This window comes from Paenibacillus sp. AGC31, assembly GCF_057334655.1.
In genome coordinates this window covers 230686-276378 of the sequence record NZ_JBHFJH010000031.1, presented here as the reverse complement: position 1 = coordinate 276378, position 45693 = coordinate 230686, and the positions used below count along the sequence as shown (strand labels likewise).

Sequence of the window (45693 nt, the reverse complement as noted above, 5' to 3'; positions counted from 1 at the left end):
CGCTGGGTAGCTATGTACGGACGGGATAAACGCTGAAAGCATCTAAGCGTGAAGCCCCCCTCAAGATGAGATTTCCCAGTATGTAAGACCCCTTGAAGACGACGAGGTAGATAGGCTGGGGGTGGAAGTGCAGCAATGCATGGAGCTGACCAGTACTAATCGGTCGAGGGCTTATCCAATAGCAAGTTGTCATTCGCATGTTTCGTTTCGAATCTAGTTTTCAGAGAACGATCTCTGAAATGTAAGCTACGCGTTTGGTGGCGATGGCGGAGGGGTTCCACACGTACCCATCCCGAACACGACCGTTAAGCCCTCTAGCGCCGATGGTACTTGGACCGCAGGGTCCTGGGAGAGTAGGACGCCGCCAAGCGAACTCTTTCATCATACATAGAAAACAGGCTCTGCATGTGGACGTTGTACGATGAATTGCATTTGCCTTGCAAATGCATATTATTCCCTGATAGCTCAGTTGGTAGAGCACTCGACTGTTAATCGAGTTGTCACAGGTTCGAGCCCTGTTCGGGGAGCCATTTGCTCTCATAGCTCAGTAGGTAGAGTGCATCCATGGTAAGGATGAGGTCACCGGTTCGATCCCGGTTGAGAGCTTTGGAAATGGGGCCCGTTGGTCAAGGGGTTAAGACACCTCCCTTTCACGGAGGTAACAGGGGTTCGAATCCCCTACGGGTCATATAGTTGGAGGCTTAGCTCAGCTGGGAGAGCATCTGCCTTACAAGCAGAGGGTCGGGGGTTCGATCCCCTCAGCCTCCACCATATTTTTTATTGGGGATTAGCCAAGCGGTAAGGCAACGGACTTTGACTCCGTCATGCATAGGTTCAAATCCTATATCCCCAGCCATTTTAGTATGAGTCATTAGCTCAGTTGGTAGAGCACCTGACTTTTAATCAGGGTGTCGAAGGTTCGAGCCCTTCATGACTCACCATCATATGCGCGTGTGGCGGAATTGGCAGACGCACTAGACTTAGGATCTAGCGTCTTTGACGTGGGGGTTCAAGTCCCTCCACGCGCATCCTTTATTTGCGGAAGTGGCTCAGCGGTAGAGCATCGCCTTGCCAAGGCGAGGGTCGCGGGTTCGATTCCCGTCTTCCGCTCCAATATTTTGCGCCCTTAGCTCAGCTGGATAGAGCGTTTGACTACGAATCAAAAGGCCGGGAGTTCGAATCTCTCAGGGCGCGCCATTATTTTTTTAGTATCGGGATGTAGCTCAGCTTGGTAGAGCACCTGGTTTGGGACCAGGGGGTCGCATGTTCAAATCGTGTCATCCCGATTTTTGTTTATGCGGGTGTAGTTCAATGGTAGAACTTTAGCCTTCCAAGCTAATAGCGTGGGTTCGATTCCCATCACCCGCTTACAGGATATAACGAAAGAGCCTTTGCAGATGCAGAGGCTTTTTTACTTTTGTTAACGTAAGAATTAGCAGTTATTTTATGTAAGGTACAAGTACAGGTTTATTAAAAAAAGAGCCAAGACCCTTTACTATCCAAATAGGGGGTCTTGGCTCTTCTGTTTATCTCTGTGGATGAGCTGCCTCTAAAACGTAGCAGCTATTGTATAGTGAAGAGCGCACAATTTAACGTTCGTTACGATCCGTCACTCTTTTACGCATGCCAGCTAGCCCCAGTAGTCCCAACAAACCAAGCCAGCCCCAATCCATACCATTATCACGGTCGTTCGTAGTGGCGTTCGCCCGAACATTGTTGGTACGATAGTCACCATTGTTGCGGTAGTTTCCATCCATATTCATATTCATGTTGGAATTAGTGTTTGTGCGGTCCATGTAGTTGGTGTCCTGATAAGAGCGAACACGTGAACCGTTGGTGTTGGTATCCACACCTTTGGACATTTGACCATCAGCAGCAGCAGGGCCTGCCATCGCGGCCACCAGAAGCACGGAAGCAATAATTGTTGTACCCTTCTTCATCATTTAAGTTCCTCCTTTTTAGTAAGAGCTATAGATTAATCTGCCCAAAAAGCTAAGAACATTATGTAGAAATGGTCTGTTAAGATATCCCTACAATTACAGTAGGTTAGGAACATACATAAGAAAGACCCCTGGTAAGCAGACTTGTATTGGGAAGGAATTTTTAATTTTATCTTTAATTTATTACATCACTGTGGTAAAGTATACAAAAGCTTGCTTTGCCGGTCATGTTTCTTTGTATATCATCTGTTCTCAAATAATGAAATTATACGGTTTAACCTTACGATCAGGTACGATGGATCATATCTAAAGTAACTGTATATTTATAAATTTTTAAGCATAGGTATGAGACATTTGATTTATCTAAAGTACGTGAAAAAGGTATCATGCGACAGCATATGACCATTAATTGAAGCAGAACAAGAAAATGAATAAAAAAGCGTGTTTTTGTGCTGTAAATCGGGGATAATCCCCATTTTTTCTAGTAGAAAAATAAAGATTTTCGTACCATTTTATTGTATGATGTTATGAAGGTGTCAAATTTACGCGTACGAATGGAACGATCAGATGGGAGGATAAGCATGACTGAAACTATGGTAACCGCCAGCAAAAGCCAATCCAACAACCTGCTTCGGCGAGACGTGCGGTTCCTGGGCAATATACTCGGAGAAGTTCTTGTCCATCAAGGCGGCACGGAGCTTCTAGATATCGTTGAGAAGATTCGGGAAACGAGCAAATCGTTGCGTGCAGAATTTCTGCCAGAACTCTATGCAGAGTTCAAAACGATGATCCAGGAATTAGACTCGGACAATCGTCACCAGGTTATTCGGGCTTTCGCTATTTATTTTCAATTAGTTAATATTGCTGAACAAAACCATCGGATCCGGCGTAAACGGGATTATGAACGTTCTGCTGGGGACGCTGTGCAGCCAGGATCGATTGAGAAAGCAGTACAGGATCTTAAGGAACGTGGACTGTCTCATACAGAGGTGGAAGAGATTCTTGATGATTTGTCACTGGAACTCGTTATGACAGCTCACCCAACCGAAGCCATGCGCCGGGTTATTCTGGACATCCACAAGCGGATATCCGAAGATGTCATGTCACTTGATAATCCTACGCTGACGTTGCGTGAACGTGAACAGTTGCGGGAGAAGTTGCTGAACGAAGTCATTACACTATGGCAGACTGATGAGCTTCGTGACCGTAAACCGACTGTGCTTGATGAAGTGCGGAACGGGATGTATTACTTTCATGAAACGTTGTTCCACGTACTTCCGGATGTATATCAGGAGCTGGAACGCTGCCTGAACAAATTTTATCCTGACCATGACTGGCATGTGCCGACGTATTTGCGGTTCGGTTCCTGGATCGGTGGAGACCGGGATGGAAATCCTTCGGTAACTTCAGATGTAACATGGCAGACACTGTTGATGCAACGCAAGCTCGCTTTGCGTGAATACCAACGGATTATGATTGAACTTATGGGCCATCTCAGCTTCAGCACGAACATCATTCACGTATCGGATGAGCTGGTGCAGTCGATTGAGCAGGACCGTAATTCTGTTACATTGAAAAAAGTGGATATCTGGCGGAATGAAAAAGAGCCATACCGCATCAAATTGGCTTATATGATTGCCAAGCTGAACAATGTACTGGACGAGAACAAATTAGGTCAGCCTGACCGTTATCATAGCGCACAGGATTTGATTGATGAACTGATGATTATTGATCGAAGTCTGCGCCATCATTTTGCCGATTACGTAGCAGATACAACCATTCGCAAAATGATTCGTCAAGTCGAGTTGTTTGGTTTCCATACCGCAGCATTGGATGTGCGTCAGCACAGTAAGGAACATGAAAATGCGATGTCGGAGATTTTGGCGAAAATGAACATTGTAGAGGATTATGCGCGTCTGACTGAAGACGGTAAAATCGATCTGCTTGCTCGTTTGCTGGATGATCCACGTCCGCTTACTTCTCCTTATCACCAATACACGGAGGGAACCAAAGAATGTCTGGATGTCTTCCGTACCATTAAGCGTGCCCAAAACGAATTTGGGAACGGCTGTATCACAAGTTACCTGATCAGTATGACGCAGGGCGCAAGTGATTTGCTGGAGGTTATGGTATTTGCCAAGGAAGTGGGCTTATTCACCAAAGGACACAATGGTGAGGTTGTATCTACTCTTCAAGCGGTACCACTGTTTGAAACGATTGATGATCTACATGCGGCTTCGGACATTATGCAGAAGCTGTTCAACCTTCCTGTATACCGCGCAAGCGTAAAAGGACGGAATGAACTGCATGAAATCATGCTTGGTTATTCTGACAGTAACAAGGATGGCGGAGTGGTTACAGCCAACTGGGAACTGCGTGTAGCAATGAATGCCATCACGGCTGTAGGTAATGAACATGGCGTTAAGCTGAAGTTCTTCCATGGACGTGGCGGGGCTCTGGGACGTGGCGGCATGCCACTCAACCGCAGTATTCTTGCTCAACCACCACATACGATTGGTGGGGGCATCAAGATTACGGAGCAGGGAGAGGTTATTTCTTCCCGTTATTCCCTTCAGGGGATTGCATACCGCAGTCTGGAGCAGGCAACTTCGGCTCTAATCACAGCAGCACTTAATGGGCTTGAGCCGCAAGAGTCAGCATCCGAGCGTCATTGGGACAGCATCATCAAAGAGATTTCGGAAGTATCTCTGACGAAATATCAGGATCTGATTTTCCGTGATCCAGACTTCTTCACATTCTTCAAAGAATCAACGCCGCTTCCGGAGGTTGGTGAGCTGAACATTGGCTCCCGTCCATCCAAGCGTAAAAATAGTGATAAGTTTGAAGATCTGAGAGCGATCCCTTGGGTATTCGCATGGACTCAAAGTCGTTATCTGCTTCCGGCATGGTATGCGGCAGGAACAGGATTGCAAAGTTACTATCAGGGTAAAGAGGAAAATCTGGTTGTCCTGAAAGAAATGTATGCAAGCTTCCCATTCTTCCGTACATTAATTGATACGGTACAGATGGCCGTAGCCAAGGCAGATCTGGTGATTGCCAAAGAATATTCAGCAATGACTTCGAACAAGGAAGCCCGTGATCGCATATACGGTCAGATTGAAGCCGAATTCAAACTCACAAAAGAGTTGATCCTGAAAATTACCGGAGAAGCTGAAATTCTGGATGATGTACCGGTTATTCAAGAATCCATTCGTCTTCGTAACCCTTATGTAGATCCGTTGTCCTACATGCAAGTTCAACTTCTGAGCGAGCTCAGAGATATGCGTGAACGTGGTGAGGATGATACGGAACTGCTCAGAGAAGTGTTGCTGACAATTAACGGCATCGCTGCAGGACTGCGTAACACAGGTTGATGATTGAACTGCTTCATTTGAATAATCATATGTAACAAAGAACCCATTACTTTGTTGAATAAAAGCTCCATTCTCTGCTCTACGGAGTGAGAGATGAAACGGGACTCCTGCGGGAGTTCCCGTTTTTACTGTTTTTGGCGGATATTTGTCATACAGTCTTGATTTTTGACCAAAGTTGATTTACGATTTGATTGGTGAATTACAAGTGTGGACGGGTATCAGAAGACGGAAGACCCATCAGCATGTCTGGGGGAATAAGGGTGGACAATTTGGAGAACAGGCTTGTGAAATTGGTGCTCAAGGGAGACCAGAGAGCCTTCGCAGAAATCGTTGAACTATATAAGGACAAGCTATTTCATTTGGCATACCGGATGCTGAACAATCGTCATGAAGCTGAAGACGTTGTGCAGGAGACGTTTTTGCGTGTGTTTCGTAATATGGAGAAGTACGATCCGAACCAGAAGTTCTCAACCTGGATATACCGGATCGCAACGAATCTGTGTATTGACCGACTGCGCAGAAAGAAACCTTCATACTCTTTGGATGCTGAACTGAATGACCAGGAAGGATCTGATGGTTATGCGATGCTCCCGAGTGATGATCGTACACCGGAGAGTGAAGCGCTCCTGTCAGAAACGCAGACACTCATTCGTGAGGCTATTGACAGTTTGCCAGCCAAGTATAAGTCCGTTATGATTTTGAGATATTTACAGGACTTGTCGCTACAGGAAATCAGTGACGTGACAGGTATGCCCGTAACAACGATTAAGACACGCGTTCATCGGGGCCGTGATTTTCTACGTAAAAAATTGGAGTACAAGTTATAAATGTTAAACGCTTTTAAATATGGGCGAAATTATTTGAAACATATCCGAAACGGATGCGTATGTAATGTATGCAAGTCTTATGCGTGCTTTTTAATGGCACATGGACTAAGTGATTTAAGAAAGGATTGGCTCTCATATGGATTGCAACTCGGCCGTCTCTTTAATGCATGAATGTTTGGATGAGTCGTTGTCCCCGGCCCAGAAGGTTGAACTGAAAAGTCACCTTGTGATCTGTCCGGATTGTCGCATGCGCTTTAAAGAGTTGGAACAGACGGAAATGCTACTCTTTGCCATGAAACACTATTCACCGTCTGCCTCTGATGAGCTGACCAATCGAATTATGAATGCTCTGCCCCAGCCCAAGAGACAGCAAGCATGGCTCAAATGGGTCAAAGGACATCCCGCGCTGACGGCGGCAGCCTTCTTTTTGGTCGTGATGCTCTTTAGCGCCTTGAATTTCTGGAATCAGAATAACGAGATGGTTGTTAAGGGAAATAATCTGGACCAGATCGTGATTCAGGGTAACACGGTTATTGTTCCTGAAGGTAAGTCAATTGCTGGCGATCTTACGATAGAAAATGGAACCGCACAAGTATATGGTGATGTGAACGGCAATCTGACGGTTATCGATGGACAACTGTTTCAGGCTTCAACCGCGCATATTTCAGGTCAGGTGAAAAGTATTGATCAGGCGCTGGACTGGTTCTGGTACAAAATAACCAATATGGTAAATGAAGTGGCTTATCGCTAGAACAGGGTAAAATCTTCAATGGTATATACCAAGCAGGGTACCTCCAGATTGCATGGGGTACTCTTTTTTTATACGCAAACTTTGTAATTCATGGGAAATGTGATGTTTATGTGCAGTTTGAGACTGCCGTAACTTGCAACCTGAACGTTAACGTTATAACCTAGATACTAAAGAGAACATACTACTACATATAGATACGCATTTTGCACAAATCGAATGATGCAAAACGCGGAGACAAAGGATTATATAAAATCCTAATGGGTTAATATGAGATCAGGGTTTACTCATCAATGGGGATAGCGGGGGCTGGCTTATGAATTATTTTGCTGACTTAACGTGGACAGAGTCCATTAAGGACGTTATCGATATATTGATAGTTACCTATATTATGTACAAACTGATTTTGCTTGTGCGGGGGACACGTGCGGTTCAGCTCCTGAAAGGGATTCTGTTCCTTGTGCTGATCTGGGCATTAAGTACGTGGCTAAACCTGTATACGCTCAAGTGGTTAATGAACCAGATGTTTACGTTTGGTGTCGTTGCGGTGTTCATTATCTTTCAGCCGGAACTGCGTCGTGGTCTGGAGCAATTGGGACGCGGTAAGCTGTTTGGACGTTCAGCGGCAGCGAGTGATGAAGAATTAACCGTGTTAATTGGTGAGATTATTAAGTCTGTTAATTATTTGTCACGGCGTAAAATTGGCGCTTTGGTCGTGTTTGAACGTGAAACGGGTCTGAACGATTACACGGAATCGGGCATTAAGATGCAATCTCTGGTCAGCTCAGAGCTGATGATTAACATCTTTATTCCAAATACACCGCTCCATGATGGAGCCGTTATTATACAGGGAAAACAGATTTCGGCGGCAGCTTGTTATTTGCCATTATCAGAGAATCCTTTTATCAGTAAGGAATTGGGAACACGTCATCGTGCAGCAATCGGGATTACCGAAGTTGCAGATGCGATCTGTTTGGTTGTCTCCGAGGAGACAGGACAAGTGTCACTTGCAATGAATGGACAGGTCGTTCGTGATATTAAGGAAGAATCGCTGATTGCCAAACTGTATGAGGAGTTGCGCCCTACATCCAATCTGAAAAAGAATGGCTGGACAACCTTCTGGAAACGGAAGGGAGGACGTAACAATGGATAAGTGGTTTAACAATAATAACTTTGCCAAAATACTTGCACTTGCGGTGAGCCTGCTACTCTGGTTCATGATTCATCTGGATGAGGTACCAACCACCCCTACGATTACAACAGGGACAACCAACAAGGTTGTGGAACGTACGGTGCCTGTTCAACCTTATGGATTAGACAGCAACAGCTATGTGCTTACTTCATTAAGTACGGATGAGGTCCGGCTGGAGATCAAAGGACAGCGCTCGATGTTGACATCGGTTTTTACGAATGATGATTACAAGGTACTGGTCGATCTGAGTCAGGTGAAAGATGGGTCCAATACACTGCCACTCGTACCTGATCTGCCTTCCGGTGTAGAAGTGGTCAGAATGGAACCTTCCATGGTTACGGTGAATGTAGAAAAATTGGGCACCAAATCCTTCAATGTGAATATTGTACCCGAAGGGGAACCATCCGCCGGATACAGCGCTGGAACGCCCGTAATTGAACCTTCGACGCCAGTTAAGGTAACTCTGCCCGAAGGGCAACTCGAGGCTGTAGCGAAGATCCAGGGCAGTGTGAGCGTGAAAGATGCGAAGGAAGATGTCATACAGAAAAAAGTGAAACTTCAAGCATACGATGCTGAAGGCAAAGTCCTTGAAAATGCGATTATAACGCCTCAAACGGTTGAAGTCCGTGTTCCGGTCAATCAGCCCTATACATCTGTACCCTTAAGAATCAAATATTCGGGACAGCTTCCGGAAGGCCTGGTACTCTCCACAGTAGAGCCAAGCGTGAAAGAAGTCTCGGTTTATGGATCAGAGAATGCGCTTGCGGGTATACAGGCCTACGACCAAGTAACCCTTGATCTAACGCAGTTTGAGCAGTCAGGTACGTCGACAGTTAACGTGGACTTGACGCCGCCTTCCGGTTTTGAGAAAATCGAGCCTAGTTCGATTCAGATCAAGGTAACCATATCCCCATTTGACGAGGCGGAGGAGACAACCAAAGTCTTTCCGAACGTCCCCATCACACTTACCGGTGCGGGGAATGGGCTTGAAGGTACACTCGTTACGCCTAAAAGTGGCGGTCTTAACCTTACGCTTACAGGCTCGGCAAGTATGCTTGAGGGTCTGAGTAGTGATGATCTCACGTTGACGGGGGATCTTGCTGGACTTGCGGTCGGAACGCATGAGATTAAGCTTGAAGCCGACCTGCCCCGTTATGCCAAACTGGATGAATCATCTAATGCTCTGAGTGCAACGGTCAAAATTAGCGAAAAGGCTGAGGACACCACAACTACGCCTAGCGAAGATCCGACTGACGAGGGAACGGTAGCACCTGACCCTTCACCAGCCGAGGTCGAAAACGGGGAAACCGAGCCTGTTCCTGATGAAGAAGAAACGGAATCGAATACGGATACTCAGGATCAGAGTCAACAGGGGAGCACAACCAATCGAGGTAATTTAAATAATAACAGTGGTAGTAGCAGTAAAAGTGGCTCAAATCCGTAAACGTTCTAATTTTAAAATTCTTAAAAAATAATAATAGTGCTCGTATATGATGCGAATAGAAGGAGTTAAATCATGGGGAAATATTTTGGTACAGACGGTGTAAGAGGGGTTGCCAATAAAGAGTTAACGGCAGAGCTGGCTTACAGCATTGGACGTTGTGGTGGTTACGTGCTTGCAGGTGGTGTGGAAAGACCAAAAGTGGTTATCGGCATGGATACTCGAATCTCGGGATTGATGTTGGAATCCGCACTGGTTGCAGGTCTGTTGTCCATTGGCGCTGATGTGATCCGTCTGGGCGTTGTATCCACTCCGGGAGTGGCGTATATTGCACGTTTGTTGAAAGCTGACGCGGGCGTGATGATCTCAGCTTCCCACAATCCGGTTGAGGATAACGGAATCAAGTTCTTTGGCGGAGATGGCTTCAAGCTGTCTGATGAAACAGAGAACCGGATTGAAGAACTGATGGATGCGGAGACAGATCAATTGCCACGGCCAGTTGGTGGCGGTCTGGGTACTGTAACGACAGATGAAGAATCCCGTTATCGTTACCTTGATTTCCTGAAAACGACTGTAAATGAATCGTTCTCTGGACTTAAAATTGTTCTGGACTGTGCAAACGGAGCAGCTTATGAGCTGGCACCGAAATTGTTCAGTGAACTTGGTGCAGAAGTCATTGCCATTGGCGCTGAGCCTAACGGCCTGAATATTAATGAGCAATGTGGATCAACTCATCCAGAGAACCTGAAACAAGAAGTGCTTAAACATAAAGCGGATCTGGGTCTTGCTTTTGACGGGGATGCGGATCGTCTGATTGCTATTGATGAGACAGGCGCTGAGGTGGATGGAGACTTCATTCTGTGTATCTGCGGTGATGCGATGAATCGTGCAGGCAAGTTGAAGGACAGTACTGTTGTATCGACCGTTATGAGTAACATCGGATTCTACAAAGCAACGGAGAAACTTGCACTGAAAACAGCTAAAACGGCAGTAGGTGACCGTTATGTGATGGAGGAAATGCGTCGCGGCGGTTACAACTTGGGCGGAGAGCAGTCTGGTCATGTTATTTTCCTGGATTACAATACAACTGGAGACGGTATGCTGACTGCGATTCAACTCGTGGATACGCTCAAGGCTTCCGGTAAAAAACTGAGTGAACTAAAAGCGCTAATGACCCAGTACCCACAAGTATTGGTGAATGTGCGTGTTGAAGATAAGAGCAAATACGAGGGTAATGCTGCAATCGAGCAAGCTATCGCTACAGTAGAACAACAACTCGGGGATAATGGACGTGTACTCGTTCGTGCTTCAGGTACTGAATCTCTGATCCGTGTTATGGCGGAAGGACCAGATAAAGACGAACTTGAACAATTTGTGTCTCAAATCGCAGATGTAGTGCAAAAAGAACTGGTATAGTACTGGAAGATGTAAGAGATACCTTCGGCATACGGTTTCTTAAGGGAATTGTTGGCAGAACTAGGCTTAATATAACATGATTTAGGACTTATAGTGCGTGTTCAAAAAGTCTGGTTTTCAGTACCAAGAAGATGGAATGAAGATAGAAATGGAGTAGCGGAGCGTAGGGAAACTACGTGAGCAACGGACATTTCGGCTGAATTTCATATTCGATGCTGATGATGCCGTTAGGCATGATTCGTAATCAAAAGCGGAATTTTTGAATTACCTCTAATGATGGATATTCCTGCGTCCCGGCCTGATGAGACCATAGGTCCGTTTATCCGGTCGGGATTGTAGGTAAATATGCTAAAATTGTCACAGGTACTTTGCTCCATTGCAAAATGGACCTGACGTGCATATAATGAGTGGAGTCGTCATTCAGACACAGAAAGTGAGGAACGTAAGGTTACAGTTACACAAGCGCCAGAGCTTGGAGTTGCGCGGGATGATGTTGATCAGGATTTCTTCTAGGTTGAAGAACGGCTGATTAAGATCAACGGCAATCAAGCTGACGAGGTGGAGGTGTTCGGATTGTTCGGCGGGGACCTCCCGGTGAAGCACCAGAGCCGTAAACCGGATTGCGGAAAATGGATAGGTGACTGTCCACACAACGCGCCGGTGCAGGTGCAGGAGTTAAACTAAAATTCAAATGAATGTGCGTGAAGAGCGTAAACAGTACGCGGACGGGAAAATGATGTACATTCATGATTGCATTCATAACAGCTTATGATGACAGCGGGGCGACACGAGGTCGCTCTGATCATTGATAATTGAATAAGTACCAAGTATTCATGAAACGCTAGGCAATCACTCATTTTTCCGATGTGCCGCCTCTGCCTGTTTCTCTTCGTGACACAGTATTCATATACAAACGGAGGAAATAAATTATGTGCGGTATTGTTGGATATATTGGTAATAAGAACACTCAATCGGTATTGGTCGAAGGATTAAAGAAACTCGAGTATCGTGGTTATGATTCTGCAGGTATCGCGGTATTCACACCGGAAGGTCTGCAAATCACGAAAGCTCTTGGTCGTCTTGCGAACCTTGAAGCCAAGCTGGATGGTGCACCACTGGTAGGTAATGCCGGAATCGGACATACACGTTGGGCAACTCATGGTAAACCATCGGATGAGAACTCTCATCCACACACAGATGGAAGCCAGAAGTTCTCTGTTGTGCATAACGGTATTATTGAGAACTACCTGGATCTGAAGGATGAATTGATGGCTCAAGGTCACACGTTCACTTCCGAGACAGATACTGAGGTTATCTCTCACCTGATCGCACGTGAATACAATGGTGATATCGTCAAAACAGTACAAAAAGTGATCACGTTGTTGCGTGGCGCATTTGCACTGGGTGTATTGACAGAGCATGAGCCTGAGAAACTCGTAGCTGTGCGTCAAGCGAGCCCATTGATTATTGGTATTGGTGAAGGCGAGAACTTCATTGGTTCCGACATCCCGGCAATTTTGGAACATACACGTAACGTGTACATTCTGAATGATGGTGAAATGGCTGTATTGACACATGATGCTGTCGAATTGATGACGATTGAAGGCAACTTTATTTCTCGGGAAATGATTCGTGTCGATTGGGATGCTGTAACCGCAGAAAAAGGCGGATTCGAGCACTTCATGCTGAAAGAAATTCATGAGCAACCAAAAGCATATCGTGATACTATGCTGGGTCGCATCGATAATGAAGGCAAAAAAGTTCAACTTCCTGAGTTGAAAATGACTGAAGAACAAATTAAAAATATTCGTAACGTTCAAATCATTGCATGTGGTACAGCGTACCATGCAGGTCTGGTTGGACGTACAGTGATTGAGCAATTGGTACGTATTCCGGTTGAAACAGATGTGGCTTCCGAGTACCGTTACCGTTCCCCAATCGTGCACAAAGATACACTTGTAATCGTAGTGAGCCAATCCGGTGAAACTGCCGATACGCTTGCTGCATTGCGTGAAGCACAATCCAATGGTGCGCATGTACTGGCAATCACAAACGTAGTGGGCAGCTCCATTGCACGTGATGCAGATGATGTTATCGCAACATTGGCAGGTCCGGAGATTGCAGTAGCTTCTACCAAAGCGTATACTTCGCAGTTGATCGCGTTCAACTTGCTTGGTCTGTACCTTGCACAAGTTCGTGGTACTCAATCTGCAGAAGAGATTGAACACACGCTGGCAGCAATGCAAGCATTGCCTGAGCAAGTGGAATCCATGTTGGAGCAAGCGGAGGCAATCAAAGGATATGCAGAGCAAATCTCTAAACATGAACATCTCTTCTTCATTGGTCGTGGTCTTGACTACGCAGTAGCTCAAGAAGGATCTTTGAAGCTGAAAGAGATCTCTTACATTCACTCCGAAGCGTATGCTGCGGGTGAGCTGAAACACGGTACGCTCGCATTGATCGAAGACGGCATCCCTGTTATTGCCTTGGCAACGCAAGAGAACGTACTTGAGAAAACAGTGAGCAACATTAAGGAAGTAAAAGCACGTGGCGCAGATGTATTGGCAATTACGTATGAAGAGCACGTAGCACCATTGCTGAAATCCGTAGACCAAGCATTTGCAATTCCTAAGACGCTGCCACTGCTTAGCCCTGCTTTGTCTGTAGTTGCGCTGCAATTGCTGGCATATTATGCTTCCCTGGCACTGGGTCATGATGTGGATAAACCACGTAACCTGGCGAAAAGTGTAACGGTTGAGTAAGTTATTCTGTACAAATTAGTTTATTTTCCAATGATAAATAAGTGTAGAACCATTTACAAAAGTATGGAACTACACGAACTGTTGTCCAATGACATGGATAATGGGTTGATCAATAGATTCAGTAAATTAATAAAGTATAAACAAAATATGGTCCTGATGACTCTAAGTCATCAGGACTTTTTTGATGTTTCAGGAGGGTGGTTCTGAATATTAGAACCACCTTATTTGTGTTTGTACATTGTAAATTTATGTCATCAACTTCTTAAAGAGAGTCATTAACATTCGCAACTCGTAAGTGCAAATATTTCCCCAAGAAGGATGTGGATCGGGCATACGGGATCATTTGAACAATAAAGGAAGATGGCCAAATGGGACTGGAACATCTTTCAGTGACTCACAAAATGGTATGCCAAGAAGCAACAATTTGCTGGATGAAGAAGCTTATTACGCGAAGTGAAATCATTGTCTGTTCAACTTGGATTCAGAACGCCATTGTAATCTATATGTAAATGAGTGAAGGACATAGAAAAGCGTATGAGGAAAATCTCGCGTATGGTTTGATGAGGAGGAGCAGAATATATTTACCCTTTATTCTAACGGAGGTGTAGAGAAGAAGGCGTGATACAAAACGATGTTGGCTGCCATCCGTTTGGATGCTGCGGGCAGCTTCAGCCAGACTTTCAGAAATTGGTCAGGTAATCATGTTAAGTTAATGCAATGCGGAACACTGGCAAAGAATATTAAAAAGGTAATATATACCAAATTATCCTGTTTCATGGCTGAATGTCAACACGCGTCGAATTCCTCGATTGATGTAAAACCATTCCCAACGTTTCCTTGCTATTCACTCTTTTTAATGAAAAATGTTAACACATTATGTTTCGTGAACCAAATTTAACATTATAATGACTATATTTAACAAAAATTTCACTATACATTCTTGTAAATTTTGATATAATTCAACCTAGGTCTTATTCCCTATTATTCTAATAAATGGAATTGTAGGGTTTTTTATACCCATCCAAGCTGTGTGCGAGAGACCAGTCTACTGGCTAACCAACAAGCCGGCATGCGGGGACCAACAATTGTGGAAAATGACAGCCTAGAATATGTTGCTCCATGACGTCAGAAGGTTCAGAAAGGAAGGTTCAGAAAGATGGAGCCAACCTTATCCCAATTCCGATGGAGGATGAAGTGAGTGAGCATTTTTGAAAAGCTGGAATCCAACGTAAGATCTTACTGCAGAAGTTTTCCGGTGGTATTCGACCGGGCCAAGGGAGACCTTTTATATTCTGAGGACGGAAGAGCATATATTGATTTCTTTGCAGGTGCCGGGGCACTCAATTACGGTCATAACAACGATTATATTAAAGACCGGGTTCTTGATTACTTGACCTCCGACCGGATTATGCACGGTCTGGATATGTATACAATGGCCAAACGTGAATTCATCCAGAGCTTCTCAGAGCGGATCCTGGAGCCGAAGAAGCTGAATTACAAGCTTCAATTCTGCGGTCCAACAGGGACGAATGCGGTGGAAGCGGCCCTGAAGCTCGCACGCAAGGCGAAGAAGAGAAGTGGAATATTCGCATTCATGGGTGGCTTCCACGGCATGTCGCTCGGCAGTCTGTCGGCGACAAGCTCCAAGTCCATGAGAGAAGGGGCGGGGCTCCCTCTGGACGGAGTTACGTTCATGCCGCACCCGAGCGGGGCTTTCGCAGAAATGGATACGCTCGGCTATATCGAGAATATCCTGACTGATTCGCACTCCGGAATCGATAAGCCGGCCGCGATCCTGCTTGAAACGGTACAAGCCGAAGGAGGAATTCACGTTGTCGACGCGCAGTGGCTACGCGAGCTGCAGCAGCTTTGCCGCAGGCACGATATTCTGCTCATTACAGACGAGATTCAAGTAGGATGCGGTCGGACAGGCGAATTCTTCTCCTTCGAACGTGCAGGGATCGAGCCGGATCTCATTACCCTGTCGAAGTCGATCAGCGGGTACGGCCTGCCAATGTCCCTCCTGCTGCTGAAGCCCGAACTGGATATCTGGACGCCGGGCGAGCACAACGGCACCTTCCGCGGCAACCAGCTGGCTTTTGTGGCCGCGAAGGCTGCTCTCGAGTTCCGGGACAGAACCGAACTGGAAGCTCAGGTGAAGCAGAAGGAAGAGTATGTGCGCTCGTTCCTTGATCAAGAAATCAAGCCTCTGCATCCGTCCATCGCCATCCGCGGACTCGGCCTGATCTGGGGCATTGACGTCTCGGGGTTCATGGATGAAGCCGGGGCGAAGCGGGTGACGGATATCAGCTTCGAGAACGGGCTCATCATTGAAAGAGCCGGCAGAGGAGATTGTGTGCTGAAGATCATGCCTCCGCTTACCGTCTCTATGGAGCATCTGACCGCCGGCTGCGCCATTATCAAGTCAAGTATGCAGCAGGTGATCTCTCAGGAGACCAAGGATTTGTTAGTAACGACCTAAGCTTGGCCAAGCCGATGGCCGCCCCCGGCAAGAGGCATGAAAGTGCCTTCCGGAGGGCGTGCGGACTTGATGTTAAGGCAGCGCTTTCTCCTCATGCTACCTGCGGTAACGTTAATCAGCATGGAATTCTCCGGCAATCCAAGGGCAGTACCGTTCGTGCCATACGGAGCATTCCTTGAGTCTCATGCAGTACCCTCGTTAAATTTAATCGTCAGGAAAAGCTCACTACCCCGCAGCCGAATCTTTACTTATCCACACCAGGGCTGTGGGGGAATAAGCAAATCGTACATAGAGTGTATCAATACCCCTTAAACATAGGCTTCGTCAAAGGCAGCTCGAGTGCCAAATCAGGAGGTACGGTCGACTTCCTGCTGGACGGCTGGAACCCTGCGGCAAGCCTTACATCGACAGGAGGAACATTCCTTGTCGTCTATCCCCAAATCCAATTCTGAATCCCATGTTAAACCAAATCCCGTCTTCGGGTGACTCGTCGGCAGCAATCTTCTTGAAGCAGAGGAGTCCGAAGTAACCGACATCTCTTGCGTAGAACGATGCTTATTGTTGTCCTTTACGCATGGGAGCCGAGCGGGACAGCTGCTAGGCAGAGGATTGCCGCATGCGATCAACCGGGCAAATGAAGCGGTGACATTGCGCAAGCCATTGATGTTGTTGTCAGATGTTTGAAAAGGAGAGGAGCGAGGGTGGAGCGTTGCTTCGGCATATGCTCCGCCGGATTGCTTTTACCGATGAAGAGAGGGGAACGATCCAGATGGCTTTTGAAAAAGAAACGTTGTTTTGGAACGAAAAATTCGGTAGTGACGACTATACCTTGACGCGGTTGCCTTATTGCAAAGCTCCAAACTCCCTGGTGCCCAATGTGAAAACCGTTGGCGGTTCGCTTTCGGAGGAAGCGGCGCAGCGCGTCCTTCAAATGAGCAAGGGTGCTCCGCTGGCTACTTTTATGATTTTGCTCGCTGGTGTTCAGGCACTCTTGCATAAATATACAGGAGCTTCAGACATTCTGGTCGGCATGCCGGTTGTGCCGAAAAAGGGGGAGACGCGTCGATCCGTTAATCATACGGTCATTTTGAAAAACTCGCTTTCGGTGGGGGCAACTTTTAAGACACTTCTGAGCGAACTGAGGACTTCCTTGCCGGAAGCCATTCAGCATCAACATATTCCGTTCTTGAAAATGACGGAGAAGCTGGATCTGCAATATGCTGAAGGGACACCCTTCGTTCATACGCTAGTATCCCTTAAGGAGTTGCATCTGGACGAAATTGGGCAAAACGTGGTCACGGACTGTTCCTTTGAATTCAGTTTAACCGGCGGGACGATACAGCTAGCACTGTCATATAACGAGCACTTATATGACTCCGATTTCATGAGTCGGGTCGTCGGCCACCTGAATCGCCTGCTGTCCGTGGGGCTTTATGAGCTGGAGCTGGACATCGTGCGAGCGGACATGCTGTCGGAGGACGAAAAATTTCAATTACTGCAAAGCTTCAACGATACAGAGAAGGACTATCCTCGTGATCGGACGATTCATCAGCTTGTGGAGGAGCAAGCGAAGCGTGTGCCAGAGGCGACTGCGGTTGTCTTTGAGGGGCAGCGGCTTTCATACGCAGAGTTGAACGAACGGGCAAACCAGCTGGCGCGTACGCTACGATCGGTCGGTGTGCTGCCCAATCAGTTAGTAGGCTTGATGGTCAGGAGATCACTGGAGACGGTCATTGGCATTCTGGCGGTTCTGAAAGCTGGCGGTGCCTACGTGCCGATCGACCCGGAGTACCCGGAAGAACGTATCCGCTACATTCTGGAGAACTCGAACGCGCAGCTGCTGCTGACTCAAAGAGAGCTGTTACAGCAAGTCCCGTTCGAAGGGACCGTATTGGCGCTTGATGACGAGCAGGCCTATAGTGACGAAGGCTCGAACCTGGAGGCGGTCAGCGGTCCAAACGATCTTGCTTATGTCATTTATACGTCAGGTACAACGGGCAACCCCAAAGGGGTCATGCTGGAGCATCGTGGTTTGGTCAGCTTGAAGCTGATGTTTGCAGACAGGCTGGGCATCACGGAGCATGACCGGATCGTACAATTTGCGAGCTTGTCCTTCGACGCATCCTGCTGGGAAGTGTTCAAAGCACTCTATTTTGGCGCGGCTTTGTACATCCCGACGGCCGAAACAATTCTCGACACTCGTCTGTTCGAGAGTTATATGAACGAGCATGCGATTACGGCAGCGATTTTGCCTCCGACGTACAGCGCTCATTTGAACCCGGATCGTCTTCCCAGCTTAACAAAGCTTGTAACGGGAGGTTCGGCGGTATCGGCCGAATTCGTGCAGCAGTGGAAAGCGAAGGTTCACTATTTCAATGCTTACGGCCCTACCGAAGCTTCGATTGTTACGACGCTTTGGGATGCGGATGAGCAGCAGCCGGAGCGCAGAGTCATTCCGATTGGGCGCCCGCTGGCTAATCATCAGATTTTTATTTTGGATGCCCACCTGCAACTTGTGCCTCCGGGAGTGGACGGCGAGCTTTGCGTGGCAGGTGTGGGGCTTGCGAGAGGTTACCTGAACCAACCGGAGCTGACGGCAGAGAAGTTTGTGGAACATCCGTTTGCGCCGGGAGAACGCCTTTACCGGACAGGAGATCTCGCCCGCTGGCTGCCGGACGGTAATATGGAGTACTTGGGCCGGATCGACCATCAGGTGAAGATCCGTGGATTCCGAATCGAGGTCGGTGAGATTGAAGAGCAGCTTCTGAAGATCGACTCGGTGCAGGAGACGATTGTAATCGCGCGGGAAGGCAAAAGCGGGCAAGAACTGTGCGCTTACCTGGTCGCGAGCCTCCCTCTTACGCTCGGCGAGCTGAGAAGTGCGCTGGCGCAAAAATTGCCGAATTACATGATTCCGGCGCATTTTGTTCAGCTTCCGCGGATGCCGCTCACGCCGAACGACAAAATCGATCGTAAGGCTTTACCTGCCCCGGAAGGAAACGCACTGACTGGCGGCGCGTACGTAGCTCCCCGCAATGAAGCTGAGCGAAAGCTTGCTGATGTGTGGCAGGCGGTATTGAACGCCGATCGTGTTGGGATAACGGATCATTTCTTTGAGCTGGGCGGAGACTCGATCAAGTCCATTCAAGTATCTTCGCGGCTTCATCAAGCCGGGTACAAGCTGGAAATCCGGGATTTATTCAAATATCCGACGATTTCACAGCTCAGCCTGCATGTGAAACCGATCAGACGTACCATCGATCAAGGCGAAATAACGGGTGAAACGGCGTTGACGCCGATTCAGCATTGGTTTTTCGAGAGTTCCTTTGCGGACCCGCATCATTTCAACCAGTCGGTGATGCTGTACCGGAAGGAACGCTTCAACGAAGAGATCGTGTATCAGGTGCTGCAAAAGCTGGCCGAGCATCATGACGCCTTGCGCATGGTGTTCTGCAAGTCGGAACAGGGGTTTGGTGCGTTAATGCGAGCGATTCAGGATGGTGGGCTGTTCACGCTTGACGTGTTCGACTTTAAAGATGTGGAGAATCCCGCGCAGGCTGTGGAAGGGAAGGCAACGGATATTCAAGCAGGCATCGATCTGGTGAACGGGCCCCTTATGAAGGCGGCACTGTTCCAGTGCGAGGACGGAGATCATTTGCTGCTCGCGGTTCATCATGCCGTGGTAGACGGCGTGTCTTGGCGCATTTTGATGGAGGATTTCGCTCTAGGTTACGAGCAAATTGGAAAAAGCCAGGAAATTCGTTTCCCGGCGAAAACAGATGCGTACCGCACTTGGTCCGAGCAGCTGGCTGCTTACGCGCAAAGCCCGGAGATGGCAAAGGAACGGGCCTATTGGCAGGCCGTGGAACAAATGGAGGTTCTGGCCGTGCCGAAGGATATGGAGGCGGACGTTACGACGCAGCATGACAGCGAATCGCTGTTTGTCCGTTTGACTCCCGAAGAAACGGAGCTGCTACTGAAGCGGGTTCACCGTGCCTACAACACCGAAATGAATGATATTTTGGTAACGGCGCTTGGAATAGCCTTACGGAAATGGACGGGGCACGAACGGGTGCGGATCAATCTCGAAGGACACGGACGTGAATCGATCAGAACGGATATCGACATCACGCGTACAGTTGGCTGGTTTACGACCAAGTTTCCAGTCGTCCTGGAGCCGGAAACCGACCGAGATTTGGCATATCAGATTAAACAGGTCAAGGAAAACTTGCGCCGCATTCCGAACAAGGGGCTAGGGTACGGTATATGCCGCTATCTCTCGAAATCGGAGGATGGCTTGGTTTGGGGCGCAGAGCCGGAAATTAATTTTAACTACCTTGGCCAGTTCGACGATGATGTCAACCAGGACGAGATCGGCATTTCTTCTTATTCCAGCGGCAACCCGGCTAGCGACCGGCAGGCACGCAGCTTTGTGCTGGATATCAACGGTATGGTGCTGGACGGCACTTTATCGCTCGATCTCAGCTACAGCCGGAAGCAGTATCGCAAGGAAACGATGGAAGCCCTCGCTCAGCGGCTTGAGCAAAGTCTCCGAGACCTCATTATCCACTGTGCAGGCAAAGAAAACACAGAATTGACGCCGAGTGACGTGCAATTTAAAGGCTTGACCATTGCAGAATTGGAGCAAATCGCCCAGCGCTCGGGCCATCTCGGGGAAATCGAAAATATTTACTCACTTACGCCGATGCAGAAAGGTATGTGGTTCCACAGCGCGCTTGACCGGCAAACGGCGGCTTATTTTGAGCAGACGCGGTTTACGATGCGGGGAGCGCTCGACGTCCAGCTTTTTGAGAGGAGTTGGATGGAACTTGCGAAACGTCATCTGGTGCTGCGGGCGAATTTTGTGAAAGGACCCGCGGGCGAGCCGCTGCAAATCATATACCGCGACAAACCGGTCGGTTTTGAATATGAAGAGCTGCTTCATTTGCAGATGGACGAGAAACAAGCTTACTTGGATAAAAAGGCTGAGGAGGACAAGCTTCGCGGCTTCGACATGGAACATGACGCGCTCGTTCGGTTCACGATCCTGCGCACCGAAGAGCAAAGCTATCATGTACTGTGGAGTTTCCAACATATTTTGATGGACGGCTGGTGCCTGGCTCAGCTGACGCAGGAGCTGTTTGAGGCATACTCGGCCTTGGCATCCGGCGAGCAATTAGCGGGAGGTAAGGGATCGGATTATGGGGCCTATATCGAGTGGTTGGAGAAACAGGACGATCAGGCGGCATCAGCCTATTGGATGGCATTCCTGGCAGGTTATGAAGGGCAAACCGTACTCCCTGGACAAAAGGAACTGGCGCCCAACGGCAGATTTACGGCTGATCACGTCACCGCCGAGCTGGGCAAGGACTTGAGTGAGCGGATGGACCGGGTGGCGAAACAGCGCCTGGTTACGGTCAATACACTGCTGCAAGCTATTTGGGGCGTGATGCTGCAAAAATATAACGGAACAAACGATGCCGTATTCGGTAGCGTCGTAGCCGGAAGACCGGCGGAAATTCCGGGCATTGAGTCCATGATCGGGCTGTTCATCAATACGGTGCCGGTCCGGGTGACGAGTGAAGCGGACACCGTGTTCGCCGACCTGATGGCGAAGCTTCAAGAGCGGGCGCTTGAGTCCGGGCGTTATGATTACTATCCGCTGTATGAAATTCAGGCCCGTAGCGTGCAAAAGCAGAACCTGATCAACCATATCATCGCTTTTGAGAACTATCCGGTGGACGAGCAGATGGAGCAGGCGGGGGACCAGCAACATGGCGATCTGACGATTGCTGATGTTCAGATGGAGGAGCAGACAAACTATAACTTCAACGTCACCGTGGTGCCGGGAGACGAGATTGAAATTCGGTTCGACTTTAACGCCGAAGTGTTTGATAAAGCTAGCATTGAGCGGCTCAAGGGGCATCTCGTTCATTTGCTGGAGCAGGTGGCGGATAACCCGGAGATTACCGTGGGCGAGCTGGAACTTGTGACAGAGGCGGAAAAGGCTGACCTTCTCGGACGTTTTAACGACACCACAACGGAATTTCCGTGCGGGAAAACGCTCATTCAATTGTTCGAAGAGCAGGCGGAGCGCATCCCGGATGCAGCTGCCATCTCCTTGAATGGGCAAGAGCTGACCTACCGCGAGCTGAACGAACGCGTTAATTGCCTTGCTCGTACCTTGCGTAGCCACGGGATATCCAAAGGCCGCCTGGTCGCCATTATGGCTGAGCGTTCCATCGAAATGGTGGTGGGTATGCTGGCGGCACACAAAGCCGGTTCGGCTTACGTACCGATTGACCCGGAATATCCCGAGGAGCGTATCCGTTTCTTGATCGAGGATTCGGGTGCGCAGGTCATGCTGACGCAAAGCCGATTACGCGAGCGCCTGGCGGGTTCGGACTCCGTGATTTTACTGGATGACGAGTCCTTCTATCACGAGGACCGCACAAATCTTAATTCGGGCAACGAAGCGACAGACCTGGCTTGCATCATCTATACGTCAGGCACGACGGGCAAGCCAAAAGGAAACCTTGTTTCGCACCGCAATATCGTGCGGATCGTGCGAAATACGAATTATATCGACATCACTGAGCGGGATCATGTCCTCCAGCTTTCGAGCTATTCGTTTGACGGAGCGATTTTTGATATTTTCGGTGCTTTGACCAACGGGGCACGGCTGGTGCTGGTTCCCCACGAGACTTTGCTGGAAATCGGCCAGCTGGCGGATCTTATCCAGCGCGAGCGAATCTCGGTCATGCTAATTACGACGGCTTTCTTCAACGTCCTTGTAGATGTGAACGTCGACTGCCTGCGGGATGTCCGGGCGATTTTGTTCGGAGGAGAGCGCGTGTCGGTCGGCCATGTGCGTAAAGCGCTCGCCCATATCGGACCGGGCAGGCTCAACCACCTGTACGGTCCATCAGAAAGCACGGTTTATACCACGTATCTTCCAGTCGACTTTGTCGATGAGTCCGCGCTTACCGTACCCATCGGACGGCCGATCAGCAATACGACGGTGTATATCGTCGACAGCCAGAATAAACTTCTGCCGATCGGCGTGGCCGGGGAACTTTGCGTCGGCGGAGAAGGCTTGGTACAGGGCTACAATAACCGGCCGGAGCTAACGGCGGAGAAATTTGTGGACCATCCGTTTGTGCCGGGAGAGCGCATGTACCGTACAGGAGATTTGGCAAAATGGCTACCGGACGGCACGATTGAATACGTGGGGCGGACGGATGATCAAGTGAAAGTCCGCGGCTTCCGTATTGAGCTGGGCGAGATCGAAGCTCAGCTTCAGAAAGTGGAGGGAATTCGGAAAACGACGGTATTTGCGCGGGAAAACGCCTCCGGCGAGAAGCAACTTTGCGCCTATTATGAAGCGGACCGTGAGCTTCCGGCGGCCGAGCTGAAGAGCGTTCTTTCCCAGGAACTTCCTGCCTATATGATCCCGGCGTACCTGATCCAGTTGGAACGGCTTCCGCTGACGACGAACGGCAAGGTCGACCGCCGCTCCCTCCCGGCACCTGAGGAGAGCTTGCAGCCGGGCGAAGGACATACTCCGCCTCGGACTCCGTTGGAAGCCAGCTTGGCTGAAATATGGAAAAGCGTGCTCGGATTGGAACACATCGGGGTTCATGACAACTTCTTTGACTTGGGCGGCCATTCCCTGCGGGCAACGACACTGGTGAGCAAGGTGCATCAGGAGTTGAACGTCGAGCTGCCTCTGCGCGACGTATTCCGCTACTCAACGATCGAAGAGATGGCTCTCGCCCTCTCCCGGATTGAAGAGCAGTTGTTCTCGTCGATTCCGCTGGCAGATGAAAGAGCGTGTTATCCACTTTCCTCAGCTCAGAAGCGGCTGTTTATCCTGAATCAGCTGGAAGGAGCCGATCAGAGCTATAACATGCCGGGTGTGCTGTTGCTCGAAGGATCGATTGACCACAGCCTGCTGGAGAAAGCTTTCCGCGGACTGATCGAACGTCATGAAACGTTGCGAACCGGATTTGAGATCGTGCAAGGCGAAGCGGTACAGCGTATTTACGAGAGCGTTGATTTTGCCGTTGTGTGTCGACATGCGAACGAGGAAGAAGCGGCTGCAGTCGTGCAGGCTTTTATCCGACCTTTCGACTTGGCGAAGCCACCGTTGCTGCGTGCCGAGCTCGTAGAGCTGGCAGCCGATCGTTATTTACTGATGTTTGACATGCACCATATCATCTCCGACGGGGTTTCGATGGACGTGTTCGTTGAGGAACTCGTTCGTTTGTATGGCGGTGAGTCATTAGAGCCTTTGCATATTCAGTACAAGGACTATGCGGTATGGCAGCAATCGGACGAGCAAAAAGTGCAATTGAAACGCGAGGAAGCTTACTGGCTGGACCGTTACCGGGGCGAGCTGCCGGTTCTGGAAATGCCAACGGACTACCCGCGTCCTGCTGTACAGAGCTATGAGGGACATACGCTGACGTCTTTTGTGGACGAGGCAACGAACGAAGGCTTGAAGCAGCTAGCCGCTCAAAGAGGAACGACGCTATATATGGTGTTGCTTGCCGCGTATACCGTGCTTTTGCATAAATACACAGGTCAGGATGATTTGATCGTTGGCACGTCGATTGCGGGTAGAACGCACGGCGATATGCAGCCCTTGATCGGAATGTTTGTCAACACGCTGGCGATCCGCAATTATCCGGCTTCGGAGAAGACCTTCCTGTCGTATTTGGAAGAAGTGAAAGAAACGACTTTAGGCGCTTACGAGCATCAGAATTATCCGTTCGAAGAACTCGTCGATAAAGTGCAGGTTAGCCGGGATTTGAGCCGCAACCCGCTGTTTGACACGATGTTCTCCCTGCAAAACCTGGAGGAGTCAGAGTTTGAGCTGGAAGGGCTGAAATTGTCCCCGTACCCTAGCGAATATGGTATGGCCAAGTTCGACCTGAGTGTGGATGTTACGGAAGAAAATGGCGGACTGGAGTGCAACTTTGAATTCGCAACGGCTCTTTATAAAGAAAGCACGATCCGGCGGCTATCGATTCATTTTGGACATTTGCTTGCGGCGATCGTGAGCCGTCCAGATGCGAAGATTGCCGAACTGGACTTGCTGACGGCAGAGGAAAAAGAGCAAATTATCGGCGCGTTCCACCCGGCGCAGTCGGAAGTGGCTCCTGTGGCGGCGTTCCACCGACTGTTCGAGGAACAGGCGGAGAGCACTCCGGAAGCGGAGGCAGTCGTGTACGAAAACGATCGGCTGACGTATGCGGAGCTGAATGAGCGGGCGAACCGCTTGGCGGCAACGCTGCGCGCAAGTGGAATCGGCCGGGAGGAGATTGTTGGTATTCTCGCCGAGCGTTCGGTGGACCTGCTGGTGGCCGTGCTGGCCGTCTGGAAAGCGGGCGGGGCGTATGTACCGCTCGACCCGGATTATCCGGCAGACCGCGTGCGGTTCATGCTTGAAGACAGCGGAGCGAAGGTGCTGCTGACACAAACGCCGCTGCGAGAGCGTGCTGAAGCCTGGCTCAGCGAAGAGGAACTGGCACTAGTGACAGTGCTGTATCTCGACGACGAAACGTCATACAGCGAAGAAAGGGAGAATGCACCGTTTGGCTCCAGCATGGTTTCCCGTAAAGTCTCCGGCAAGCTGACCGGTGCTGTGAACGACGGAGATGAGAGCTATTCGAATGTTGGTATGGACAGCTTCCATGAAGCTCGTCCAGAGGATTTGGCCTATGTAATCTATACGTCGGGTACAACGGGTAAGCCGAAGGGTGTAATGATTGAGCACCGCAGCCTGGTGAACACGGCAGCGGGTTACCGACGGGAATACCGGTTAGATCAGTTCCCGGTGAGGCTACTGCAACTCGCCAGCTTCTCGTTTGACGTGTTCGTGGGTGATATTGCACGCACGTTGTATAACGGAGGCACGATGGTCATTGTGCCTAAGGACGATCGGATTGATCCATCTCGTCTGCACTACTGGATAGAACGCGAGCAAGTCACGATCTTTGAATCAACGCCGGCGCTGATCGTACCGTTTATGGAATACGTGCACGAGCAGGGGCTAGAGTTGAGTGGGATGGAGCTGCTGATCACAAGCTCGGATAGTTGCAGCGTGGCGGATTATAGAACCTTGCAGGAACGTTTCGGCCCGTCGTTCCGCATCATTAACGCCTACGGTGTAACGGAAGCGGCAATCGACTCCAGTTTCTATGACGAGGGGTTGGAGAAACTGCCGCCAACAGGCCATGTGCCGATTGGAAAAGCGTGGTTAAATGCGAAGTTCTACATCGTGGATGCACATCTGAATCCCGTACCGGTCGGGGTGCTGGGCGAGCTGGTTATCGGCGGCGTTGGGGTAGCGCGCGGGTACTTGAACCGTCCAGAGCTGACGGAAGAGAAGTTCGTAGACAGCCCGTTTGCTGTGGGCGAGCGGCTGTACCGCACAGGAGATTTGGCGCGGTGGATGGAGGACGGGAACGTGGACTTCATCGGCCGAATCGACAATCAGGCGAAAATCCGGGGGTACCGGATCGAGACGGGTGAGATCGAGTCGCAGTTGCTGCGGGTGAAAGGTGTGCGCGAAGCGGTGGTGCTGGTTCGAAGTGATGATGCGAACGGGCAGAAGATGCTGTGTGCGTATTACACACCGGATACTGGTGCGAAGCTGTTAGTGAACGATCTGCGCAGTGCGTTGGCACAGGAGTTGCCAGGTTACATGATCCCGTCGTACTTCGTGGAGCTGGAGCATCTGCCTCTGACACCGAACGGGAAGCTTGACCGAAAGGCGCTACCAGCGCCTGAAGGAGAAGCGGGAAGCGGAACACAGTACGTCGCACCACGCAATGAGCTGGAAATGAAGCTGGTAGTTATTTGGCAGGAAGTGCTGGGGCTTACGAAGGAGATTGGTATTCACGACAACTTCTTCGACATCGGTGGCCACTCCCTGCGCGCGACAACGTTGGTCAGCAAGATTCATAAAGACTTGAACGTGGATCTGCCACTGCGCGACGTGTTCCGCCATTCCACGATCGAGAGCATGGCTGCCGTCATTTACCGGCTGGATGAGCAGACATTTGTTGCCATTCCGGTGGCGGATGACCGAGAGGTGTACCCTCAATCTTTTGCTCAAAAACGTCTCTTTATCCTGAATCAGCTGGAAGGTGCGGAGCTTAGCTACAACATGCCGGAAGCGATGCTGCTGGAAGGTGCTTTGGACCGGACAAGGTTCGAAGAAACATGCCGTAAGCTCGTGACGCGGCATGAAATGCTGCGCACCGGGTTCGAAATGGTGGACGGCGAAGCATCACAGCGGATTTACCAGGATGTGAATTTTGCGGTGGAGTTCTATCAAGCGGATGAGCAAGAGGTCGAAACGGTGGTTCACGGTTTCGTCCGTCCGTTTGACTTGGCTAAGCCACCGCTGTTGAGGGTAGGCCTTGTTGAGCTGGCTCCGGAACGCCATATTCTGATGTACGACATGCATCATATTATTTCTGACGGCGTTTCGATGGAAATCTTTGTTGAAGAATTCGTGCGCTTGTATGGTGGAGAGCAATTGGAGCCACTGCGCATTCAGTACAAAGACTACACCGTTTGGCAGCATTCGCAGGAGCAGCAGGAAAGGCTTCGGCATCAGGGGACGTATTGGCTGGATATGTTCCAGGGCGAGCTTCCGGTGCTGGAAATGCCGACTGACTATCCACGTCCGGCTGTACAGAGCTATGAGGGTCAAACGCTGGAGTTTTTCTTCGACGCTTCAAAAACCGACGGTTTGAAACAGCTGGCTTCGGAAACGGGCACGACACTGTTTATGGTGCTGCTTGCGGCATATAACGTGCTTTTGCACAAATATTCAGGTCAGGAAGACGTGATCGTTGGTACGCCGATTGCCGGAAGAAATCATGGAGATGTGCAGCCGTTGATTGGGATTTTCCTAAACACGCTGGCGATTCGCAGTTATCCGGTTTCGGAGAAAACATTCCTGTCCTATCTAAATGAAGTCAAAGAAACAACTTTACACGCCTTTGAGCATCAAAACTATCCGTTTGAACAATTGGTGGACAAGGTGCAAGTCACCCGTGATTTAAGCCGTAATCCACTCTTCGACACGATGTTTACGATGCAAAATACGGAGAACGAGCAATTTGAACTGGAAGGGCTTCGCCTGATTCCTTATCCGAGCGTACTGGATACTGCGAAGTTTGATATCAGCTTGGATGTGGGCGAGGAGAACGGCGGATTGGATTACAGCTTCGAATATGCGACGGCTCTTTATAAAAGGGAGACGATTGAACGGCTGGCAAAACATTACGAGCAGTTGCTCGTGACAATTGTGAACCGTCCAGATGCGAAGATTGCCGAGCTGAATTTGCTGACGGCAGCGGAAAAAGAAGAAATTGTCTGCGCGTTTAACCCGGCACAGCCGGAAGAGGCTCCTGTGGCGGCGTTCCACCGACTGTTCGAGGAACAGGCGGAACGCACGCCGAAAGCGGAAGCCGTCGTGTATGAAAATAACCGACTAACGTATGTGGAGCTGAACGAACGAGCGAACCGCCTGTCGGCAACGCTGCGTGCAAGCGGCATCGGTCGGGAGACCATCGTTGGCATTCTCGCCGAGCGTTCGGTGGACCTTCTGGTGGCTGTGATGGCCGTCTGGAAAGCGGGAGGGGCATATGTACCGCTTGACCCGGATTATCCGGCGGACCGTGTGCGGTTCATGCTGGAAGACAGCGGAGCGAAGGTACTGCTGACGCAAACGCCGCTGCGAGAGCGTGCCGAAGCCTGGCTCAGCGAAGAGGAGCTGGCACTGGCGACGGTGCTATATCTCGATGACGAAACGTCATACAGCGAAGACCGAGCGAATGCTCCAATGGACTTCGGCCATGGCTCCAGCATGGTTTCAGGTCTGGTCTCCGGCGAGCTGACGGGTGCTGTGAACGACCGTAATGAGAGTCATCCAAATGATGTTGATGTTGTCGGTATAGGCAGCTTCCATGAAGCCCGTCCGGAGGACTTGGCGTACGTCATCTACACGTCCGGAACGACGGGCAAGCCCAAGGGTGTGATGATTGAGCACCGCAGCCTGGTGAACACGGCAGCGGGTTACCGACGGGAATATCGGTTGGATCAGTTCCCGGTAAGGCTGTTGCAGCTCGCAAGCTTCTCGTTTGACGTGTTTGTGGGTGATATCGCGCGGACGTTGTACAACGGAGGCAGCATGGTCATTGTACCGAAGGACGACCGGATTGATCCGTCTCGTCTGTACTACTGGATAGAGCGGGAGCAAGTGACGATCTTTGAATCAACGCCGGCGCTGATCGTACCGTTTATGGAGTACGTGCATGAGCAGGGGTTGGAGTTAAGTGGTATGGAGCTGTTGATCACTAGCTCGGACAGCTGCAGTGTGGCAGATTACCGGACCTTGCAGGAACGGTTCGGCCTGTCGTTCCGCATCATTAACGCCTACGGTGTAACGGAAGCAGCAATTGACTCCAGTTTCTATGACGAGGAGTTGGAGAAACTGCCGCAGACAGGTCATGTGCCGATTGGCAAAGCGTGGTTAAATGCGAAGTTTTACATCGTGGATGCACATCTTAACCCGGTGCCGGTCGGTGTGTTGGGCGAATTGGTTATCGGCGGAGTCAGTGTGGCGCGCGGGTACTTGAACCGTCCAGAGCTGACGGAAGAGAAGTTTGTAGACAGCCCTTTCACCGCTGGTGAGCGGTTGTATCGCACGGGAGATTTGGCGCGGTGGATGGAGGACGGCAACGTGGATTTCATCGGCCGGATCGACAATCAAGCGAAAATCCGTGGTTACCGGATCGAGACGGGTGAGATTGAGTCACAGCTGCTGCGGGTGGAAGGTGTGCGCGAAGTGGTGGTGCTGGTTCGAAGTGATGCGAACGGGCAGAAGGCGCTGTGTGCGTATTACACGCCGGATACTGGTGCGAAGCTGTTAGTGAACGATCTGCGCAGTGTGTTGGCACAGGAGCTGCCAGGTTACATGATCCCGTCGTACTTCGTGGAGCTGGAGCGCCTGCCTCTGACGCCGAACGGAAAGCTTGACCGGAAGGCGCTGCCGGCGCCGGAAGGGGAAGCTGGAAGTGGAACGGAGTACGTCGCACCACGCAATGAGCTGGAAACAAAGCTGGCGGTAATTTGGCAGGAGGTGCTGGGGCTTACGAAGGAGATTGGCGTTTACGATAACTTCTTCGACATCGGCGGGCACTCCCTGCGAGCGACGACATTAGCGGGCAAGGTATTTAAGGAATTAAACGTCAATCTGCCGCTGCGAGACGTATTCCGTCACTCCACGATTGCGGCGATGGCCGATGCGATTGCCCGGATGGAACGGCGGGAGCATGAGGCCATTCCTCAAGCGGAAGAGAGAGAGTACTACCCTCTGTCTTCTGCGCAGAAACGGCTGTTTATTCAACACACACTGGATGGAGCGGATCAACTTTACAACATGCCGGAACTGGTGCAAGTGGAAGGTAAGTTTGATTTAGACCGGTTGGAAGCCTCGTTGCGGAAACTGATAACACGGCATGAATCGCTGCGCACCGGTTTTGAAATGGTGAAGGGCGAAGCGGTCCAGCGGATTTATACGCAGGTCGATTTTGCTATCGAGCATCATCAAGCGGATACAGAGGATGCGGCTCAAGTTGAGCAGATCGTTCGCAACTTCGTACGTCCGTTTGATCTCGGCAAGCCTCCGCTGCTGCGCGCCGGAGTCGTCGAACTGGAGCCGAACCGGTATATTCTCCTTTTCGATATGCACCATATTGTGTCGGACGGCATATCGATGGCGATTGTGATGGATGAGTTCTCGAGTTTATACGCCGGGGAAGAACTGCCGCCACTGCGCATTCAATATAAGGATTATGCCGTTTGGCAGCAGTCTGAGGTTCACCGAGAGCGGATCGGGCGACAGGAAGCGTACTGGCTGCAAACCTTTGAAGGCGAGCTGCCGACGGGGGATCTGCCGATGGACTACGAACGTTCTACAGTTCGCAACTACGAAGGTGCGCATCTGGAGTTCGATGTCGATGCTTCTCTCTCTGCGCGGCTGCGTGAATTGGCGGCCGAGCGTGAAAGCACGCTGTACATGGTACTGCTTGCCGCATATACCGTGCTGCTGTCCAAGTACAGCGGGCAGGAAGACGTAATCGTAGGCACCCCGGTGGCGGGAAGAACTAACGCCGATTTGGAGTCGGTCATCGGCATGTTTGTTAATACACTGGCGCTCCGCAATCGTCCGTCAGGCGAAAAAACGTTCCTGTCCTACCTTGATGAAGTGAAGGAAACGGCTTTAGGAGCTTTTGAGAATCAGGATTATCCATTCGAGGAGCTCGTGGAGCGTTTGAATGTTAAGCGGGAGCTGGGCCGCTTCCCACTGTTTGATGCCGTTTTCGACTTGCAAAATATCGAAGAACGAGACGCCGAACTGGAAGGGGTCAGCCTGAAGAATTACGAGCTTGACCATTTGGAAGAAGCGAAGTTTGATCTGACGCTGTTTATGTATGAAAACGAAGGGGCGCTGAGCGGGGGCTTTTTCTACGCCACCAAGCTGTTCAAAGAAACGATGATCCACACCTTAACCGAGGATTACCTGCGGGTACTTTCTCAAATTGCGGAAAATCCACAACTTGAGCTAAGTCGGATTGAATGTCATAAACCGGCGGCAGGCACAAAGAATGCCGTCGATACGATCGAATTTGCGTTCTAATATTACAAGCGCGCCTCCGCCGTCAAGCGAAAGTGGTGCGCATCCCATGGAAGACGGCGAACAACTTGCAACTCCGTAAATCAAGCCCGTAAACGCGCAGGCCGAAAGCAGGTTTTTTCGGATCTGCGCCGGGGCATGCGGTCACTTCATTTTTAGGGGAGGTACGAATGAAATCATTATTTGAAAAGGAAGAACGGTACTGGAGCAGCAAGTTTGACGACGATGACAGTCTGAGCTTCCTTCCCTACAGTCAATCCTCCAAATTATCTGCGGGCGGCGAAGCTGCGGCAGAGCCGGTTTTGCTTCACCGTACCCTGCCGAGTGAGCTCTCGGAGAGAATTATTCGCCTCGCTAATGGTTCGGATCTGGCTTTGTACATGATTGTTTTGGCAGGAGTAAAAAGTCTGCTGTTCAAATATACCGGGCAGGATCAAGTACTGGTTGGCATGCCTTCTTATAGCGGGGACCCAGACGTGACTCAGCCGCCGCATGACATCCTGGTGATCAAAACGTCCGTAAGCAGCCAGACTACACTGAAAACGCTGCTCGGGGGCATCAAAGCCTCCATCGGCGAGGCGCTGGAGCATCAGTATCTGCCTTTTCGGAAAATGGTGGAGCCGCTCCATCTGGACTATACAGGGGAGGGTCTTCCGGTCGTCAACACCGTTGCATCCTTCGCCCCGATTCATCCTGAACCGCTGGGTAACCGAGTGGCGGCAGATACGGTTTTTCGATTCGACCACCAAAACGACTCTATTCAGCTGGAAATAAGCTTTGACCGGAATCGATACGAACGGGCATTTGTGGAACAGGCAGCTGACCATCTTGTTCGGCTTCTGTCCGTGCTTGTATTTCAGCCGGATCTGGAGCTTGGACAAGCCGATGTGCTTTCCCCGGACGAGAGGGAGACGTTGCTGAATCGATTTAATGACACCGAAACCGGGTTCGAGCGGGGGAAAACGATTCACGATTTGTTTGAAGAACAGGCGGAGTTATACCCGGACAACGTGGCCGTTGTCATGAACGAACGTCAGCTGACCTACCGCGAGCTGAACGAGCGCTCCAACCGGCTTGCGCGCAAGCTGAGGAACACGGGAGTTGAAGCGGACCAGCTGGTAGCGATTCTGGCCGAACGCTCGCTCGATATGGTTGTCGGCATACTGGCGATTCTCAAAGCGGGTGGAGCCTACGTGCCTGTCGATCCCGACTATCCAGAGGAGCGCATCCGCTTCATGATCGAGGATTCGGGTGCACCGTTATTGCTGATTCAAAAGCATTTGCATGAGAAGACCGACTTCGCAGGAATGCGCCTTGAATTGGACGATTTCGTTTGGGGCGACAACGGGGCGGAATCAGCTGGTGAGCTGGACGCTTCGAATCTGGAGCCAATTTCCGGGCCGGGGAACCTGGCATATGTCATCTACACATCGGGAACGACCGGCAGACCCAAAGGCACGTTGATCGAGCATAAAAACGTCGTGCGCCTCCTGTTCAACGACAAGAACTTGTTCGACTTCGGGCGGTTCGACACGTGGACGCTGTTCCACTCGTTCTGCTTCGATTTCTCTGTCTGGGAAATGTACGGAGCGCTGCTGTATGGAGGCAAGCTGGTCATCGTACCGCCGCTCACGGCGAAAAATCCGGCCGATTTCCTGGCGCTGCTGGGCCGCGAACAGGTCACGATTTTGAACCAGACGCCAACGTACTTCTATCAGCTGCTGCGTAAGCTCTTGGCGGATCATCCGTACGATTTGCGGATTCGCAACGTCATTTTCGGCGGCGAAGCGCTCAGTCCGCTTTTGCTCAAGGGCTTCAAGACGAAGTACCCGGAGACAAAGCTGATCAATATGTACGGCATTACCGAAACGACGGTTCACGTGACGTATAAGGAAATTACGTGGGTCGAAATGGAGGCGGCGAAGAGCAATATTGGCAAGCCAATCCCAACACTGAGGGTGTATGTCCTGGATGAAAACCGCCGCCCAGTGCCGATCGGCGTTGCGGGCGAAATGTATGTGGCCGGGGAAGGGCTCGCGAGAGGATACCTTAACCGTCCGGATCTGACGGCGGAGAAGTTCGTTGATTCCCCGTTTGCGGAGGGGGAAAAACTGTATCGCTCAGGCGACTTGGCGACCTGGCTGCCGGAAGGCAACATTGAATACCTCGGCCGAATCGACCACCAGGTCAAAGTCCGCGGGTACCGGATCGAGCTGGACGAAATCGAGACGCAGCTTCTGAACGCCCGGGGCGTGGAAGAAGCGGTGGTACTCGCCCGGGACGACGCGAACGGCCATAAGCAACTTGTTGCTTATTACGTCGCGGAAACAAAGCTGGCGGCGAATGAACTCAAGGAGCAGCTCGCCAAGCAGCTTCCGGGGTATATGATTCCTGCGCATCTTGTGCAGCTTTCGCAGATGCCGCTGACCGCGAACGGAAAAATCGACCGCAAAGCGCTGCCAGTGCCGGAGGAAGCTGCGGCCAGAGTAGCGGAATATGTTGCGCCGAGAACGCTGCTCGAGATGAAGATCGCCCGTGTCTGGCAGGATACACTTGGCATTCCTAAGGTCGGCGTAAAGGATAACTTTTTTGAGCTGGGCGGCAATTCATTAAGTCTGATGAGGCTCGTTCAAGCCGTTTATGATGAAACGGGCATCGAGATACCGCTGAATCGCCAATTCCATAGTGTAACCGTTGAAGCCATGGCTTTTGGAGAGGAGGATCTGGGTCTGGATAAGGGGGGAGACTCCTTCATCAAACTGAATAAAACAGGGGATCTGAACGTGTTCTGCTTCCCTCCAGGCAGCGGCTTCGGCATCGGTTACCGAGAGCTTGCAAGCAGGCTAGACGGCCGGTTCGTGCTTTACGGCATTGATTTTATCGACGATGTTATCGATTACGAGGCCATGCTGAACCATTATGTGGATGAGATTATTCGCATCCAGCCGGAAGGACCTTACGTGCTGCTCGGTTATTGCTTCGGAGGCAACCTGATGTTCGAGGTAGCCAAAACGATGGAACGAAGAGGGGATGTCGTAACGGACGTGCTCATGGTGGACTCGTGGATTAAGGACACACTCACGCCTTATGAAACGTCTGAGAAAGAGCTTGAAGAAATGCTTGCGGATTTCGACGAAGAAGAGAAGGAATTAATGAGCAATCCACTCGTGCGGGAGCGTGTTCATCGGAAGATCAAAGCCACCTTGACGTACGAAGCGCAGCTTATTAATTCAGGCACGATAACTGCCCGGATTTACGAACTGATTGCGAAGGACAGCGAAGCATTCCGCCTGGAGCAGCAGTTGCCGTCCTGGCAGAGGGCAACGATGCAAGCTTACGCCGATTACCGGCTGGAGGGTGCACACGAGGAATTACTGGAACTCGCGCGCGTGGACGAAACGGCCGTTGTCATCTGTGACATCTTAGTGCAGATCAAGCGGCAGATCGAAGCAGAGGTCGGGGTTCTGCATGGGAGCTGATCGGCAGACGTCTGTTCAAGAACAACGCATAGCGGAGCCTTCCAAGCGCCGAACCGCTTATGATACCTGGAAAGCGTTCCGCTGGCTGATGTCCTATGTGAGCCCTCACAAAGGCTGGATGATCGTCGGTATCTTATCTGCAATAGCCGCCGCGGTTATTGAGATATGGACAGGGCGTTTGGTCGAGCAACTGACCACACAGGCCGAGAATGGGGCGGGGCCCGTCGTTCTGCAGATCGTGTACACGGTCTTTGCGGTCATCTTGATCGGTGTGCCGGCGAAGTTTTTCATGAGCTTCGGTGTGGAGCGAAGCAGTGCCTCTGCGGTGCAGGATATCCGCAACCATGTCATGCGTCATATCGGCAAACTCCCGGTCCCCTATTTGGAAAAGCAGCACTCCGGCGACGTGTTGTCGCGGATCAACAACGATCTGCAGCTCATCCAGCAATTTATGATTCGGGACCTCGCCCAGTGGTTTTATCATCCGCTATTATTTATCGGCTGTTTCGCTTATTTGATGTATCTCCAATGGGAGCTGATGCTGTACAGCCTGCTGTTATTTCCCGTAGCACTGCTGGTTTCCCAATGGATCGGCAAGCAGTTGGAACAGTTGACGGAGGAAGCCCAGGCGAACATGGGCCGAATGAACGTCAACCTCCAGGATACGCTTGGAGGGATACCTATTGTAAAAAGCTATCTGCTATCTGGTATGTTATCTCGATCCTACCAATTGCTGCTGCAATTGACGGCTCAAAAAAAGCTGGCCGTGAAAAAGCGGGAAGCCTGGGTCAATCCGCTGCTTTCTACGCTGATGATCAGCCCGATCATTTTCGCCGTCAGTTACGGAAGCTATTTGATCTACAACGGGCAGCTAGGCGCGGGAGAACTGATCGCCTTCCTGTACTTGCTTAATCTGTGTCTGGAGCCGCTGGAGCATATTCCTGAGCTCATCACGCGCACGTTCGAAATGAGCGGTGCTCTGAGAAGGGTCTCCGAAATCGTCGAGCAACCGACTGAAACGGAAAATGGCCGTTTGCTTCCAAAAGCGAGCGCCGCCCCCATCCAGTTTCAGAACGTAACCTTCGGGTATGAAGAGAATTCCCTGATTCTGCGGAATATTAACTTCTCGGTGCCGGAAGGCAAGACGATTGCACTTGTTGGAGCGAGCGGCGGAGGGAAGAGTACGGTGTTTAAGCTGGTATGCGGCTTTTATCCGCTTCCGGAGGATCAGGGCGAGATCCGTGTGTTCGGAAACCTGATCCGCGGCGCTGATCCAGAGCAGCTTCGGTCTCATTTTTCCGTGGTAACCCAAGATTCATATTTGTTTAGCGGTACGATCGCCGAAAATATCGGCTATGGGCGGGAAGAAGCGTCGATGGACGACATTATCGAAGCCGCCAAAGCCGCTCAGGCTCATTCTTTCATTATGGAGCTTGAGGGCGGCTACCAGACGTATGTCGGAGAGCGCGGCGGCTTTTTGTCCGGTGGGCAACGCCAGCGCATTGCAATGGCCCGGGCTTTTCTGAAAGATGCTCCCGTTCTGCTGCTGGATGAGCCCACATCGGCTCTTGATCCGGAGTCGGAAAGCGCGGTTCAGGAAGCGCTGGACGTATTAATGAAGCAGAGAACGACCATGGTTATTGCCCACCGGCTTTCTACGGTGCAAAACGCCGATGAAATCTGGGTTATGGAAGAAGGAAATATTGTCGAAAAAGGCACTCATGAACAATTGCTCGAGAGGAAGGGACTGTACGCCCAGTCGTACTACCAGGAATTTACCGAGTCTGCCGAACGCAGGGAGGTGTCGTACACATGAAAAAGGGCGGAAGGCTCTCGCAAGTGAAAGAACTCGGCTACTTGCTGACGTTTATGAACCGCAAGCGCAAAACCCAGTACGCGATTGGCCTTGCTGTAACGGCGCTCACCCAGACATTGTTTCTGATCGCCTTCAGCTTGGTCGTACATAACTTGGTTGATTTCGCCGTGTCCCGAGATACGTCCCTGATGGTGGAAGCCTTTATTATTTTGGGCGCGGCCCTGTTCCTGGAAAATATAATCTCTCCCTGGTTCATTTACTTATACCAGCGCAGTGTCGAGCTGACTGTGCTGAATATCCGCAAACGTCTTTATGACAAGCTGTGCCGGGTGCGGCCGAAATTCCTGGAGCAGACGCACCATGGGGACTTGCTGTCGCGGGTGAACAACGACGTAACGACCGTTGAGTTTACATTCTCGCAGGTTTATTTCGTTCTGCTGCTTCAAGTGGTCTTTTGCATCGGCTCCATTGTCTCCATGGTGGTGATCGATTGGCGGTTTGCCGGCGTTTCCTTCGTCATTCTGCTGCTGTCCTCTCTGGTCAGCCTGAAATTTGCACGGGATATCCGTGGCTTGTCCGAACAAGGCTTGCAAACGCTCGGTAAAATGACCGAAAAATTCAAAGATTTTATGGGCGGCATTCAAATTGTGAAGCTGTTCCGCATCCGCACGATTTACGGCCAGTACGAGGCGTTGAACGAACAAATGACGCAAACGCTTCGGCAAACGGCGAAGAAGAACGGTATGCAGGCTGCGGTAAACCATTTTATCAGTTACGTCACGTTTTGCGGCATCATCGTCATCGGCAGTCTTCTTTATGCCTACGGATTGATGGGAATGGGAAGTGTCGCCGCTCTGGCTGTTTTGCAAGTGAATCTGACGCACGCCTTGTTGAACTTGGGGATGGTTCTGTCGATGACCCAGAATTCGCTCGCGGGCGCTCACCGGATTCAAGAGGTACTAAGTGAGGAAGAGGAACCGGAGCGTCTGGGATCTTCTCACAGCGAGCTTGTATCGGAGGCTGCGGTGGAGTTTCGCGATGTGGAATTTTCCTATCAGGCGGATAAAAAGGTACTTGTCGACATGTCGATGCAGGTGTTTCCTGGTCAGGTCGCTGCGATCGTGGGAGCCAGCGGCAGCGGTAAAAGTACGTTGATCAAGCTGCTGCTCGGCTTTTATCCTGTGGACAGCGGAGATATCCTGCTCCAAGGCAAACCGTTTGGCCATTACACACTGGACGAAATCCGCAGGCAGATTGCATACGTTCCGCAGGAGCCGTTTTTGTTTACCGGCACGATTGAGGAAAACATCCGCTATGGAAATCCGGATGCAACGGATGAAGAAGTGGTTGAAGCGGCCAAAGCGGCATACGCTCACCATTTCATTCAGGAACTTCCTGAACAGTATAAAACGTCGGTGGGGGAGAGAGGAGCATCGTTGTCAGGCGGACAAAGGCAGCGAATTGCGATCGCCCGGGCGATTCTCAAAAACGCCCCGATTCTGCTGCTGGACGAAGCGACTTCTGCATTGGATAACGAATCCCAGCATTGGGTACAGCAAGCTCTGAACGTATTGATGAAGGGGCGCACCACCATTCTGATTGCGCATCGTCTCAGCACGGTGGAACATGCGGATTTGATTACGGTCATGAACCAAGGAACGGTCGTCGAACGGGGCCGCCATCAGGACCTGCTGGCGCTCGGAGGGTATTACGCGCGGCTGTATGGCTAGACCATTACAACGAGTGTCTTCCTGCTGATATCTAGATACAAAGCCTATCTACAAACAATCTCTAATACGGGAGTGTGTCGATGTGAGAGAGAATACGAACAAGCAATATGGATTAACGCAAGCCCAGCGCCGGATATGGTTCATGGAAATTATGAATCCGGGCACATCCATCACGATGCTTTCCGCGACCTACCAGATTACGGGCGAGATCGACACCAAGCTGCTTGAGCAAGCGGCCGCAGAGATTGTCAAAACCTATGACGCTTTCCGAATCCGTATTAACGGAGATTTGCAAAATCCAACGCAGTGGTTCGAAGAGCCGGAGAATGTCCAAGCCCAGATAAGCCACCTCGAAATAGGTACAACCGAACAATTCTATGCCTGGGTGAAAGAAGTAACCGAAAAACCGGCCAGTGTGTTCGACGAACACCTCTATCAATTTACGATGATCCATTTTGCGAACGGCCAAGTATGGCTTAATTTGACTGTAAATCATATCATTGCCGATGGCTTGTCTGTCACTGCTTTGCTGCATGCGGTGATGGAAAAATACCTGGAACTGCGCAAAGGCATCCTCAGCAGTTACCAAGCCCCTTCCTATCTGGATTATATTTCAACTGAGCACGAATATGAGCAATCGCAGCGTTATCAAAAAGGCAAGGAATATTGGCTGACCAAGTACAACACTTTGCCTGAAACGAGCGGCATTAAATCGGTTCCGCCATTCTCAATTGGCAGCGAATCGAATAAACGTTCCATCACGTTGGATGGTTCCCGGTATGACCGCATTCTGGCTTTTAGCGAACAATATCAGGTCAGTTTATATACGTTATTTTTGTCCGCCATGTACGCCTTATTGTATAAGCTGACCGACAGCACCGATGTGCCGGTCGGCACGGTTTTTGCCAATCGCACCAGCAAGAAGGAAAAAGAAACGATTGGTATGTTCGTCAGCACCGTGGCTACGCGGATTAGTCTGAATCCAGATGGGTCCGTGCTTTCCTTGATCCAAACGGTTTCCAAGGAAAATACGGCGGATCTGCGGCATCAGAAATATCCTTATAACCAATTGATCCAGGATTTACGTGAACAACACGGCCGTAACGATCTTTCGGAGCTGTTCCGCACGTCTCTGGAATATCTGCCTTTGAAAATCGTGGAATACGAAGAAATCAAGGTACGTCTGGAGGCTCACTTTGCCAGGCACGAGATGGACGATCTACTGCTTCGCTTCGACCATATGCTGAATGAAGGCCATGTCATTCTCCATGCTTCCTATCGTACCGGCCTGTTCGAGATGGCCGAGATTGATCGCATTATGGAACAGTATGTAACTGTTTTGGACCAGTTTCTTGAGACTCCCGAACTGCGGGTACGCGAGATTTCTCTACTGAGCGATGAGGAGAGACACCGCATTCTGGGCGTGTTTAACCCGCCGGTGGCAGCACTGAGAGAGGGAATTCCGTTTCATCGGTATGTCGAAAAGTTTGCCCGAGACATTCCGGATCACCCGGCAGTTGTTTACATGGACAAAAAGCTGACCTACGGCGAATTGAACGAACGCGCCGAGCGGCTGGCTTCGCTCCTTCGTGAACAGGGCGTGGGAAGGGAGACGATTACGGGGATCTGGGCGGAGCGCTCGGTGGAACTGCTGGTCGGTGTGCTCGCCGTATGGAAAGCCGGCGGAGCTTATGTACCGCTGGACCCCGATTATCCGGCGGAGCGGATTGAGTACATGCTCAGCGATAGCGAAGCATCGGTGCTGCTTACGCAGCGTCATCTGTTGGAGGGGGCTGGAGGTTGGTTGGCCGATGACCGGCTGAAGCTTCAAGCTGTCTATGCGATGGACGATGAACAGATGTATAACGGGGATACCTCAGCCGTGGAATATGAATCTGCTGACAATGCCCCGCAAGACTTGGCTTATGTGATTTACACCTCGGGTACGACGGGACGCCCAAAAGGTGTCATGATTGAGCATGGTAGTCTCATGAATACGGCGGATGCGTACCGCCGAGAGTACCGGTTGGATCAGTTCCCGGTGCGGTTGCTGCAACTGGCAAGCTTTTCGTTTGACGTGTTCGTTGGAGACATTGCGCGGACGCTGTATAACGGAGGAACAATGGTAATTGTGCCAAAGGATGACCGGATTGATCCGAACCGTTTATATGGCTGGATTCGGGACCAAAACATTACGGTATTTGAATCGACACCTGCGCTCATCCTGCCGTTCATGCAGCATATTTATGAAGAAGGGCTGGACGTCAGCTCCATGCAGTTGCTGATTACCAGCTCGGATGCTTGTAGTGTCACCGATTATCGATTGCTGCAGGAAAGATTCGGCGGACAATTCCGCATCATCAACAGCTACGGCGTTACCGAAGCGGCCATTGACAGCAGCTTTTACGATGAGCCGCTGGACAAGCTGCCATCATTGGGTCATGTGCCGATTGGCAAAGCTTGGCTGAACGCCCGGTTTTACATTGTTGATGACGGGTTAAAGCCGGTTCCTGTAGGGATTCCGGGTGAACTTGTCATCGGCGGCGCCGGGGTGGCACGCGGGTATTGGAACCGTCCGGACCTAACCACCGAGAAGTTTGCAGACAGCCCGTTTGTGCCTGGCGAACGTCTGTATCGGACAGGAGATTTGGCCCGCTGGCTGGAAGACGGTAACGTTGACTTCATCGGCCGAATCGACTATCAGGTGAAAATTCGCGGGTTCCGGATCGAACTCGGCGAAATTGAATCGGCCCTGCTCAGTTTCCCGGGTGTCAAGCAGGCTGTGGTGACTGACCGTACGGATGAGCAGGGGCAAAAGTATTTGTGCGGTTACGTGGCGGGGGATGCTTCCTTGCAGCTGATCGATCTGTTGTCCCAATTGAAACAAGAGCTGCCTGCGCATATGGTTCCGGCCAGGCTGGTGTCTCTTGATCAGCTTCCGCTCACACCGAATGGAAAAGTTGACCGTAAAGCGCTGCCTGAACCGACCGGAGAGGTAGAAGTGGGCCGTGAGTATGTGGCTCCTCGTACAACGCTGGAAACAAGACTTGCACTTATTTGGCAGCAGGTGCTGGGTGTTGCGCGAGTTGGAGTCCATGACGATTTCTTTGACCTTGGTGGTCATTCCTTGCGAGCCTCCGCGCTTGTTTCCAAGATTCGAAAAGAGCTGCAAGTCGAGGTTCCGTTGCGGGACGTTTTCCGCTACACCACGATCGAACAACTTGCTCAAAGAATTAGCGGTTTAAAGCAGCAGGAGACGTATGAGATTACAAAGGCGGCAGAGGCCGAGTACTATCCGGTTTCATCCGAGCAAAAGCGTCTGTACGTCCTGCGCCAGCTTGACGCGGCCGAGCGTAGCTACAATATGTCGGCGGCGCTTCTTCTCAAAGGCAAGCTGGACCGCACGCGCGTAGAGTACGCGTTTCGGGCGTTGATTCAGCGCCATGAGACGCTGCGTACCGGGATCGAGCAGGTTCAAGGCGAGCTTGTGCAGTGCATCTATGACGAGGTGGAGTTTGCTGTAGATTATTTCCAGGTGAGCGAGCAAGAAGTGGACCAAGTGGTGGAAGCATACTATCACCCGTTTGATCTGACCAAGCCGCCACTTCTGCGCATCGGCCTGATCGAAGTCGGCGAGGATCGCCACATTCTGCTGTTCGATATGCACCATATCGTCTCGGATGGCATCTCGACAGCGCTGCTTTTCGACGAGTTCAGCCGCCTGTATCGGGGTGAGGAGCTGGCTCCGTTGCGTATTCAATACAAAGATTATGCCGTTTGGCAGCATTCCGAAGCCTACGGGCAGTTGATCCAGCCGCAGAAGGAGTACTGGCTGGAACAGCTGTCGGGCGAGCTGCCTGTATTGGAACTTCCGACGGACTTCCCGCGGCCTGCAGTACAAAGTTTTGACGGCCGGACCGTGAAGTTTGATATTGGGAAAGAACGGACGGAGAAGCTGAAAGAACTGGCTGCACGGACAGGCACGACCCTGTACATGGTGCTGTTGTCTGCTTACTCGATCCTTATGCATAAATATTCGGGTCAGGAAGATCTGATCGTGGGAACGCCGATTGCTGGAAGAACGCAGGAAGAAGTACAGCCAATCGTAGGTATGTTTATCAACACGCTTGCCATTCGCAGCCATCCGGAGCGTTCCAAGCCGTACCTTAAGTATCTGGAAGAAATGAAGGAAATCACACTCGGGGCTTTTGAACACCAAAATTATTTGTTTGAAGATTTGGTGGAAAGTCTTCACATTCCACGCGCGACCGGCCGGAATCCGCTCTTTGATACGTTCTTTTCCCTGCAAAATACGGAGAATGAGCAAATTGTCATCGAGGGGCTGGAGCAATCGTTTTATCCGTTGGAAAACCGAACGTCCAAGTTCGAGCTGCTTCTGGACATTTCGGAGCTGGATGGTCAGCTCGAATGCCGGTTGGAGTACGCTACGGCTTTGTATAAACAGGAGACCGCGGAGCGGTTCGCCAGACATTACGACAAGCTACTCGAAACTATCGCAACAGCGCCCGAAGGGGATATTGCTTCGCTGGAAATGCTAACGGAGCAGGAAATCCGTGAACTGGTGCACGGTTTTAATGATTCGGAGGCAGACTACCCGCGGCAGCAGACGATTCATGGCTTGTTCGAAGAGCAGGCGAAGCTATACCCGGATAACGTGGCCGCTGTCATGAATGAGCGGCAGTTGTCCTACCGCGAATTGAACGAGCGGTCCAACCGGCTTGCGCGCAAGCTGCGGGAGACGGGAGTCGAAGCGGACCAGCTGGTAGCGATTCTGGCCGAACGTTCGCTTGATATGGTCGTCGGCATTCTGGCGATTCTCAAAGCGGGCGGAGCCTACGTGCCTGTTGATCCCGACTACCCGGAGGAACGCATCCGCTTCATGATTGAGGATTCGGGCGCACCGTTATTGCTGATTCAAAAGCACTTGCATGAGAAGACCGACTTCGTAGGAACGCGCCTTGAATTGGACGATTTCGTTTGGGGCGACAACGGGGCGGAATCAGCTGGTGAGCTGGACGCTTCGAATCTGGAGCCGATTTCCGGGCCGGGTAACTTGGCTTATGTCATCTACACATCGGGAACGACCGGCAAACCAAAAGGCACGTTGATCGAGCATAAAAACGTCGTGCGCCTTTTGTTCAACGACAAGAACCTGTTCGACTTTGGGCCGTCTGATACGTGGACGTTGTTCCACTCGTTCTGCTTCGACTTCTCCGTCTGGGAGATGTACGGAGCGCTGCTGTACGGAGGCAAGCTGGTTATCGTACCGCCGCTTACGGCGAAAAATCCGGCTGAGTTCCTGGCACTGCTGAGCCGCGAACGGGTCACGATTTTGAACCAGACGCCAACATATTTCTACCAACTGCTGCGTGAGGTTTTAGCGGACCATCCGTACGATCTGCGGATTCGCAACATCATCTTCGGCGGCGAAGCGCTCAGCCCGCTGTTGCTCAAGGGTTTTAAGACGAAGTACCCGGAGACAAAGCTGATCAATATGTACGGTATTACCGAAACGACGGTTCACGTGACGTATAAGGAAATCACATGGATGGAGATGGAGGCGGCGAAAAGTAATATCGGCAGGCCGATCCCAACGCTGAGCGTGTATGTTCTGGATGAAAACCGTCGTCCTGTTCCGATCGGTGTAGCAGGCGAAATGTACGTAGCCGGGGAAGGCCTGGCAAGAGGATACCTGAATCGACCAGATTTGACGGCGGAAAAGTTCGTTGATTCTCCGTTTGCGGAGGGGGAGAAACTGTATCGCTCAGGCGACTTGGCGGCCTGGCTGCCGGACGGCAACATTGAATACCTCGGCCGGATCGACCATCAGGTCAAAATCCGCGGGTACCGGATCGAGCTGGACGAAATTGAAACGCAGCTTCTGAACGTGGAGGGTGTGGAAGAAGCGGTGGTGCTCGCCCGTCAGGACAGCGGGGGCGAGAAGGCGCTTGTTGCCTACTTTGTGGCGGACCGGACGCTGACGGTTAGCGAAATGAGAACCTCGCTGGCCCAGGGAATGCCGGGATACATGATCCCGTCGTACTTCGTGCAGCTGGAACGCATGCCGCTGACGTCCAACGGCAAAGTGGACCGCAAAGCACTGCCGGAGCCGCAAGGCGTGCAAACGGGCGTTGAATACGTAGCGCCGCGTAACCTTACGGAGTCCCGGCTTGTGGAAATCTGGGAGGAAGTGCTGGGTTACTCCGGCATTGGAGTCTTGGACAATTTCTTCGAACTGGGAGGGCATTCCTTGCGGGCGACAAACCTTGTCAGCAAGATTCGGAAGGAAATGAACGTTGAACTTCCGCTGCGCGATGTGTTCCGCTATATGACGGTAGAGTCGATGGCCGGTGCTATTGCCAGCTTGGATGAATCAGAGCACAGCTCAATTCCAAAAGCGGAAGAGAAAGCGTACTATCCGGTTTCCTCTGCACAAAAAAGGCTGTATGTCCTGCACCAGCTGGATAGCTTGGAGCTGAATTATAACCTCCCAAGTGCCTTGCAATTGGAAGGGGCTTTGAACGAGGCAAAAGTAGAAGATGTGCTGACTACTTTGATGGCCCGGCACGATATGCTGCGCACCGGTTTTGAAATCGTGAATGGGGAGCCGGTTCAGCGTATTCATCCGGTCGTCGCTTTCAAGGTCGAGAAGATTCAAGCAAGCGAAGATCAGGTTGCAGCCATTCTTGAAGGCTTCATCCAGCCTTTTGACTTGACCCAGCCGCCTTTACTGCGCGCCCTGCT

14 protein-coding genes, 11 tRNA genes and 2 rRNA genes (1 of these 27 only partly in view) are annotated in these 45693 nt (G+C 50.9%); 26 read left to right on the top strand and 1 reads right to left on the bottom strand.

The annotated features are described in order from the left end of the window. The 13 genes from ACE04G_RS19600 to ACE04G_RS19540 all read left to right on the top strand — a co-directional run. Nucleotides 1-179, top strand: a 23S ribosomal RNA gene (locus ACE04G_RS19600); the annotation flags it as partial. Nucleotides 180-253: 74 nt separating this feature from the next. Continuing rightward, a 5S ribosomal RNA gene (gene rrf / locus ACE04G_RS19595) occupies nt 254-370 on the top strand. An 84-nt stretch (nt 371-454) separates the two neighbouring features. Next, nucleotides 455-530: transfer RNA gene (locus ACE04G_RS19590), tRNA-Asn, on the top strand. A gap of 3 nt (nt 531-533) precedes the next feature. Further along, a tRNA-Thr gene (locus ACE04G_RS19585) sits at nt 534-606 on the top strand. Nucleotides 607-616: 10 nt separating this feature from the next. After that, nucleotides 617-688 (top strand) — tRNA-Glu (locus ACE04G_RS19580). Nucleotides 689-695: 7 nt separating this feature from the next. After that, nucleotides 696-771 (top strand) — tRNA-Val (locus ACE04G_RS19575). A 10-nt stretch (nt 772-781) separates the two neighbouring features. Next, a tRNA-Gln gene (locus ACE04G_RS19570) sits at nt 782-856 on the top strand. A gap of 9 nt (nt 857-865) precedes the next feature. Continuing rightward, a tRNA-Lys gene (locus ACE04G_RS19565) sits at nt 866-941 on the top strand. Between the two features lie 6 nt (nt 942-947). Then, a tRNA-Leu gene (locus tag ACE04G_RS19560) sits at nt 948-1028 on the top strand. Nucleotides 1029-1038: 10 nt separating this feature from the next. Further along, a tRNA-Gly gene (locus ACE04G_RS19555) sits at nt 1039-1113 on the top strand. A gap of 7 nt (nt 1114-1120) precedes the next feature. Beyond that, nucleotides 1121-1197: transfer RNA gene (locus ACE04G_RS19550), tRNA-Arg, on the top strand. Nucleotides 1198-1212: 15 nt separating this feature from the next. Then, nucleotides 1213-1286, top strand: a tRNA-Pro gene (locus ACE04G_RS19545). 11 nt (nt 1287-1297) lie between these two features. Further along, a tRNA-Gly gene (locus ACE04G_RS19540) sits at nt 1298-1368 on the top strand. 221 nt (nt 1369-1589) lie between these two features. Here the strand turns inward: ACE04G_RS19540 and ACE04G_RS19535 are convergent. Continuing rightward, a complete protein-coding gene (locus ACE04G_RS19535) occupies nt 1590-1943 on the bottom strand; it encodes a WGxxGxxG family protein (protein ID WP_260632706.1) in 354 nt (117 codons plus the stop codon). 578 nt (nt 1944-2521) lie between these two features. Between ACE04G_RS19535 and ppc the strand changes: the two genes are divergently transcribed. The 13 genes from ppc to ACE04G_RS19470 form a co-directional block, all read left to right on the top strand. Next, nucleotides 2522-5314 (top strand): phosphoenolpyruvate carboxylase, encoded by a 2793-nt coding sequence (ppc, locus tag ACE04G_RS19530; protein WP_076217238.1) that lies wholly within the window; start codon nt 2522-2524, stop codon nt 5312-5314. Between the two features lie 260 nt (nt 5315-5574). Then, nucleotides 5575-6141: an RNA polymerase sigma factor SigW gene (gene sigW, locus ACE04G_RS19525; protein WP_017692117.1), complete on the top strand. Its 567-nt coding sequence runs from the start codon at nt 5575-5577 to the stop codon at nt 6139-6141. A 136-nt stretch (nt 6142-6277) separates the two neighbouring features. Next, complete coding sequence (locus tag ACE04G_RS19520; RefSeq protein ID WP_036614042.1) at nt 6278-6892, top strand: zf-HC2 domain-containing protein; 615 nt, start codon at nt 6278-6280, stop codon at nt 6890-6892. Nucleotides 6893-7205: 313 nt separating this feature from the next. Continuing rightward, nucleotides 7206-8042: a diadenylate cyclase CdaA gene (gene cdaA / locus ACE04G_RS19515; protein WP_047841664.1), complete on the top strand. Its 837-nt coding sequence runs from the start codon at nt 7206-7208 to the stop codon at nt 8040-8042. Continuing rightward, nucleotides 8035-9525 carry a CdaR family protein gene (locus ACE04G_RS19510; RefSeq protein ID WP_449004004.1) on the top strand — a complete coding sequence of 497 codons (1491 nt, stop codon included), beginning with the start codon at nt 8035-8037 and terminating at the stop codon, nt 9523-9525. The genes cdaA and ACE04G_RS19510 overlap by 8 nt, the downstream gene beginning before the upstream one ends. Nucleotides 9526-9597: 72 nt before the next feature. Further along, nucleotides 9598-10938, top strand: coding sequence for a phosphoglucosamine mutase (gene glmM / locus ACE04G_RS19505; protein ID WP_017692121.1), 1341 nt, complete (start codon nt 9598-9600; stop codon nt 10936-10938). Between the two features lie 929 nt (nt 10939-11867). Further along, the gene (glmS, locus tag ACE04G_RS19500) at nt 11868-13700 is read left to right on the top strand and encodes a glutamine--fructose-6-phosphate transaminase (isomerizing) (RefSeq protein WP_036668148.1); all 1833 of its coding nucleotides are present in this window, start codon (nt 11868-11870) and stop codon (nt 13698-13700) included. A gap of 1198 nt (nt 13701-14898) precedes the next feature. After that, entirely contained in the window at nt 14899-16182 is a 1284-nt protein-coding gene (gene ectB / locus ACE04G_RS19495; RefSeq protein ID WP_076217242.1) for a diaminobutyrate--2-oxoglutarate transaminase, read from the top strand. A gap of 676 nt (nt 16183-16858) precedes the next feature. After that, nucleotides 16859-31906 carry an amino acid adenylation domain-containing protein gene (locus tag ACE04G_RS19490; RefSeq protein ID WP_449004003.1) on the top strand — a complete coding sequence of 5016 codons (15048 nt, stop codon included), beginning with the start codon at nt 16859-16861 and terminating at the stop codon, nt 31904-31906. Nucleotides 31907-32073: 167 nt separating this feature from the next. Further along, nucleotides 32074-35382 (top strand): non-ribosomal peptide synthetase, encoded by a 3309-nt coding sequence (locus ACE04G_RS19485; RefSeq protein WP_449004002.1) that lies wholly within the window; start codon nt 32074-32076, stop codon nt 35380-35382. Then, nucleotides 35372-37198 carry an ABC transporter ATP-binding protein gene (locus ACE04G_RS19480; RefSeq protein ID WP_449004001.1) on the top strand — a complete coding sequence of 609 codons (1827 nt, stop codon included), beginning with the start codon at nt 35372-35374 and terminating at the stop codon, nt 37196-37198. The genes ACE04G_RS19485 and ACE04G_RS19480 overlap by 11 nt, the downstream gene beginning before the upstream one ends. Then, entirely contained in the window at nt 37195-38928 is a 1734-nt protein-coding gene (locus ACE04G_RS19475; RefSeq protein WP_486094572.1) for an ABC transporter ATP-binding protein, read from the top strand. The genes ACE04G_RS19480 and ACE04G_RS19475 overlap by 4 nt, the downstream gene beginning before the upstream one ends. 82 nt (nt 38929-39010) lie before the next feature. Beyond that, on the top strand, nt 39011-45693 hold the start of the coding sequence (locus tag ACE04G_RS19470; protein ID WP_449004000.1) for a non-ribosomal peptide synthase/polyketide synthase. It continues 12298 nt past the right edge of the window; the window shows 6683 of its 18981 coding nt (coding positions 1-6683); the start codon lies at nt 39011-39013; its stop codon lies beyond the right edge, outside the window.

Bases quoted from the DNA above. Each gene is read 5' to 3' on its own strand.
- ACE04G_RS19490 (WP_449004003.1), top strand. From the start codon at position 16,859: ATGTTTGAAAAGGAGAGGAGCGAGGGTGGAGCGTTGCTTCGGCATATG.
- ACE04G_RS19480 (WP_449004001.1), top strand. From the start codon at position 35,372: ATGGGAGCTGATCGGCAGACGTCTGTTCAAGAACAACGCATAGCGGAG.
- ppc (WP_076217238.1), top strand. From the start codon at position 2,522: ATGACTGAAACTATGGTAACCGCCAGCAAAAGCCAATCCAACAACCTG.
- ACE04G_RS19475 (WP_486094572.1), top strand. From the start codon at position 37,195: ATGAAAAAGGGCGGAAGGCTCTCGCAAGTGAAAGAACTCGGCTACTTG.
- glmS (WP_036668148.1), top strand. From the start codon at position 11,868: ATGTGCGGTATTGTTGGATATATTGGTAATAAGAACACTCAATCGGTA.
- ACE04G_RS19535 (WP_260632706.1), bottom strand. From the start codon at position 1,943: ATGATGAAGAAGGGTACAACAATTATTGCTTCCGTGCTTCTGGTGGCC.
- ACE04G_RS19510 (WP_449004004.1), top strand. From the start codon at position 8,035: ATGGATAAGTGGTTTAACAATAATAACTTTGCCAAAATACTTGCACTT.
- glmM (WP_017692121.1), top strand. From the start codon at position 9,598: ATGGGGAAATATTTTGGTACAGACGGTGTAAGAGGGGTTGCCAATAAA.
- ACE04G_RS19520 (WP_036614042.1), top strand. From the start codon at position 6,278: ATGGATTGCAACTCGGCCGTCTCTTTAATGCATGAATGTTTGGATGAG.
- ACE04G_RS19485 (WP_449004002.1), top strand. From the start codon at position 32,074: ATGAAATCATTATTTGAAAAGGAAGAACGGTACTGGAGCAGCAAGTTT.
- cdaA (WP_047841664.1), top strand. From the start codon at position 7,206: ATGAATTATTTTGCTGACTTAACGTGGACAGAGTCCATTAAGGACGTT.